General features: G+C 40.0%; 63 protein-coding genes and 2 pseudogenes (1 of these 65 running past the window's edge). 49 read left to right on the forward strand and 16 right to left on the reverse strand.

Annotation, left to right across the window (positions count from 1 at the left end; all coding sequences use genetic code 11):
- Positions 1-150 precede the first annotated feature (150 nt).
- Both bslA and C6W18_RS00010 read right to left on the reverse strand, forming a co-directional pair.
- Complete coding sequence (gene bslA, locus C6W18_RS00005) at positions 151-687, reverse strand: biofilm surface layer hydrophobin BslA (protein ID WP_105925191.1); 537 nt, start codon at positions 685-687, stop codon at positions 151-153.
- 126 nt (positions 688-813) lie between these two features.
- A complete protein-coding gene (locus tag C6W18_RS00010; protein ID WP_034324233.1) occupies positions 814-1215 on the reverse strand; it encodes a hypothetical protein in 402 nt (133 codons plus the stop codon).
- Positions 1216-1812: 597 nt separating this feature from the next.
- Here C6W18_RS00010 and C6W18_RS00020 point away from each other — a divergent pair.
- The 3 genes from C6W18_RS00020 to C6W18_RS00030 all read left to right on the forward strand — a co-directional run bounded on the left by C6W18_RS00020 (position 1813) and on the right by C6W18_RS00030 (position 4659).
- The gene (locus tag C6W18_RS00020; protein WP_034324229.1) at positions 1813-2286 is read left to right on the forward strand and encodes a CarD family transcriptional regulator; all 474 of its coding nucleotides are present in this window, start codon (positions 1813-1815) and stop codon (positions 2284-2286) included.
- 310 nt (positions 2287-2596) lie between these two features.
- On the forward strand, positions 2597-3346 hold the full coding sequence (locus C6W18_RS00025; protein ID WP_105925193.1) for a poly-gamma-glutamate hydrolase family protein: 750 nt from the start codon (positions 2597-2599) through the stop codon (positions 3344-3346).
- Between the two features lie 164 nt (positions 3347-3510).
- Complete coding sequence (locus C6W18_RS00030) at positions 3511-4659, forward strand: response regulator aspartate phosphatase (protein WP_105925195.1); 1149 nt, start codon at positions 3511-3513, stop codon at positions 4657-4659.
- 89 nt (positions 4660-4748) lie between these two features.
- Here C6W18_RS00030 and C6W18_RS00035 read toward each other — a convergent pair whose 3' ends face one another.
- Complete coding sequence (locus C6W18_RS00035; RefSeq protein ID WP_105925197.1) at positions 4749-6074, reverse strand: S8 family peptidase; 1326 nt, start codon at positions 6072-6074, stop codon at positions 4749-4751.
- A 583-nt stretch (positions 6075-6657) separates the two neighbouring features.
- Here C6W18_RS00035 and C6W18_RS00040 point away from each other — a divergent pair.
- Both C6W18_RS00040 and C6W18_RS00045 read left to right on the forward strand, forming a co-directional pair.
- Positions 6658-7392 carry a poly-gamma-glutamate hydrolase family protein gene (locus C6W18_RS00040; protein ID WP_105925199.1) on the forward strand — a complete coding sequence of 245 codons (735 nt, stop codon included), beginning with the start codon at positions 6658-6660 and terminating at the stop codon, positions 7390-7392.
- Between the two features lie 75 nt (positions 7393-7467).
- Complete coding sequence (locus C6W18_RS00045) at positions 7468-7917, forward strand: OsmC family protein (protein ID WP_105925201.1); 450 nt, start codon at positions 7468-7470, stop codon at positions 7915-7917.
- Between the two features lie 45 nt (positions 7918-7962).
- Here C6W18_RS00045 and erbB read toward each other — a convergent pair whose 3' ends face one another.
- From erbB to C6W18_RS00065, 4 genes are all read right to left on the reverse strand, one after another.
- Positions 7963-8331 (reverse strand): SMR family multidrug efflux transporter EbrB, encoded by a 369-nt coding sequence (gene erbB / locus C6W18_RS00050; protein ID WP_034324214.1) that lies wholly within the window; start codon positions 8329-8331, stop codon positions 7963-7965.
- A 16-nt stretch (positions 8332-8347) separates the two neighbouring features.
- On the reverse strand, positions 8348-8665 hold the full coding sequence (gene erbA / locus C6W18_RS00055) for an SMR family multidrug efflux transporter EbrA (RefSeq protein WP_034324211.1): 318 nt from the start codon (positions 8663-8665) through the stop codon (positions 8348-8350).
- Between the two features lie 2 nt (positions 8666-8667).
- A complete protein-coding gene (locus tag C6W18_RS00060) occupies positions 8668-9210 on the reverse strand; it encodes a TetR/AcrR family transcriptional regulator (protein WP_105925203.1) in 543 nt (180 codons plus the stop codon).
- A gap of 112 nt (positions 9211-9322) precedes the next feature.
- A complete protein-coding gene (locus tag C6W18_RS00065; RefSeq protein WP_034324205.1) occupies positions 9323-9589 on the reverse strand; it encodes a hypothetical protein in 267 nt (88 codons plus the stop codon).
- A 104-nt stretch (positions 9590-9693) separates the two neighbouring features.
- On the opposite strand from C6W18_RS00065, the gene C6W18_RS00070 reads away from it, so the two are divergent.
- The 9 genes from C6W18_RS00070 (at position 9694) to C6W18_RS00110 (ending at position 16568) form a co-directional block, all read left to right on the forward strand.
- Positions 9694-10095: a YmaF family protein gene (locus C6W18_RS00070; RefSeq protein ID WP_105925204.1), complete on the forward strand. Its 402-nt coding sequence runs from the start codon at positions 9694-9696 to the stop codon at positions 10093-10095.
- A 69-nt stretch (positions 10096-10164) separates the two neighbouring features.
- Complete coding sequence (miaA, locus tag C6W18_RS00075; protein WP_105925206.1) at positions 10165-11121, forward strand: tRNA (adenosine(37)-N6)-dimethylallyltransferase MiaA; 957 nt, start codon at positions 10165-10167, stop codon at positions 11119-11121.
- Between the two features lie 25 nt (positions 11122-11146).
- On the forward strand, positions 11147-11368 hold the full coding sequence (gene hfq, locus C6W18_RS00080) for an RNA chaperone Hfq (protein WP_003211269.1): 222 nt from the start codon (positions 11147-11149) through the stop codon (positions 11366-11368).
- Positions 11369-11529: 161 nt separating this feature from the next.
- Positions 11530-11856, forward strand: a complete 327-nt coding sequence (locus C6W18_RS00085) for a YmzC family protein (protein WP_105925208.1) — start codon at positions 11530-11532, stop codon at positions 11854-11856.
- Positions 11857-11935: 79 nt separating this feature from the next.
- Complete coding sequence (locus C6W18_RS00090; RefSeq protein ID WP_003212415.1) at positions 11936-12148, forward strand: hypothetical protein; 213 nt, start codon at positions 11936-11938, stop codon at positions 12146-12148.
- Positions 12149-12413: 265 nt separating this feature from the next.
- A complete protein-coding gene (gene nrdI / locus C6W18_RS00095) occupies positions 12414-12806 on the forward strand; it encodes a class Ib ribonucleoside-diphosphate reductase assembly flavoprotein NrdI (RefSeq protein WP_189318009.1) in 393 nt (130 codons plus the stop codon).
- Positions 12766-14868 carry a class 1b ribonucleoside-diphosphate reductase subunit alpha gene (gene nrdE, locus C6W18_RS00100; protein ID WP_105925212.1) on the forward strand — a complete coding sequence of 701 codons (2103 nt, stop codon included), beginning with the start codon at positions 12766-12768 and terminating at the stop codon, positions 14866-14868. Before nrdI ends, nrdE begins: the two co-directional genes overlap by 41 nt.
- A gap of 17 nt (positions 14869-14885) precedes the next feature.
- Positions 14886-15866, forward strand: coding sequence for a class 1b ribonucleoside-diphosphate reductase subunit beta (gene nrdF, locus C6W18_RS00105; RefSeq protein WP_034324190.1), 981 nt, complete (start codon positions 14886-14888; stop codon positions 15864-15866).
- An 84-nt stretch (positions 15867-15950) separates the two neighbouring features.
- The gene (locus C6W18_RS00110) at positions 15951-16568 is read left to right on the forward strand and encodes a hypothetical protein (protein WP_105925214.1); all 618 of its coding nucleotides are present in this window, start codon (positions 15951-15953) and stop codon (positions 16566-16568) included.
- Positions 16569-16634: 66 nt separating this feature from the next.
- On the opposite strand, the gene C6W18_RS00115 is transcribed toward C6W18_RS00110, so the two are convergent.
- Positions 16635-17393, reverse strand: coding sequence for an N-acetylmuramoyl-L-alanine amidase (locus tag C6W18_RS00115; RefSeq protein WP_105925216.1), 759 nt, complete (start codon positions 17391-17393; stop codon positions 16635-16637).
- A 320-nt stretch (positions 17394-17713) separates the two neighbouring features.
- Between C6W18_RS00115 and spoVK the strand changes: the two genes are divergently transcribed.
- The 11 genes and pseudogenes from spoVK to C6W18_RS20195 all read left to right on the forward strand — a co-directional run.
- On the forward strand, positions 17714-18673 hold the full coding sequence (gene spoVK, locus C6W18_RS00120; protein WP_024424083.1) for a stage V sporulation protein K: 960 nt from the start codon (positions 17714-17716) through the stop codon (positions 18671-18673).
- 121 nt (positions 18674-18794) lie between these two features.
- Positions 18795-20057 carry a GTPase HflX gene (gene hflX, locus C6W18_RS00125; RefSeq protein WP_105925218.1) on the forward strand — a complete coding sequence of 421 codons (1263 nt, stop codon included), beginning with the start codon at positions 18795-18797 and terminating at the stop codon, positions 20055-20057.
- 18 nt (positions 20058-20075) lie between these two features.
- Positions 20076-21356, forward strand: a complete 1281-nt coding sequence (locus C6W18_RS00130) for a methionine gamma-lyase family protein (RefSeq protein ID WP_034324242.1) — start codon at positions 20076-20078, stop codon at positions 21354-21356.
- Positions 21357-21447: 91 nt separating this feature from the next.
- Positions 21448-21858: a MerR family transcriptional regulator gene (locus tag C6W18_RS00135; RefSeq protein WP_034324181.1), complete on the forward strand. Its 411-nt coding sequence runs from the start codon at positions 21448-21450 to the stop codon at positions 21856-21858.
- Between the two features lie 60 nt (positions 21859-21918).
- On the forward strand, positions 21919-23253 hold the full coding sequence (gene glnA / locus C6W18_RS00140) for a type I glutamate--ammonia ligase (protein ID WP_034324180.1): 1335 nt from the start codon (positions 21919-21921) through the stop codon (positions 23251-23253).
- 291 nt (positions 23254-23544) lie between these two features.
- A pseudogene (locus C6W18_RS00145) lies at positions 23545-23928 on the forward strand (ArpU family phage packaging/lysis transcriptional regulator).
- An 87-nt stretch (positions 23929-24015) separates the two neighbouring features.
- Complete coding sequence (locus tag C6W18_RS00150; RefSeq protein ID WP_223251625.1) at positions 24016-25725, forward strand: ribonuclease YeeF family protein; 1710 nt, start codon at positions 24016-24018, stop codon at positions 25723-25725.
- 12 nt (positions 25726-25737) lie between these two features.
- The gene (locus C6W18_RS00155) at positions 25738-26142 is read left to right on the forward strand and encodes a hypothetical protein (protein ID WP_105925220.1); all 405 of its coding nucleotides are present in this window, start codon (positions 25738-25740) and stop codon (positions 26140-26142) included.
- Between the two features lie 465 nt (positions 26143-26607).
- Positions 26608-26847, forward strand: a complete 240-nt coding sequence (locus C6W18_RS00160; protein WP_223251600.1) for a hypothetical protein — start codon at positions 26608-26610, stop codon at positions 26845-26847.
- A gap of 31 nt (positions 26848-26878) precedes the next feature.
- Positions 26879-27061 (forward strand): YqzN/YkzM domain-containing protein, encoded by a 183-nt coding sequence (locus tag C6W18_RS00165; protein WP_223251626.1) that lies wholly within the window; start codon positions 26879-26881, stop codon positions 27059-27061.
- A 2-nt stretch (positions 27062-27063) separates the two neighbouring features.
- A pseudogene (locus C6W18_RS20195) lies at positions 27064-27150 on the forward strand (hypothetical protein); the annotation flags it as partial.
- Positions 27151-27246: 96 nt separating this feature from the next.
- On the opposite strand, the gene C6W18_RS00170 reads toward C6W18_RS20195, so the two are convergent.
- On the reverse strand, positions 27247-28275 hold the full coding sequence (locus C6W18_RS00170) for an acyltransferase family protein (RefSeq protein WP_105925222.1): 1029 nt from the start codon (positions 28273-28275) through the stop codon (positions 27247-27249).
- Positions 28276-28430: 155 nt separating this feature from the next.
- Here C6W18_RS00170 and C6W18_RS00175 point away from each other — a divergent pair, with 155 nt between their 5' ends.
- Together C6W18_RS00175 and C6W18_RS19890 are read left to right on the forward strand one after the other, a co-directional pair.
- The gene (locus tag C6W18_RS00175) at positions 28431-28685 is read left to right on the forward strand and encodes an HNH endonuclease (RefSeq protein ID WP_223251601.1); all 255 of its coding nucleotides are present in this window, start codon (positions 28431-28433) and stop codon (positions 28683-28685) included.
- Positions 28686-29054: 369 nt separating this feature from the next.
- Positions 29055-29210, forward strand: a complete 156-nt coding sequence (locus tag C6W18_RS19890) for a hypothetical protein (RefSeq protein ID WP_189318011.1) — start codon at positions 29055-29057, stop codon at positions 29208-29210.
- Positions 29211-29386: 176 nt separating this feature from the next.
- On the opposite strand, the gene C6W18_RS19895 is transcribed toward C6W18_RS19890, so the two are convergent.
- The gene (locus C6W18_RS19895) at positions 29387-29563 is read right to left on the reverse strand and encodes a hypothetical protein (RefSeq protein ID WP_189318012.1); all 177 of its coding nucleotides are present in this window, start codon (positions 29561-29563) and stop codon (positions 29387-29389) included.
- Between the two features lie 131 nt (positions 29564-29694).
- Between C6W18_RS19895 and C6W18_RS00180 the strand changes: the two genes are divergently transcribed.
- From C6W18_RS00180 to C6W18_RS00195, 4 genes are all read left to right on the forward strand, one after another.
- On the forward strand, positions 29695-30285 hold the full coding sequence (locus C6W18_RS00180) for a CGNR zinc finger domain-containing protein (protein ID WP_105925223.1): 591 nt from the start codon (positions 29695-29697) through the stop codon (positions 30283-30285).
- Positions 30279-31097: an alpha/beta fold hydrolase gene (locus tag C6W18_RS00185; RefSeq protein ID WP_105925224.1), complete on the forward strand. Its 819-nt coding sequence runs from the start codon at positions 30279-30281 to the stop codon at positions 31095-31097. The genes C6W18_RS00180 and C6W18_RS00185 overlap by 7 nt, the downstream gene beginning before the upstream one ends.
- Positions 31098-31416: 319 nt before the next feature.
- Complete coding sequence (locus tag C6W18_RS00190) at positions 31417-33339, forward strand: T7SS effector LXG polymorphic toxin (protein ID WP_105925226.1); 1923 nt, start codon at positions 31417-31419, stop codon at positions 33337-33339.
- Positions 33339-33812, forward strand: coding sequence for an antitoxin YezG family protein (locus C6W18_RS00195; RefSeq protein WP_105925228.1), 474 nt, complete (start codon positions 33339-33341; stop codon positions 33810-33812). Before C6W18_RS00190 ends, C6W18_RS00195 begins: the two co-directional genes overlap by 1 nt.
- A gap of 294 nt (positions 33813-34106) precedes the next feature.
- Here C6W18_RS00195 and C6W18_RS00200 read toward each other — a convergent pair whose 3' ends face one another.
- Complete coding sequence (locus tag C6W18_RS00200) at positions 34107-34568, reverse strand: macro domain-containing protein (protein ID WP_105925230.1); 462 nt, start codon at positions 34566-34568, stop codon at positions 34107-34109.
- A 202-nt stretch (positions 34569-34770) separates the two neighbouring features.
- Between C6W18_RS00200 and C6W18_RS00205 the strand changes: the two genes are divergently transcribed.
- Entirely contained in the window at positions 34771-35313 is a 543-nt protein-coding gene (locus tag C6W18_RS00205) for a GNAT family N-acetyltransferase (protein WP_105925232.1), read from the forward strand.
- Positions 35314-35475: 162 nt separating this feature from the next.
- Entirely contained in the window at positions 35476-36057 is a 582-nt protein-coding gene (locus tag C6W18_RS00210; protein ID WP_034324162.1) for an undecaprenyl-diphosphatase, read from the forward strand.
- Positions 36058-36113: 56 nt separating this feature from the next.
- Here the strand turns inward: C6W18_RS00210 and C6W18_RS00215 are convergent, their stop codons facing one another.
- On the reverse strand, positions 36114-36485 hold the full coding sequence (locus tag C6W18_RS00215) for an iron chaperone (RefSeq protein WP_099725743.1): 372 nt from the start codon (positions 36483-36485) through the stop codon (positions 36114-36116).
- Between the two features lie 342 nt (positions 36486-36827).
- Here C6W18_RS00215 and C6W18_RS00220 point away from each other — a divergent pair, with 342 nt between their 5' ends.
- The 4 genes from C6W18_RS00220 to C6W18_RS00235 all read left to right on the forward strand — a co-directional run bounded on the left by C6W18_RS00220 (position 36828) and on the right by C6W18_RS00235 (position 40299).
- Entirely contained in the window at positions 36828-37481 is a 654-nt protein-coding gene (locus C6W18_RS00220) for a CotZ-related putative spore coat protein (protein ID WP_105925234.1), read from the forward strand.
- A 74-nt stretch (positions 37482-37555) separates the two neighbouring features.
- The gene (locus C6W18_RS00225; protein WP_105925236.1) at positions 37556-37900 is read left to right on the forward strand and encodes a DUF3992 domain-containing protein; all 345 of its coding nucleotides are present in this window, start codon (positions 37556-37558) and stop codon (positions 37898-37900) included.
- 44 nt (positions 37901-37944) lie between these two features.
- Positions 37945-38928, forward strand: a complete 984-nt coding sequence (locus tag C6W18_RS20405) for a BclA C-terminal domain-containing protein (RefSeq protein ID WP_105925238.1) — start codon at positions 37945-37947, stop codon at positions 38926-38928.
- 258 nt (positions 38929-39186) lie between these two features.
- Positions 39187-40299: a response regulator aspartate phosphatase gene (locus C6W18_RS00235; RefSeq protein ID WP_105925239.1), complete on the forward strand. Its 1113-nt coding sequence runs from the start codon at positions 39187-39189 to the stop codon at positions 40297-40299.
- Positions 40300-41014: 715 nt separating this feature from the next.
- Here the strand turns inward: C6W18_RS00235 and C6W18_RS00245 are convergent.
- The gene (locus C6W18_RS00245; RefSeq protein ID WP_105925241.1) at positions 41015-41710 is read right to left on the reverse strand and encodes a YoaK family protein; all 696 of its coding nucleotides are present in this window, start codon (positions 41708-41710) and stop codon (positions 41015-41017) included.
- A 34-nt stretch (positions 41711-41744) separates the two neighbouring features.
- Positions 41745-43610, reverse strand: a complete 1866-nt coding sequence (locus C6W18_RS00250) for a DNA ligase D (protein WP_105925244.1) — start codon at positions 43608-43610, stop codon at positions 41745-41747.
- Between the two features lie 115 nt (positions 43611-43725).
- Here C6W18_RS00250 and ku point away from each other — a divergent pair, with 115 nt between their 5' ends.
- Positions 43726-44574 carry a non-homologous end joining protein Ku gene (gene ku / locus C6W18_RS00255; RefSeq protein ID WP_105925246.1) on the forward strand — a complete coding sequence of 283 codons (849 nt, stop codon included), beginning with the start codon at positions 43726-43728 and terminating at the stop codon, positions 44572-44574.
- A gap of 23 nt (positions 44575-44597) precedes the next feature.
- Here the strand turns inward: ku and C6W18_RS00260 are convergent, their stop codons facing one another.
- The gene (locus C6W18_RS00260) at positions 44598-45041 is read right to left on the reverse strand and encodes a DUF2188 domain-containing protein (protein ID WP_105925248.1); all 444 of its coding nucleotides are present in this window, start codon (positions 45039-45041) and stop codon (positions 44598-44600) included.
- A 159-nt stretch (positions 45042-45200) separates the two neighbouring features.
- On the opposite strand from C6W18_RS00260, the gene C6W18_RS00265 reads away from it, so the two are divergent.
- The 7 genes from C6W18_RS00265 (at position 45201) to C6W18_RS00295 (ending at position 51253) form a co-directional block, all read left to right on the forward strand.
- On the forward strand, positions 45201-45674 hold the full coding sequence (locus tag C6W18_RS00265) for a VOC family protein (protein ID WP_051691163.1): 474 nt from the start codon (positions 45201-45203) through the stop codon (positions 45672-45674).
- A 48-nt stretch (positions 45675-45722) separates the two neighbouring features.
- Positions 45723-46136 (forward strand): Rrf2 family transcriptional regulator, encoded by a 414-nt coding sequence (locus C6W18_RS00270; RefSeq protein ID WP_105925250.1) that lies wholly within the window; start codon positions 45723-45725, stop codon positions 46134-46136.
- A gap of 138 nt (positions 46137-46274) precedes the next feature.
- Complete coding sequence (locus tag C6W18_RS00275; protein ID WP_105925252.1) at positions 46275-47126, forward strand: SDR family oxidoreductase; 852 nt, start codon at positions 46275-46277, stop codon at positions 47124-47126.
- A gap of 189 nt (positions 47127-47315) precedes the next feature.
- Positions 47316-48032 (forward strand): (Fe-S)-binding protein, encoded by a 717-nt coding sequence (locus tag C6W18_RS00280; protein WP_105926349.1) that lies wholly within the window; start codon positions 47316-47318, stop codon positions 48030-48032.
- A 21-nt stretch (positions 48033-48053) separates the two neighbouring features.
- Positions 48054-49475 carry a LutB/LldF family L-lactate oxidation iron-sulfur protein gene (locus tag C6W18_RS00285; RefSeq protein WP_105925254.1) on the forward strand — a complete coding sequence of 474 codons (1422 nt, stop codon included), beginning with the start codon at positions 48054-48056 and terminating at the stop codon, positions 49473-49475.
- Positions 49475-50197, forward strand: coding sequence for a LutC/YkgG family protein (locus C6W18_RS00290; protein WP_034323788.1), 723 nt, complete (start codon positions 49475-49477; stop codon positions 50195-50197). The genes C6W18_RS00285 and C6W18_RS00290 overlap by 1 nt, the downstream gene beginning before the upstream one ends.
- Positions 50198-50344: 147 nt before the next feature.
- Positions 50345-51253 carry a DMT family transporter gene (locus C6W18_RS00295; protein ID WP_105925256.1) on the forward strand — a complete coding sequence of 303 codons (909 nt, stop codon included), beginning with the start codon at positions 50345-50347 and terminating at the stop codon, positions 51251-51253.
- A gap of 11 nt (positions 51254-51264) precedes the next feature.
- Here C6W18_RS00295 and C6W18_RS00300 read toward each other — a convergent pair whose 3' ends face one another.
- The gene (locus C6W18_RS00300; protein WP_105925258.1) at positions 51265-51456 is read right to left on the reverse strand and encodes a hypothetical protein; all 192 of its coding nucleotides are present in this window, start codon (positions 51454-51456) and stop codon (positions 51265-51267) included.
- Positions 51457-51566: 110 nt separating this feature from the next.
- Between C6W18_RS00300 and C6W18_RS00305 the strand changes: the two genes are divergently transcribed.
- The 4 genes from C6W18_RS00305 to C6W18_RS00320 all read left to right on the forward strand — a co-directional run.
- Positions 51567-53783, forward strand: a complete 2217-nt coding sequence (locus C6W18_RS00305; protein WP_105925266.1) for an RNA ligase — start codon at positions 51567-51569, stop codon at positions 53781-53783.
- Positions 53784-53846: 63 nt separating this feature from the next.
- On the forward strand, positions 53847-54557 hold the full coding sequence (locus tag C6W18_RS00310) for a DUF421 domain-containing protein (RefSeq protein WP_105925268.1): 711 nt from the start codon (positions 53847-53849) through the stop codon (positions 54555-54557).
- A 258-nt stretch (positions 54558-54815) separates the two neighbouring features.
- Entirely contained in the window at positions 54816-55361 is a 546-nt protein-coding gene (locus C6W18_RS00315) for a TetR/AcrR family transcriptional regulator (protein ID WP_105926351.1), read from the forward strand.
- A gap of 20 nt (positions 55362-55381) precedes the next feature.
- Positions 55382-57671, forward strand: partial view of a bifunctional cytochrome P450/NADPH--P450 reductase gene (locus tag C6W18_RS00320; RefSeq protein WP_105925270.1) — the 5' portion only. Its footprint extends 854 nt past the window's final position; 2290 of the gene's 3144 nt are visible here — the first part of the coding sequence; its start codon is at positions 55382-55384; its stop codon lies off the right edge, out of view.

A 57671-nucleotide genomic window follows, 5' to 3' on the forward strand; every position in this document is an offset into this window, starting at 1 on the left:
TAAAGCCACTACTTCTAATTGATTTCTTCTTTCTTCTTCACGTTTCGATAACATGTTCATCCCCCACAGAATTGTGTTATTACCCTTATTATATAAAAAAGCTTGTAGACTTTGTCTACAAGCTGAAGCGCTCTTAGAGCGCTTTTTTATTTAGCATCCGCAAGGATTTGGTGGTGTGACGACAACTGGTCGTTTATTAATATCAATCGTATCTTCTGCATAAAATGTGGAACCAATGCTGAGCGCACGATTTTCTGCGCGGAACGTATATGTACCTGCCGCAGGAAGTACTTTATGTGAAAGCTGTAAAGTATATTGTGAACTTCCAAATAAATCCATTCTAGCCGGAATGCGGACCGTTTTTCCGCTATTCAAAATGTAACTATCTTTTAATGCTTTTCCGTTAAAGATGTCTTTTGTTGTGGCTTGAAAGCCTGCAGGCAATGTAAATTCAATGGCACCGATACTTAGGACTGAATTTGGACGGTATGTCAACTCAATGTCAGAAAAAGACCATTCCTGCTTACTTGCTCCTGTAATTTTCGCATAAAGTGCAGCTGGTCTTGCATTGGTCGAAGCTTTGCCTTCTTCCGTCTGGGCTCCTTCAGCAGATGCGGCAACTGGTACCGATAGTGCCATGACCAGTGTAAGCATCCCCATCATTAAGATTGTCCATGTTTTTTTCATTTCTTCCTTCCCCCTTGGTTGATTATAGGTAAATAATAGATAATAACATCCATTATTTACCTATAAGGTTACCATATTCCTATGTTCCATTAAATGGTATATTATACCCTTATTTTGTTTATTTGTTTAGTAATAGCGGGGAAGGAACGCATTAGGTTGATTCATTCCGTAAGCGTGGCCTGCCATATGATGGTGTGGCATCATCATATTCATATCTTGATACCCGTAAGGCTGCTGATATGGAGGCATCCCATATCCACCATAGTGACCTAAATGATGGTGATCTTTCATTGGAACATGTGAAAATGGATCATGCTGATTCGTAAACGGAGAATATGGTGAATGGTGGTGTGGATAGTGTCCGCTATAAGCATCTTTTTTACCAGTATGATAATGGTTTGGCATATTCATATGCTCATGCATGTTTGGTGCGATCACATGTTCATGATTGGCTGTATACACATTTTCAAACGTGTGATAGGGATTTCCTTGGTGGTAATGATTGGTCTGGTTATTCATATTGTTCATTTTGTATCTCATCCTTTTTGTCAGGTTGCCATATCCTATGAGGATCACCCGTTTCATGAGCCTATCCATATGAAAGAAAAAGTGAATCACACAAGAAAAAAACCGGCTTTTCAGCCGGGAAAACAAAAAGCAGGTGAAGCGTCAAACACTAAAATGAGAAGCTATGTTTTCTTCTGCGACGCTTCTTACAGCTGCTGCAGACACTTTTAGGATAATAGTAGGGATCGTAGCTTCTAGAAGTATCCCAAAAATCGCTCTCAAACCAATCATCTTTTTTATGATAATACTTCTTTTCTTTACATGGATCAACATGGCGATGATCGTCATGCTTCTCATAACAGTTTGAGTGGGAATGTTTGCACTTGCATTTGCATTTGTACATTGTCATCCCTCCTAAATGTGACTCAATGCTAGTATATGCACGAAAGGTATACGAGGACTGGATGGTGGTGCTTCTTTTGTAAAAAAGGCTTTTTCTTTAAAATCTCAAATGAAAAGAATTGACTAGTGCTAAAATAACGTGATAAAATATAAATTTTTATCTTCTGATGAAATGTGTTATAATCATATTTGTGAATACTTTCGGAGGTGGCGGATTTGTTTCAAATAGGTGATAAAATTGTTTATCCTATGCATGGAGCCGGTGTGATTGAAGGAATGGAAGAAAAAGAGATTTTAGGTAAGACGGAGGAATATTTTCTGATTCAAATGCCGAATATGCAGATGATGATCCCAAGAGGCAGAATCAATCAACTAGGTATACGTCCGGTCGCTGATCAAGCAACGCTGAAAGTTGTGATGAACAATTTTGCAGAAGAAACAAACGACGACACGCTTACTTGGAAGCAAAGATATGATGAAAATCTGAAAAAGCTAAAAACAGGTACGATCGAAGATGGTGCTGACGTTGTGAAAGATCTGATGAGACGAAATCAGAAGAAAGCATTAAATTCAAGTGAAAAGAAGATGCTTGAAGATGCACGAGGCATGTTAGTGAGTGAAATTTCACTTGCACAAGGGTTATCGCAAGATGAAGTGCTAACAGTCTTAGAGAATGAATTAAGAGTGTAATGATGGATACAGTAATTGGCTGTAAACAGAAGGTATACGCCTTTTGTTTACAGCTTTTTTGTTTGAAAAAAGAGCAATATTTCCATTTTTGCAGGAGGTTTTGACTAAAACTAAAATAAGGTCATTGGATTTAGTTGTTACTTGCAAAAGGAGCGTTTCAAAGAAGTCTGAAATACCTAGACAACATAAAAAAACAGGTAAGTTCTCCTGATTCGTTAAAAAGAGCCGGACATTCTTTGAATTCTCTTGGCCATTGATAGTAAAATAATGCGATAAGATGGCATCTAAGAGAATAAAAAGGAGCGGTGAAATGAAAAGGCTACTTATATGTGGATTCATCTTTCTGATCCTGTGTGCTCTTCTAATGGTGAAATGCAGCCATTCCATTCAAGAAAAAAAAGAGCAAAAACAACATCATGAAGAAGTAGAAAAGTATAAGAAAGAGCGAAAAAAAGGTGATCAATATGAAAGTTTTAAACAGCTCATACAACATGAAAGAGACGGCTATGACATAGAATTTCACGAAAAGGGTGGTAGTGATTTACTCGTATTTTCTCCTCATGGAGGTGAAATCGAACCAGGAACAAGTGAAATTGTAGAAGCATTTCAAGAGAGGTACTCTACGTATTTGTTTGAAGGTACGAAACAAGACAACAATCGAGACTTGCATATCACGAGTACAAAGTTTGATGAACCCATTTTGGTTCAAATGATTAAAACGTATCCCTTTTCTATTTCTATCCACGGCTATAAAAGTGATAAAAGGCATACGCTAGTTGGCGGAACAAACCAAAAAATGCAAAGAGCTGTTGTACGAGAATTAAAAGATCGTGGCTTTCCCGCAGAAATGGTGCAAGAAGGGGAGCGGCTTTCTGGAACAGATCCCAAAAACATTAATAATCAAAATGCAAGTGGTGAAAGTGTTCAGCTAGAAATCAGTACGGCGCAGAGAGAAGCCTTTTTTGACAATTTTGATACGAGAAAAGGAAAGAAGAAAGCATTCAGACGCTATATCAGTGCCTTAAAAGAAGTGCTAAGAGAATTCGATCCATCTTCGTAGAAAAAGATTTTGATGGGCAAAAGTACTCTATTTAAACTTGGTAAAAAAGATAGAAATATGCGAATTGAAGATAAAATATGTAATAAATGACAATTTGCCTTAAAAACATAAATTATGTAAAATAATAGTTATCAGTTTGATATGATAGAATGGGGCTGAAGTGGATGGCACACAAAATACCATCTTCCGAAGTAGGTGTAAAGATCAATCAATGGTACACGCATATTTGCAAATTTGAAGTCGAACAGGCAAACGACATGAAGCGCCTTGTTGAAGAAGAAATTCATGAGATGGAAGAGGATCAAGATTTATTACTTTATTATTCTCTAATGGATTTTCGCCATCAAATGATGCTTCAGCACTTAGCGCCAGTCCATGCAGGGAGTGAAACGCTTCAAGCTGTGTCCTTTCCTAAAGAAATTGAAGATGCAGAAGATGAGATGACGGGCTTACTGGGCTATTACTTTCATTTTTTCCATGGGATGTATGCGTTTATCCAGCGCCGATATATCGAGGCCATTTCATATTACAAGCATGCGGAACATCAACTGATCTTGGTGACAGATGAGATCGAAAAAGCGGAATTTTACTATAAAATCGCTGAAGTATACTATCATATGAAACAAACCTATTTCTCTATGCACTATGCCAAAATAGCGAGAGACATCTATAAGAAACATCAGCTTTATGGAAAAAGAAGCATTCAATGTGATTTTGTGATGGCAGGTAATTGGATTGATGTAAGTCAGCACCAAAAAGCGCTGCCTTATTTAGAAAAAGCGTTAAAAGTCTGTGAAGCGATGGAAAGACAAGAATGCACATCTTATTTTAAAGCGATGGCTCTTAATAATTTAGGAACTTGTCATTATAGTATGGGTACGTACCATACAGCGACTGTCTTTTTTGAACAAGCCATTTCACTTTATCAAAAAGATCAAGCAGCCACGATGATAAAATCATTGTTTTCACTTGCTCTTACTTGTTTTAAACTCGGAGATATGGAGCGAGCGAGTGAGGCCATAACCAAAGGAATGAATCAGGCTTGTTTATTGGGAGATGAGATTTATCAGTTGAAATTCCAATTTTTGCAGGCACTCTATATAGAGAAAGACAGCGGTGATCAATTGAGATCGACACTGTTTAGTCTAAGAAGCAAAAAAATGTTTGCTGATTTAGAGGAATTAGCACTTGATGCGGCTAATTATTATAAGGAACGCGACATGTACAAGGAATCTTCCACTTTTTTTGAAATTGTGATCGAAGCGCGTACGCACATTCAAAAAGGAGATGAGATGTATGAGAACGAAGCATAACATGTCAGCTGCTCAAGTAGATGAAAGACTTCACACATAAAAACAGATAAACAACACCCTTTACGAAAAAACGTAAAGGGCTTTTTTATTTATGCTTTAATCGCTTTCTCTGCGTCAATTGCACCTGCTCCATAAATCATTGGATCATCTCCAGACCACTTGCTTGTATTTTCTATTAATAGGGATTTGACATCATCAGGTGTTAAATCCGGGGAATGCTCTAAAAGAAGAGCGCAAATACCGGCGCAAATCGGTGTTGCCATTGATGTGCCAGATAGCTTCGTATAATCATCATCGACTCTGCTTGATTTATCTAGTTTATCCAAAAAGGATCTTGGTGATCTGAGGGAGACGATGTTGACTCCTGGTGCGAGGATATCTGGCTTTGCTTCACCATAGACAGTTGGACCTCTGCTCGAAAATGGTGCCACGACATCGTCACTTGATTCTCGTGTATTTCGGTCATCATAGGCGCCGACCGTAATGACTTTTTGACTAACAGCCGGGCTCGCGATCGTTTGACTGTTAGGACCAGAGTTACCGGCAGCAACGCACACAACAATGCCTTGATCCCAAGCCGCATTGACAGCGCGCACCATCGGATCATCTTGTTCATCATCATAACGCTGAGCATCTCCGCCTAGTGACATACTCATAATATGAATTGGCTCATCGGGATGGTCTTCGTTGAACTGTATGCACCACTCAACACCTTCTATAATAGTAGAAAGGGATCCAGCGCCTTGTTTATTTAGCACTTTCACGCCAATGAGATTTGCTTTTGGGGCAGGTCCCTTGTATAAGCCGTCTGAGGCGGCTCCGTCTCCAGCCACATCTCCAGCGCAGTGAGTACCGTGCCCATTATCGTCATAAGGCTTCGTTTTTTGTTTGACTAAATCCACAAATCCGCGAATTCGTCCATCTAAATCTTCATGTGGATAAATCCCCGTGTCAATGACAGCCACCGTAATGCCTTCCCCGGTTAATGTCGTGCCATTTCGGATGACTTGATCAGCATGACTTGCTTGTGTTGCGACATCGAGCAGCGCATGAACTTGTCGGTCTAAATAAATCTTTCGAATATGCTCCCCATTCGCTAACAGTTCCTCTAAAGCAGCAGGTGTCAGATCAGCTGCGCAGCAATCGATGTGCGAAAAGTGCTGTTTTATCTTTGTTTTTCTACTTTTTTTCATTAGTTGCTTTGTGCCTTGAATACCTGCTTCGACCGCATCCTCCTTAAATTCAATAATCACACGAAGCTTCTTTTTCTTCTTTAATCTTCCTTCAAAAAAGCGATGAAGAAAGCAAGGCGTCCACTTAAAAGGTTTATAGAGGTGAAGGACGGTTTCTCTTAAAGGCTGATCCAGTTTACTAGCATGCGTTCTGACCATTTGCACCATTGAAAATCCAAACATGTGATGCCCTCCATTCTAGCTATCAATTCTCGTACACTCTTACGTTATGAGATTGAAAGCTGCTTTGTTCGGATTCTTGTCCCTCCTTTTCTTCATATTGGCGGCTTGCTCATTTCTTCTAAAAAGAAAAACGCTTACATTTTGTAAAATAATAGAAAAAGGTGGAAATCATGTAGAATCTGCCGATGATAGGTGGGAGAGTTCTTCTTAGAGAACCAGTGAAACAATGGATTTTGCAGAAAAAAGGGGGGACTAGACAGGGTCAATGCTCATACAAATGTGATACGTCACAGATGAAAAAAATCAAATTCGCATAAAAAAAAGCTGAATTAAAGAAAACAGACTGGGTAGGACTAGGTCATTTTAAACATAACTTCATTTGTTTGTCATACTATTCTAACTCTGTTTTCAAACAGGAGAGACGTTTCTGTGTATATAAATGCAATTATCTTATTTTTGAGGAATCTCATGATCTAGAGTGTTATGATCAAATTTGAAGAGAAAATGTGGAAAAAATGAAAAGAAACGATGATTCAATATTAATCATAGAAACGGCTTAGAAATCTGTTAAAGGAGAACGGGAATGAAGAAGTTTTTTGCTTTGCTTCTCCTGCTTGCGATCGGATGGGGCGTTTATTATACCATGCAAGCACAGGAACATGATGAGCCAGTGTCATCAGGTGGGGAAGACGAAAGCGGTTCAAATGATATTTATCGCAATTTTAAAGAACTGGAAGAGAACGAATCAACAAGCAGTTATCAAATTATATCCAACCCAGTGCCCGGCAGCCGTCTTCTTGTGATGTCACCCCATGGCGGGAGAATTGAAGGCGGCGTTAGCGAGATCGTCCATTTTTTTGATAACGATTTTTCTACGTATTTATTTGAAGGTTTAAGAGAGAATGCCTCAGAACTTCATATTACTAGCACAAACTTTGATGAACCAATCGGAGTCGCACAGGCAAAAGCACATGATTATGTATTAGCGGTGCACGGATATAGAGGTGAGGAAGGAATTGACCATACTCTTGTAGGTGGAACCGATTACGACCGTGCAGAGAAAATCGTGAACTCATTAGAGCGGAATGGATTTTCTGCTGAACTTGCTGTTGCACACGCAACCCTAAGCGGAACAAGCAATCATAATATTAATAATCTTACAAAAACAGGGCAAAGTGTGCAGCTTGAGATTAGTAGAAGTCAACGTGAAGCTTTATTTGAAAGTTTCGATTTTCGAAGGCGGTCGAGTACGAAAAATGAAGCATTCTATCGTTATGTCAGGGCGATTCGGACGGTGCTGGATGAAGAATATACATAAGATTGTGCACATCTTAAGACAAGCAGGGTGAATCTTGTTACACTATAAAAAGTGATAACAAAAGGAGAGACGGATATGGCGCGTCATCATTTTCATCTTCAGGCAAACTGGCCTGGTCTACGTAACGATGTTGGCACAATTGAATGTGAGCAATTAAAAACGAAGATTTCGATTCCAAAAGAAATGGACGGTCCGGGCATTGGAACAAATCCAGATGAGATGCTTTTAGGTGCAGCGGCCACGTGTTATATCATTACACTTGCTGCCATGATGGAGCGGAGTCAATTAGAGAAAGAGGATCTATCGATGAGCTCTGAGGCCGTCGTAGATGTGACAAATGGTGTGTTTACATATGAGAAAATCATTCATCGACCTGTCATTATCCTCAAAGAGTCCGCTTCTGCGCATGATATTGAACTAGCCCGTAAGCTTGCACATAAAGCCGAAAGCTCATGTATGATTTCAAGAGCTGTTCAGGGAAATGTGGACATTTCCTTAGAGGAAACCATTCAAGTCGGCCGTTAAGGCAAAAAAGTCATTTTCTCTTTTACATGGAGAAAATGACTTTTTTTATGACGTCCATTCGGTTTGATCCATTTGTCCTTTGTTTTCTTCCTTTTGTTTCTTGGACTGGTTTAAGACAATCACACCGCATATCACAAGTGCAAGACCGATGAAGCCTTTCATATGAATGGTTTCGTTAAACAACATGAGTCCTACAAGAGCGGTGAGTGCTGTTCCGACGCCAGACCATGTGGCATAGGCGGATGAGAGCTCAATTGTTTTAAGCGCCAAACTAAGAAAAGTAAAGGCACATCCAAATCCGATCAGCACCCCAATACTCGGCAGCACTTGGGTAAAACCTTGCGAAAGCTTCAGCATGGTACTGCCAAAAACCTCCGTCAAAATGGCCCCTGTTAAATAGAGCATTCCTTTCATGATCCCCTCACATCCTCTATGACATATTGATAAGTACAACCCCTGAGACAAGCATCGCCATTCCAATGATTGCTTTTCGGTTCAAGGTTTCTTTAAAAAAGAGCACGCCAAAAAAAGCCGTGAGGACGGTACCAACCCCAGACCATGTTGCGTACGACATGCTAAGTGGAATGATATTAAGTGTTAATGACAGCATGTAAAAAGCAAGTGAATAGCCAGCGACAACGACAGCGCTAGGTTTGAAGCGCGTAAAACCATTTGATAGTTTTAACATCGCCGCCCCAATCGCTTCTGAAAAAATGGCAACAGCCAAAAAAAGATATCCGAGGATCATCATCATCCCTCCTCTAATATGTGTAAAATCCGATGAAGTAAAAGGGTTTTGTCCTTTCGGTTCAGTGGTTCAAGCTGAAACATTTCTGAAAACCATATCCCATCACATGCAAGGCGGATCAGTTGGCTCAGCGCAGGATCATTTATTTCCTCTGCTGCTTTTTCTTTAAACTCCGCATAAAAATCACGCCAAGGGTTCAATAACGCTTCATCAAATGACATGGTGGCCAGCATGCTTGTACATAACTGGGTCGTGTTTTGCATATCAAGATCATTTAATGTCGCCAAAATATATGCACGTACATAAGGAGCCTTTTCGTTTTTGTATGTTTCCTGATACGACTCAAGCTGCTGACGAAAGCAGACAATCGCGTGCTCATTCATTTTTTGGATGAGCTCTTCCTTGCTTGAAAAATGATAAAGCAGGCCGGCCTTGGTCATATTTGCATGCTCTGCTACATGCTGAAGGGTAAGCTGACTTAATCCTTCTTTTAAAATCGTACGAGCAGCTGCCTCGAAAATTTGCTCTTTTTTGGTTTTAGACATAAAAAAAACACCTACTTTACTGAACGGTCGGTAAAGTAAATGTTAACTCATGAAAAATTAATGTGTCAATCGATTCATTTTATGAAAGGTTGTTTTCACTAAAAATTCATATTTAATAATAAGGGTATGGTCCATATGGCGGGTATGGTGGTGGATAAGGATAGCCATATCCATAACCTGGAGCAAGCAGGGACCCTGCAAGTAGTCCTCCGGCAAAACCACCTAAAAATGGAGGTCCAAAAAAGCCAGGTCTCCCAAACCCAAAGCCAGGTCTCCCAAACCCAAAGCCAGGGCCTCCAAAACCAAACCCAGGGCGTCCAAATCCAAAAGGTCTTCTCATGTCTTCTTGAATAAACGGCGGTGATTCAAAATAATTCATAAAAAAAGGCTCCTCTCTCATAAAATCACTGTAACTGACATCAGTGTATTCAAATGGCCTACATGTGTTTGGGTGACCGCCTAGTATAAGGAGGAATGTCAAAAATGGGCCTGTATCCATCTGATTGGGCAAATTGTCCGCCGCATGCTCATGCATATAAAGCACGTACGGATGTAATAGAAGAGCATTATCATTTAATAGAAGGGATCTCTCAGCCTGTAAATGGAAGCAGTACTGACAAGCATACGCATTACTATCGCGGGATCACCTCTTTTGAAAGGGGTCATTTCCACAGATACTATGGCATCACAGGACCTGCTATCCCAAGAGCTGATGGCACACATTATCACGAAATACAGGAAGTCACGTATTCTGCTTATACAGATCCTGTCCCCATCCGATACGGAGGTGTCGTCTATAGTCCAGATCAAGAGAGGCCAACGCATACCCATCGTTTAAAAGGAAAAACATATGAAGTGGTCGGAAATGAACCACTCGGCTGGTAATGGGCATTATATAGGAGAGAAAGAGAAGTTATGCTATACTGTAGGCAGTTTGTAAAAGAGAGTGATGTTATGAAAAAAGTGAAACAACCAGTGATTGTGTTAGTAGGACCGACGGCAGTCGGCAAAACAAAGCTGAGCATTGATATAGCCAAAGCATTTAATGGAGAGATCATCAGCGGGGATTCTATGCAGATTTATAAAGGAATGGATATTGGAACAGCTAAAATCACCCCTGAAGAGATGGATGGCGTCCCGCACCATCTAATTGATATGAAACAGCCGGACGAATCATTTTCTACAGCTGAATTTCAGCAGCTTGTCCGTTTGAAAATCAAAGAGATTGCGGGTAGAGGAAAAACGCCAATGATTGTCGGCGGAACAGGTCTGTATATTCAATCTGTTTTATATGATTACACATTTACCGAAGAGAAAAGTGACCCCGCCTTTAGAGAGGAAATGACGCTGTTTGAACAGCAGCATGGGCCGCTTCAGCTGCACGAAAAGCTAAAGGCAGTAGATCCTGACGCTGCAAAAGCGATCCATCCGAATAACGTCCGCCGTGTGATCCGGGCGCTAGAGGTGATACATACAACCGGTCAGAAAATGTCTGAGATGCAAAACGGGCATCAGGAGGTTCCTCTTTATGAAACAGCCTTCATTGGACTGAAAATGGAGCGAGCGCTTTTGTACGAGCGCATTCATCAAAGAATTGATATGATGTTAGATGAAGGCTTAATGGAAGAAGTGAGAGCGCTATATCAATCTGGTTTGAGGGATTGTCAATCTGTTCAAGCGATTGGTTATAAAGAATTGTATGCCTATTTTCAAGGTGACTGCTCTCTTGATGAAGCCATCCGGCAATTAAAGCAAAATTCCCGACGATATGCGAAGCGTCAGTTTACGTGGTTCCGTAATAAAATGGATGTCACTTGGTTTGATATGACACCACCTTGCCACTTTTCAGACAAAAAAGAGGAAATTTTCGCATATATAGCAGGAAAGCTTGGACTTAAAGCGAAACTGTAGTTATCAGAATCAAGGAGGACGAAACATGAAACCGATTAATATTCAGGACCAATTTTTGAATCAGATCCGCAAAGATAATACATTTGTCACCGTATTTTTACTGAATGGCTTTCAGCTTCGCGGTCAAGTGAAAGGATTTGACAATTTCACAGTGCTGCTTGAGACAGAAGGGAAGCAGCAGCTTATTTATAAACACGCTATTTCTACATTTGCACCTCAAAAAAATGTAAATCTAGAATTAGAATAGGTCAATTTGTACCCAATAGCCCCATGCATCTGCGAATAAACCGGCCGGAACCCGCTACGTTTTTTGTCAGTGCAGAGGGGCTATTTTGCATGCCGTGAAACTTTTCTGTCTATTTTGCGTATAATCCCTTATTGGATATCAAGAAAGGTGAGGGGAATGATATGGAAAATACAGAGCTTGAATTAAGAAGGATTAGAGTGATCCTTATATTGATTGGGATTGTTGTCTTATTTGGATCGTGCGCCATTTCAAACATTGAAACGAGACAGGAAAGCTGGCATAACCATTCTTATCAAAATGATAATGGAAATATAGAAGGCCTTTTACAATCAGCTGTTGCACTAAAAAATAATCACTTTGCAGTTGTGAAAGATGATGAAGTACATGTGTACCGGTTTGATGAAAAAAAAGGGGAGCTGACCCTCGTTAAAACGGAATACATAGATGAATGGGATGAAGAATATGATGATGGGCTTGATGAAGAGTAAGCACGTCAATTTACAAATGTATGTGAAGTCGCTACACTATAATCATGCATCAGACATCTAGACAGAAAAGGATGAGTTCATGACACACAAAATTAAAATTAATCACTGGGAACAAACTTGTGAAGACGACTCCTGTTTCGAATATGGAACAAGTGTTTCTGTAAATGGCAAAGAATTAGTCAGAGAAGCTTCAATCGTTTCTGCGCTTGAAGCGGTGCTAAAAGAATTAGGTGTTGAAGTGGAAATAACAGAAGTGTCAGAAGATTTACAGTGCGATGCCTACAAAAAATAAAACAAAAAGTCTAGTCTACTAAGCGATTTTTTTTCGTGTTATGATAGATTTCGGTTTCATTTGAATAGGGAGTAGAGCAGTCTATTTTTAGATCCTGTTCTGCTCTATTTATTTGAACGTACGAGTTCGGCTATGAATGTTCGGCCGGGTTGGTTGATTTTTTTCGTTTCGAACATCTATATGTTGTGTTTTAAAAAAACATAGTATACTATATATAGTGAATAACGAAATGATCAACAATACTAAAAACTAGGTCGTGATGGAATTGATTCAAATCGTATTTGATTCAAAAACAGGAAATGTTCAACGCTTTTTGGACAAGACCCCTTTTACAGACAAGCGAAGATTGACTGGAGAAGAGTTTTTGGATACGCCGTTTATTCTCGTCACCTTTACGACAGGATTTGGACAAGTCCCTAGTACCACTCAGTCCTTTTTAGAGAAAAATGCTCACCTTTTATTAGGTGTAGCGGTGAGTGGCAACAAAGTGTGGGGAGATAATTTTGCAAAAAGCGCCGATACGATTTCTAAACAATATCAAGTTCCTATTTTGCACACCTTTGAACTAAGCGGAACAAAAAGGGATGTTGAGTTGTTTACACAGGAGGTAGAAAGAATTGTCACAAAATCAGGTTCCAAAGTGGATACAATTAAATAACGAGATTATGATTCAAAAAGAAGGAAAGTTTCAGTTCGATAAGGACAAAGAAGCTGTACATAGTTACTTCGTAGATTATATTAATCAAAACACGGTCTTCTTTCACAACTTAGAAGAGAAGATTGATTACTTAATAGAAAACGACTACTATGAGGAAGAATTTTTAAGACAATACAGCATGGCAGATATTAAAGAAGTATTCGAGGCTGCATATGCCAAAAAATTTAGATTCCCATCATTTATGAGTGCGTTTAAGTTTTACAATGATTATGCACTGAAAACAAATGATAAAAAGAAAATCCTTGAACGCTATGAAGACCGCATTTCAGTTGTGGCTCTTTTCTTCGCGGGCGGAGACAAAGAAAAAGCACTTGAATTTGTTGAACTGATGATCAACCAAGAGTATCAGCCAAGTACACCAACATTCTTAAACGCTGGACGTAAAAGACGTGGTGAGCTTGTGAGCTGCTTCTTGCTTGAAGTGAATGACTCTTTAAACGATATTTCAAGAGCGATTGATATTTCCATGCAGCTTTCGAAACTAGGTGGCGGCGTCAGTTTGAACCTGTCAAAACTTCGTGCAAAAGGCGAAGCAATCAAAGATGTAGAAAACGCGACAAAAGGTGTCGTAGGTGTGATGAAGCTTCTTGATAATGCTTTCAGGTATGCAGATCAAATGGGACAAAGACAAGGGTCAGGCAGTGCCTACCTTAATATTTTCCACAGAGATATCAATGATTTCTTAGATACGAAAAAAATCTCTGCCGATGAAGATGTTCGTGTGAAAACACTTTCCATTGGTGTTGTCATCCCAGATAAATTTATCGAGCTGGCAAGAGAAGACAAAACAGCTTACACTTTCTATCCGCACACAGTCTATAAAGAATATGGACAGCATCTTGATGAGATGGACATGGAAGAAATGTATGACGAGCTTGTGGAAAACCCGAAAGTCAAAAAAGAAAAAGTCAATCCGAGAAAGCTTCTTGAAAAATTGGCTGTTCTGCGCTCAGAATCAGGCTATCCATATATCATGTTCCAAGATAATGTGAATAGAGAGCATGCACTGAACCATATTTCACGTGTGAAATTCTCAAACCTTTGCTCAGAAGTACTTCAGGCTTCAGAGGTGTCTTCTTACATGGACTATGATCAAGAAGATGAGATCGGTCTAGATATTTCTTGTAACCTTGGTTCATTAAATATCATGAATGTCATGAAAAACAAATCAATTGAAAAAACAGTCAAGCTTGCAACAGACTCGTTAACGCTTGTGTCTGAAACAACGGATATTCGCAATGCACCGGCTGTTAGAAAAGCAAACAAAGCAATGAAATCAATCGGGCTTGGTGCGATGAACCTTCACGGGTATTTAGCTCAAAACCAAATGGCATATGAGAGTGAAGAAGCAAGAGATTTCGCTAATACGTTCTTTATGATGGTAAACTATTACTCGATTAAACGCTCAAGTGAGCTTGCAAAAGAAAAAGGTGAAACATTCCATCGTTATGAGGGTTCTGGCTATGCAACTGGTGAATACTTCAATAAATACGTGGAGAATGATTTCACACCAAAAACAGAAAAAGCGGCAGCGCTATTTGAAGGCATGCACATTCCAACAAAAGAAGACTGGGCAGCACTTAAAGAATTTGTAGCGGAAAATGGAATGTACCATAGCTATAGACTGTGTATTGCACCAACAGGCTCGATTTCTTATGTTCAATCGGCAACAGCATCTGTTATGCCAATTATGGAACGTATCGAAGAAAGAACATACGGCAACAGCAAAACATATTACCCAATGCCAGGTCTTTCAGCGCAAAACTGGTTCTTCTATAAAGAAGCGTACGATATGGACATGTTTAAAGTGGTTGATATGATCGCAACGATTCAGCAGCACGTCGATCAAGGAATCAGCTTTACATTATTCCTAAAAGATACGATGACAACGCGTGACTTAAACCGCATTGATCTTTATGCACACCATAAAGGCATTAAGACACTTTATTATGCAAGAACGAAGGATACAGGGCAGGAAGGCTGTCTTTCTTGTGTTGTTTGATTAAAGGAGAGTTTAACGTGACAAAAATTTATGATGCAGCCAACTGGTCAAAACACGAAGACGATTTTACACAAATGTTTTACAACCAAAATGTGAAGCAGTTCTGGCTTCCTGAAGAGATTTCCTTAAACGGGGATCTCTTAACATGGAAGTATTTAGGTGAAAAAGAGCGAGATACGTACATGAAGGTACTTGCTGGACTGACTTTACTTGATACAGAACAAGGAAATACAGGTATGCCGATTGTGGCAGAACATGTAGACGGTCATCAGCGTAAAGCGGTGTTAAACTTTATGGCGATGATGGAAAATGCGGTACATGCGAAATCATACTCAAATATCTTCATGACACTTGCACCAACTGAAACCATTAGTGAAGTGTTTGAATGGGTCAAGAAAAATAAATTCTTGCAAAAGAAAGCAGATATGATTGTAGGTCTATACCGTTCCATTCAAAAGGATGATCCTATTTCCTTGTTTAAAGCAATGGTTGCTTCTGTTTATTTAGAAAGCTTCTTATTTTATAGCGGTTTTTACTACCCGCTTTATTTCTATGGACAAGGAAAGCTCATGCAAAGTGGTGAAATCATTAACTTGATTTTGCGTGATGAAGCGATTCACGGTGTGTACGTTGGATTATTAGCGCAAGAAATTTACAACAAACAAACACCTGACGTGCAAAAAGAGCTATATGATTTCTCCATTGATTTGCTGAACGAGCTTTATGAAAATGAGCTTCATTACACTGAGGATATTTATGACCAAGTCAATTTATCGCATGATGTGAAAAAGTTCATTCGTTACAATGCCAATAAAGCGTTAATGAACCTTGGATTTGCCCCTTACTTTGAAGAAGAAGAGATTAACCCGATTGTATTGAACGGACTCAATACAAAAACAAAGTCACATGATTTCTTCTCAATGAAAGGGAACGGCTACAAAAAAGCAACAGTTGAGCCGTTAAAAGATGACGACTTCTTCTTTGGAGATGAATCATAACTAAAACGCAAAAGTCAAAACGCATCACTCGTTTTGGCTTTTTGCCATTTCTTACAATGTGTTACATACTGGAGGTTACCGAACATGGGAAAAATGGATGAAATCATTTTAGTCGCACCGCGCAAACGTGTTTTCCAAAACGAAACACTTGCGTTTAATGGTGTGAATAGTGAAGAGGAAACAATCAAAACGATCATGAAAGAAATCGAAGAGCACTTCGAGCAGATGCGAAGAGGGGATGCAGAAGAAAATCCTGACTTCAAGCAGCCGATTCCTTATGTCGTCATTAAGCGTAAAGACGAAGTGTATGTATATGAAAGACTTCAAGGCGGGGGAGAGACAAGATTACATCATAAGTTATCTCTTGGTTTTGGTGGTCATATGAATTTTATCGAAGGAAAAGATTTTGCTGAAATCCTAAAAGAAAATACGGATCGTGAGCTGGACGAGGAACTTTTGATTCAAGAAGAAGACAAACTTGAAATGAAAACCCTTGGATTAATCAATGATGATGACAACAGTGTCGGCCGTGTGCATATTGGGCTGTTATCAGCACTTGAATTATCACCTGGTGCTCATGTGGAAGTAAAAGAAACAGATCAAATCTCAGGAAAATGGATGAAAGTAGCAGACTTGAAAAAGCCTGAATACTTCGATCGTCTTGAAACGTGGTCACAATTTGTCGTGAATATCTTAGCATAAATCAATAGACAACAAACCGGCTCTGCAATGACTTGAGCCGGTTTGTTTCATTATAACAGCTTCAGTTTATTGGAAAACGAATGCGTCGTGACCGGCCTGCTTCAATCTGACTACGAGGTCATCCGCATTTTGCTTTGAACGAAAAGCCCCAGCCTGCACGCGGAACATACCGCCTTCTAGTACGACTAATGCTTCGAATCCTTTGGATCTAAGCGTGGCAGCCAGCTCATCAGCATTGGCTTTCACCTTAAATGCCCCGGCCTGCACTTTATAAAGATTACCTGCTTTTTTTTTTAACTGAAAGGCCTTCTCTAATCCATTGGCATGAGCGCGAGCGATGCCTTGAAGGAAGGAAGCATTGCGGAGCTTATTTGCATCAGCTGTCGTATCAATGAAACCGTTTTCAGTTAAAATAGCGGACATAGAAGTTTCCCGAAGAACGTGGAAGTTCGCAGTTTTCTTGCCTCGGTCGGCAAAATCAACCGAGCGGACAATTTCATCATGAAGGGCATTGCGATACGTGGTGGTTGGTGCTGAAATGCCAGGATACACATAGCTTTCAAAACCTGTTCCCCCACCAGCATTAATATGAATAGACACGAAATAGTCAGCTCCCCAGCTATTTGCCGCATTCGTACGCTGGGATAAAGTGACGGATTGGTCAATTGAACGACTTAAGCGGACGGAAACCCCATCATATTCACTAATCAAGATATCTCTTAGTAAAAGCGCAATTTGAAGTGTTATATTTTTCTCCAAAAGTCCATTAGCAGCAGCTCCAGAATCTGTTCCTCCGTGGCCAGGATCAATAAAAATTTTCACCATCTATTCATCACCTCGTCTTTATTTTATGAGAAAATAGAAGAATTGCCTGTACAAAATGCGGAAATCATTGAGACTCTTTTCTGCATAGTTTGTGATGAAAAAGCTACATTTTTCTAAGAAAAAGCAAATTATTGGTTTGTCCGCCCAAAATGGATGAATACAATAGAAATAGCACATCATTTCCTGGGAAACCGCAGAATCCCCTACAATATTCGGTATCTCGGGTCATTTTGACAGCAAACCTGGGCTTAAGCGGGCGATTGTCACGATTACAGCTCCACCCGAATAGAATAAAGAGAGAAGAGCGAGAGGTGAATACGTTGGAGCGAGCTGTCACATATAAAAACAACGGCCAAATCAATATTATACTTAACGGACAAAAGCAAGTATTGGTTGATGCAGACTCAGAGGCAGAATACCTAGAAGCCTTGCAGAAAAATGAGGCAAAACACAGCATCTTACGGGAAATAGAGCGTGAAATGAACAGCCTTGTCGGTATGGATGAAATGAAACGAAACATAAAAGAGATTTATGCCTGGATTTTTGTCAATCAAAAAAGACAGGAACAAGGATTAAAGGTAGGAAAACAAGCGCTTCATATGATGTTCAAAGGGAATCCAGGGACAGGGAAAACAACGGTTGCGAGGCTTGTCGGAAAGCTATTTTTTGAAATGAATGTCCTCTCAAAGGGGCACTTAATTGAAGCCGAGCGCGGTGATCTCGTTGGAGAGTACATTGGGCATACTGCGCAGAAAACAAGGGATTTAATTAAAAAATCACTAGGCGGCATCTTGTTCATTGACGAAGCCTATTCTCTTGCCCGCGGAGGAGAAAAGGATTTTGGGAAAGAAGCGATTGATACCCTAGTAAAACATATGGAAGACAAACAGCACGAATTCATTCTCATTCTTGCTGGCTACTCCAAGGAAATGGACCATTTTCTATCATTAAACCCCGGCCTTCAATCAAGATTTCCAATCAATATCAGCTTTCCTGATTATACAGTCGATCAGCTCATGGATATTGCAAAACGAATGATGGCTGACAGGGAATATGTATTTACCCAAGAAGCAGAATGGAAGCTGCGAGATTATTTGATGCACATTAAGAGTACGACAAGCCCTGCAAAATTCAGCAATGGCCGGTTTGTGCGAAACACCATTGAAAAAGCCATTCGAACCCAGGCGATGAGACTGCTTCTTGTTGATCATTACGATAAAAAAGATTTGCTTACTATTAAAAGTCACGACCTTCAAATGAAAGAGGATACGCCTTCTTGAAATGGCGTATCCTTTTTGTGAAGAGACGCTAAAATAAACCTTCCGAATAGTGGTATACGTGTGATGTGTTTGGTATGATGGTACTACTGAAAACTTAAGTACAGAAAGGAAACAACTGACGTTGAATGAACATGAAATGACTGAAAAAGCGATCCTTGTCGGCTGTCAATTGCCGCATGTAACGGATGAACGCTTTCAATACTCAATGGAAGAATTAGCTTCCTTAACTAAAACAGCTGGCGGTGAAGCTGTCAGCGTGATGACGCAGAAAAGAAATAGACAGGACAGCGCAACATACATCGGAAAAGGGAAAGTAGAAGAGCTGGAAGTACTTTGCGAGGAATTAGCATGTGATGTCATTATTTTTAACGACGAGCTTTCTCCAAGCCAGTTAAAAGCTTTGGCGACTGCCCTAGATGTGAAAATTATTGATCGTACGCAATTGATTTTAGACATCTTTGCCAAAAGAGCCCGTACAAGAGAGGGGAAGCTGCAAATAGAGCTTGCCCAGCTTCAGTATGCCTTGCCGAGACTAAGTGGACAAGGGATCAGCCTCTCAAGACAAGGGGGCGGAATTGGCGCAAGAGGTCCAGGTGAAACAAAACTTGAAACAGACAGACGCCATATTCGCAACCGCATTCACGAAATTAACGGGCAGTTATCTGCAGTGAAAGAACACCGAACAAGATACCGAGAACGTCGGAAGAAAAATGGCGTTTTCCAAATTGCCATTGTCGGATATACGAATGCCGGAAAATCTACTTTGTTTAACCAGTTAACAGATGCTGATAGCCATGAAGAAGATTTGCTGTTTGCGACACTTGATCCAATGACACGTAAGATGACATTAGAATCTGGCTACAGCGTGCTGATTTCAGATACAGTTGGTTTTATTCAAGACCTCCCAACAACACTCATTGCAGCATTTCGCTCCACACTCGAAGAAGTGAAGGAAGCAGATTATTTGCTTCATGTGATCGATTCTTCTAATGAGGATTACGAAGGACACGAACGGACGGTTCATGAGCTTTTAGAGGAATTAGAAGCAGACCGTATTCCTATGCTGACTGTCTATAACAAAGAAGATCAAATCAGACCGGATTTTATCCCATCTTCAAAGCAACGACATATTTTAATCAGTGCTAGACGCGAGGAAGATGTGAAGCGGTTGAAAGCGGATATTATGGCTGAGCTGAAAAATAACTTTTTAAAGCCATATCACGTGAAGATTCCAGCGTATGAAGGGAAGCTCATATCCGCATTAAAGTCAGAAACCCTCGTGGAATCACTAGAATTTCAAAAAGAAGCAGAGCTTTATGACATCACTGGATTTAGTGGTGAGGAGCAGACCATATTAGGTCAAATCAAGAAGTATATGTTGTAGGAAAGGAATTAAATGAAGATGTTTCACACTTTAAAACATGGCACCATTTTAGAACAAGTAGCAGCAGAAACAGAACAAGAGATTTTACGCATGCATCAGCAAATTGATCAAACGAGCGAACAAAATGAGTGGAGAGTGCTTGAAAGCTACCGAAAGCATAAAGTCAGTGACTCTCACTTTAATCCGACAACTGGATATGGCTATGATGATATGGGAAGAGACACATTAGAAAAGATCTATGCGGATGTATTCGGAGGAGAAAGCGGTCTTGTGCGCCCGCAAATTATTTCCGGAACACATGCGATTTCCATTGCCTTATTTGGTGTGCTAAGACCTGGCGATGAATTGATCTACATGACAGGGAAGCCATACGACACCCTAGAAGAAATTGTCGGGATTCGCGGGAAAGAAGGGACAGGCTCATTAAAAGACTTTAAGATTGACTACAAAGCCATTGATTTGCGCCAAGACGGATCAGTCGATTACGACAAAGTAAAAGAGTCTATTTCCTCTAAAACAAAAGTTATCGGCATCCAGCGTTCAAAAGGCTATGCGTCAAGACCTTCCTTTACAATAGAAGAAATTGAGCAAATGATTTCATTTGTGAAGGAGATCAATGAAGAGATCATTGTGTTTGTTGACAACTGTTATGGTGAATTTACTGAATTACAAGAGCCATGTCATGTGGGAGCAGACCTCATGGCTGGTTCTCTTATTAAAAACCCAGGCGGCGGCCTTGCCAAAACAGGCGGCTACATCGTTGGAAAAGAAAAATGGGTAGAAGCTTGCTCTTATCGAATGACAGCTCCAGGCATCGGCAGTGAAGCGGGGGCATCGCTGTATGCGCTCCAGGAAATGTATCAAGGATTTTTCTTAGCCCCGCATGTCGTTGCGCAAAGCTTAAAGGGCGCAGTGTTTACAGCTCGTTTTCTTGAAAAGCTTGGGTTTCAAACAAACCCAGTGTGGAATGCGAAAAGAACGGACTTGATTCAATCTGTAGAATTTGGAGATCCTAAAAAAATGATTGCGTTCTGCCAGGCCATTCAATATGCATCTCCGATCAACAGTCACGTCACACCGTATGCAAGCTATATGCCGGGCTATGAGGATGACGTCATTATGGCAGCTGGCACTTTTGTGCAAGGAGCTAGTATCGAATTATCAGCCGATGGTCCGATCAGACCGCCTTATACCGCCTACGTTCAAGGCGGCCTTACGTATGCCCATGTGAAAAATGCGATTTGCAGTGCTGTAGATGCCTTATTGGAACAAGGTTTTATTGAAGTACCTACTCGATAAAAAAATCCATGTTAATATTCCTAACATTTCGTTGACACATAATATAACATGACATATAATAAATTTAAGCAAAGAGGAGGAGACAGTTGAGATGAGTGATAACATTCGCCGCTCAATGCCTTTATTCCCAATTGGGATTGTCATGCAGCTAACAGAATTATCTGCAAGACAAATTCGCTATTATGAGGAAAATGGTTTAATATTTCCAGCAAGAAGTGATGGGAATCGCCGATTATTTTCTTTCCATGATGTTGATAAATTATTAGAAATTAAAAACCTCATCGAACAAGGTGTAAACATGGCAGGAATCAAAAAGCTTTTTGCCAAAGCTGAGGCGGAGAATCCTGCGTCTGAAACAAAGACTGAGGAGAAAACCACAGCGAAGCACAACTTGACAGATGATGAACTCAGGAAGCTACTGAAGAAGGAACTCATTCAGGCTGGACGTTTCCAACAAGGAACGACCTTTAGGCAGGGGGATATGTCAAGGTTCTTCCGTTAACAGATTAGCAAAAGCATTGCTATACACATTTTACCTTTTGTAGGGGAGGAGTTTTACGAAATGGCAAAGTACACAAGAGAAGATATCGTAAAATTAGTAAATGAGGAAAACGTAAAGTACATCCGTCTGCAATTTACAGACATTCTCGGAACAATTAAAAATGTTGAGATTCCTGTGAGCCAGTTAGAAAAAGCTCTCGATAACAAATGTATGTTTGATGGTTCATCTATTGAAGGGTTCGTACGTATTGAAGAATCAGATATGTACCTATATCCAGATCTAAACACATTTGTTATTTTCCCTTGGACAGCAGAAAAAGGTAAAGTTGCACGCTTTATTTGTGACATTTATAAGCCGGACGGGACGCCATTTGATGGAGACCCTCGTAACAACTTAAAGCGTGTCTTAAAGGAAATGGAAGAACTGGGATTTAGTGATTTCAACCTTGGACCTGAGCCAGAATTCTTCTTATTTAAATTAGATGAAAAAGGCGAGCCAACGCTTGAACTAAACGATAAAGGCGGATACTTTGACCTTGCACCAACAGATCTAGGCGAAAACTGCCGCCGTGATATCGTACTAGAGCTTGAAGAAATGGGCTTTGAAATTGAAGCATCTCACCACGAAGTGGCACCTGGTCAACATGAAATTGATTTCAAATATGCAGGCGCGATCCGTTCTTGTGATGACATTCAAACGTTCAAACTTGTTGTCAAAACCATTGCAAGAAAGCACGGTCTTCATGCGACATTTATGCCAAAACCATTGTTCGGTGTAAACGGATCTGGTATGCACTGCAACCTATCATTATTCAAAAATGGCAAAAACGCATTCTTTGATGAAAAAGCAGATTTACAATTAAGCGAGACGGCTAGACACTTTATCGCAGGGATCGTAAAGCATGCAACAAGCTTTACAGCGGTCACAAACCCTACGGTGAACTCTTACAAGCGTCTTGTACCTGGTTATGAAGCACCTTGCTATGTTGCATGGAGTGCACAGAACCGCAGCCCATTGATCCGTATCCCAGCATCACGCGGCATCAGCACACGTGTAGAAGTACGCAGCGTAGACCCATCTGCAAACCCATACCTTGCACTAAGCGTATTACTTGCAGCAGGTCTAGACGGAATCAAAAACAAACTAGACGCACCAGCGCCAATTGACAGAAACATCTATGTCATGGACAAAGAAGAGCGCCTTGAAAACGGCATCGCTGACCTTCCTGCAACACTTGCAGAAGCGCTAGAACTGCTGAAATCAAACGAAGTCATGATCAACGCACTAGGCGATCACTTATTCGAGCACTTCATCGAATCAAAAGAAATCGAATGGGATATGTTCCGCACCCAAGTACACCCATGGGAACGCGATCAGTATATGTCTCAATATTAATAGAGAAAACCCCTTGGAGCCATTGGTTTCAGGGGGATTTTATTTTTGTGGGTGTTTCTAATATTTCAAAATGAAAAAGCCGCCACCCACAATTCACCCACAAAAAAATGATAAAAAAATCACTCCATTATTCTTGGAGATATACTCTTCATATTTATTCATTGAATCCAGGTCAATTTTTTTGCAGATAAGAGAGATTTTACTCACACTTGGACTTATAATCTAACCATACTTAATTAACTTCGAAATCTCAACCTGATGTCTGGATATACCTTTAGGAGGTTGAGAAACATGGGAGCTGAACAATTGTGTTTACTGCCAGAGATCGATGAAAAACAAGTCAGAAATGCTCTAATTAAGGAACTGAAGTTTTATAGGCCCCTGAAGGTGAAGGAAGAAAACTGAAAGGAACAAGAAACAAACGGCGTTACAGGGCTTTTTCCTTCTCTTTGGAACCAGAAAGTTCTAAATGAACTGAAGGTCCGGCAGATTGAAAGAGCCCTAGAGTACAGCTTGGATGAAATTGAGCAAGACATCATTCGAATGAAGTACCTTACTTCACGAATGGTTAAAGATCTAGAGGTATGCGAAGAACTCGGATTAAAGAAAGATCGATATTACAAATTAAAAAAGCAAGCAACGTTTAAACTTTCGACAGCACTTGGAGTCATCTGAGTGTTGTTTTTGTATCTTTATTCCTATTTAATGACAAACTTTGTGTTGGTAAAATTGACCTTGTCAATGACTAGGAAGGAGTGAATTCTGCTGGGGAAGATACTAGATGCAAAAGCACTTACAAGTGCCATGGACGCAAGAGCGAAGCATTATCAGGAACTCCGAGAACAAATGGTAGATTTAAAAAAGGCACTACAAGGCGTGGCAAACCTGGGTGATGATTTCACTGGTAAAGGTGCCGATAACATTAAAAGCTTTTATAAAGAGCTAGCTGGAAATGTGGACATGTTTATCAGCTTCATCGATAAGCAGAAAGCCTTTCATGAAGGTGTTTCTGGGACACTTGATGATACAAACTTTGGCGGCGATACCTTTGTAGAAGAGCACTTTTTAGACAACGCTGTACATATGGGTATCAAAAATGCCAAAAGCATTGTAAAGGATCAAAAAAAGGCACTCAAAACCATATTTGAAGATATCGATGACCTTATTTCTTTGGAGGTATTTGATAGCCAAACCTTTGATGAAAAAATAGAAGATGCGGAAGATGAACGAAAAAAGACAGTAAAAGACTTAATAGAGCTTGATCAAAATTTAAAAGATGAATATGCTTTGTCAGAGACGGAGCAGCAAGCTACAATGGTATTGTACGCAGAAATGATGAATGCCACGAATGACGGGAAATCAATTTCACCTATGAATTTTGACAAAAAAGCATTTCAAGATAGTGAAATCTATAAGGCAAAAAGCGATATTGAGAAGCAAACTGCTGAATATCTCAAAATCAAAAAAGAACAAGAAGAAGCCCGCGAGATCGCAAAGGAACAAGAAGCGCTCGCCAACCGTCCTTGGTATGAAAAAGCACTCGATTATGGCGGGAATATCGTGAATGAACTGACTGGTGTGAACGATGCAAAACGCGCCGCAACAGGCGTTGACCCGATCACAGGCGAAGAACTTACCGCAGGACAGCGCGTCGCCGCAGGCGGCATGGCAGCAGCAGGCTATATCCCAATCGTCGGCTGGGCAGGACGCATTTTCAAAGGCGGAAAAGCCGTCTATAAAACGACCCAAGCCACCTCAGCCGCAGTCAGAGCAGTCGACATTTACAAGACGTCACAAAAGTCTTTTGACGCCTTAAAAACATCGCAAAAAGGTTTATATGGCCTCACCGCGACCAACGGCTTCAGCGAAGCGATTACAGGTCGAGACATGTTTGGAAACAAGGTCTCGAAAGAACAGCAGGAAGCAAGTATGAATGCTGCGCTTGCAATGCTTTTACCGTTTGGTATGAAAGGAACTATAAAGAAAACTCCAGGAGTTATCCAAAAGTCAAATAAACAAATTAGTGAAAGCTATGATGATATAAAGAGATTCAGGGAAAAAGCAGGATTAAAACCTTATGCTATTGATTCTGGTGATACGGTAGCAGCAGTTAAAGTTAACGATAGGACATTTTTTGGAGTGAATTCCACGATCACTAAAGAGTCTCAAAAAGCAACAAGGGAGCTAAGACAAAAGTGGTTAAAAGAGGTACAATGGGTTCCACCTAAAAAGAGTTCCCCTAAACATTTAGGCCATGCTCAGTCATTGACACATGCAGAATCTCATTCATTAATTAGAGCTTTTGAAAAGGAAGGTCAATTACCGAAAAAAGTAACTATGTTTGTAGATAGGAAGACTTGCAATATTTGTAGAGGGGAAATGCCAGCCTTGCTAAAAAGGTTGGGGGTTGATGAATTAGAAGTTTATAGTGGTGGATTAGAAAAACCTTTAGTTATCAAAGCAACTAAATAAGGAGGAAATTTCGTGATTGTATATAATGGACCAGTTGAAGAACCAATTGAAAACCCAGGAGAAGAATTTATTAAAAATATTTTCTTTGAAAAAGAAGCGGATTATTGGAAACAAGGAAGTGGAGATTCTTGTTTTGAGGCAGAAGGAGGAGATGAATGGCTTATTTTCTTTTATGATGAGCCATATGGATTCTTTATCATGAGACATCCTGATTATTTAGTCCCTTTGAAAAAGGATGTTGAAATAGAAACAATAGAGCATTTGGTTGGTGGAGAACCAATGAAAGTACCATCATGCAGTTATGTAAGTCGAGAAGAAGCATATAGAATTGTTCAACACTTTTTAAGTACAAAAACTATGCCTGATTTTGTTGAATGGGTTGATTTATATGACATCGATTTTGAACATGATTTTTAAAACTAGAGTGTCCATCTTTATGGGCACTTTTTTATTTGCATTGCCGAGAAAAAAACGAGAAAAAGCCGACAAAAAGGGGACCTTTTTTCCTAAGTGGATCATCGTATGATAGAGACAAGCAAAACGAACGTGAATATTTTGTCCAGAAGGAAGAACCTGCGGACGCTGATCAGTGAGCACTCTAAGTGCCTTGATTGGTGTCCGCTTTTTTTTATTGGGAGACGCGTCTTTCCCTTATCAATGGCGTATCTGGATACGGAACAAAGGTGTTGAGGAATGTGGCCATACGAGAGGGACATTCTGAGCCTGGATAGCAGCTGGTCTGCGGCGGCCGTATCGAGGACAGTTTTTCATTTTATTTGATGATTGACTGTACTTGGCATCCTCTCGGAGTGTAGTCATCATTTCAAAATCTATTTAAGCGAATAGCGTAAGGTGGTGCTTATTCGGCAAGGAGCGAGTGAAATGAAGATCAGGGATTCCGTTTCTAATAGAAAGAAGGAGAACGATGCTGACCCAATAACAAAGCGAGATTGGGAACCGCTTGAGCAATATATTCGCATTAAGAGGGCAGAAACCAGAATTGCAGATCAAGGCGTGGCAACGATTGTCCTCACATGGGATAGTGCTTATTGGTACCACCGAGACGAGCAGCCGAGTCTAGACGACATAAATTTTTCAGATGGGGTGATAAAAAGTGGCTAAGAATAAAAGCGAACCGGTGAAAGAAGAAAAAGTGACACCGGTTATTCCAAAGGAACCAGGGTTCTCATTTGAAGCCTTGAAAGAGCACAGCATGGAATTGTTTGGCGTAAAGCCTGAAATCCTTGAAGGTGCTCTTTTTTATATCAAAGATCAACCAATTACAAAAACAGAAGCAAAGAAGCAGATTGAGGCTTTTTTGTCTAAGGAGGTTTAAGCATGAATGGAGGTACTTTTACACCAGGTACAGAAAAGAAGCGCCCTGGTATCTACTTCAATTTCAAAACCACAGCAGCGTATCACGTTAGGAAATCGCGGAACCCTTTTTACTGGCGTAAAACTGGCGTGTTTTTGGCACAGCATAATGAGAAAAAAGTGTATTATTTGTATTGTGCCTAAGAATCAACTGGATTTTTGTGCTTTTGGTTGATTAACCTTACCTACAAAAATATAACCGTATTTAAAACGGTTAACTAGAAAAGATGTAAGTATAGAGCTACTTACAGATATTAAAGAAATAGCAATAAGAGTCACTAACCAGTGAAAATTTTTAACATTCGGCAAAACAAGAAGAGCTATTCCTAAAAAATAACTGTGAAATAAGTAAATGGAAAATGAATATTTACTAACCAACATAACTATTGATGGTATTTTTTGTACTTTAGAAAACAAATGAAAAAATAAAAATATTATACTTGTTGTGTATAACAGTACATCTGGTCTTTTAGATGATGATTCAAATAAACCTAGAAAAGTATTACTTGAAATTAACGCTATTGAAATGAGCAAAAGCAAGTAGATTCCATAACGAAATCTATTTAATAAATTAATAAATTCATGGTAATTTTGCCCACAATAGTAAGCTAAACAAAAATAAAAGAGCCATGCGGGAAAAGGAATCCATTCAACTAAAACATATGGATTAGGTAGCGAAATTGGAAAATGAAAAAACTGTATACTATATAGATAAATTATTGTAACAAAAAAAGAAATTGGTAAAACCCATTTTGGAGATACTTTTTTTAACACTCGATGAAATAGGATATGCAATATATAAAACTGAAATATGACTAATACAAAGTAACCAATATAATTACCGAGAAAAATATTTGATGAAACTCTTGTGAAAAATTCGTATATACTTCCTCCCTTTGATTGATGATTGGTCAACAATAGAGCATCTAGTATGCCAACACTCACAAAAGGTAAAAATATAAATTGAAATCTTTTTTTTAAAAATCCCTTGGGTATTCCATTGGGATAAGAGTGAGCAATTAAAAATTCTGAAATGAAAATAAAACTAGGTGTACTAAACATTAAAAATATTGAATAGGGTGATGAATTACTTTCAAATAAAATGCCTATAGCATGAATAAGCATCACGCATATACACGAAATGCTTCGAATAAAATAAATTTCTTTAATTTGCATATTGAACCCTCCATTAAACATTCCCTTTTACTTAATGAATATAGCACGAGGTTTTCTTTCTAATAAGAGGCTTTTTTCTTAATTGTTACAATTTGTAAACTATATTTTATGAAGAGGGAAGAATAAGTTCATATTAAAAAGAAGGAGAAAGAATCATGCCTTTGAAACGTTGTAATGCACCTGCTTGTCGTGAATATGTCGACTGGACCGAACGCAATTGTATAAAGCATCAGGGCTATGCTGATAAGCAATACAACAAAGATGTGAGGTTCAACAGGGAGAACGAAGCGCATTACAAATACTATCAAAACAGAGAATGGAAATCACTTAGAGAAGCAAAGTTACATGAGAGTCATTACAGATGCGCTGTGTGTGCCGCAGAAGGACGAGTAATAGTTGGTCCATCATAAGTATAAAGAGCTTAGAGAGGTATATCATGACGATATAGAGCGCAATGATTTAAACAACCTTGAAGTGCTTTGTCAATTTCATCATAACCAGGTGACATTTAAGAAGTGATGGCATTTTCATTTAATTTATTTTGATTTAAGTCTCCCCGACATTGAACGGGGTGGGCTTTTTTGATTCCTGGAAATCGGCGTCCCTCAACTTTAAAAAAAGTGTTGAAATGGAGTTTTGATTTTCCCCGTTTTTTGCGGTTTTTCACTCATTCATAAAATGGCTTGATCCTTTACAGGCGTTGAGATAGAACGGAATCACTCATTTGTTTGATTGCCTAAAATTCACAGGTTGGATTTGCCTAAAAGGTGGTGGTTTTTATGGGCGAGAAGAAAACAAATGACGGACACATTAAAAGGGTAAATTTCAAACGAAGAACGAGAGGGGTGGCAGCAGAGGGACAAGTCGTTTTTGAAGTGAATAGTAAGGGGGTTGAAATGAAAAAGACTCAGTTACTCTTTGCGCTGAAAAAGTAGTAAACGGTGAAATTGTAGCAAGTAAAAAAGTCATTCAGGCATGCAAACGACATTTACTGGATCTTGAAAAATCCCAAAATCCTGAATATCCATATGAGTACAAGCCCCAAAAAGGGGCGAAGGTTGTAATATTTCTTGAAATGCTTCCGGATATATCAACGGGTAATCCTACGTCATTAGCACTCTTCCAATTTTTTCGAAAACGCATTCTCCGCACGCAAACGTTCATTTTCTTGTTCCAGCTGTTTGTTTTTCCACTGAATTTTTTCTTCAGGTGTCAGTTCTTCTTCAATTTTGCGTTTCCCTCGGTTGTCTTTTAAAGCCTCTTCTCCGCTTTCTTGATACTTGTTCACCCCTTGATACACCTGTAGAGAAAACTTGAGCTGATCATAATTAAAAGACCTTCATAATTAACTCACATTTGACACTATTTATATAACCACCTAAAATTAATTAGCTGGTTATAACTCATTGGAGGAGTAAAATGAGACTATTGAATTATAAAGCGGTTGGTGGAGATTTGAGTTTAGATTTTATTAATACAGCTAACAATAGATACAATCAATTCTATCAAGAGTTGTTCATGGACACTTCTGCTTTAGTAAATTGGTCAAAAGAATCTACTCACTTTATTGATTTAAAAATTAAGGGCAGTGGAATTTCAATAGAAGAAATTCGATTACTACGAGATACAATGTTTAACATTTTGAATTCAATCCACCATAAAGAGGATGTAAGTAGGGAGGATATAATCTTATTTAACAAGTGGTTATATGAAGCACATAGAGGGATAGATATTTGCCAAAATGATGAAGAAAAAGTAAGCGTAAAACATTTAGATGGGCAAGGCGTCTTTATCATCCTTTATCCAATTGTTCGTTCCTTCTATCATCTACTGAAATCAAATCAAACAATCAAACAATGTAGTAGCACGAATTGTGATTGGTTTTTTATAGATAAGACTAAAAATCAAAATAAGCAATGGTGTTCGATGCAACTTTGTGGAAATCGTGAAAAGGCAAGGAAGTTTTACAAGAACAAAAAAATAGACATTAAAGGAGTTGAAAAATGGTAAAATTCAAGCTGTCAGAGACTTATCATTCAACCTATGGAAATGTAAAATATGCGGTGAGTGGAGAAGGACCTCCTTTAGTTTTGGTGCATGGAACTCCTTGGTCTTCATTTAATTGGCGACATATAATCCCAGGTCTCAGCCAATGGTTTAAAGTTTACTATTACGACCTACTTGGGTACGGTAAATCAGAAAAAAAAGAAATGGATGTCTCTCTGGGTGTACAAAATAAAATCCTTAATGAGTTACTAGATCATTGGGGATTAAACAAACCCATTATAGTTGGGCACGACTTTGGTGGTACAACAGCATTGAGAACACATCTGTTAAATAATCGCTCTTTTAAAAAGATGATATTAATAGATCCTGTTGCGATAGCTCCTTGGGGATCTGAATTCTTTTCACATGTGAATCATTATGAAAAGGCATTTCAAGGACTACCTGATTATATTCATGAATCTGTTATTTCTACTTATGTGCAAGGTGCTATGTTTAGGGAAATGGACACAGATACCCTAAAGGGCATTAAAGAACCTTGGTTAGGTCATGTAGGAAAAGAAGCTTTTTACAGACAAATCGCACAAGCCAGCCAGAAATACACAGATGAAATTGAGTCTCTCTACGACGAAGTGTGCGTTCCTACTTTAATCATCTGGGGAGAAGAAGATACTTGGATACCAATAGAGAAAGGAGAGCAATTATCTGGTAAAATCCCTGATGCGTCATATGTTACTATCTCAAATGCTGGTCATTTAGTTCAAGAAGACCAACCTAGTATTTTGTTAGCACATATACTTAAATATGCATTCGATTAATACTAGTTTAGAAGGTGCAGGGTCAAAGTGATTAAATAATCATGGTGATTTTTTAGAAGAAGGTCTCCATGTGGTAAAAAATTTTTAGGTCCACCAGTTTCTTTACAACGGTATTTGAAAATGAGTGCATGTGTTTGCAGGATAAAACAACGATCCACGGAGTGATTCCTAGTGCAATTACTAAACCTGAAAAAATAACAGTTGCATCAAGAGGCAGCTCTGGAGGGTTATTGGTTAAAAAACGATAAAGTGGATTAAAGTGTCAGACTCCTTATGGTATTCTAGTAAAAGAATATGCCATAAAAGGAGTCTTTTTTATATGAAGATATTAGATGCTCCATCGTTACAATCAGCTATAGAAAAAAGGTCAAAGGCCTATCATGAGCTTCAAGAAGACATGAAACTTGTGAAAAAAGCATTAAAAAGTGTGTCGGGGTTAGGTGATGAATTTACTGGAAAAGGTGCAGACAATATTAAAGCCTTTTATGTGGATCTTGCGCTTTACACGGATACTTATCTTGATTTTATTGATATGCAAAAAGCTTTTTTAGATGGGGTGAAAGGGAAGCTTGATGATGAATCATTAGGCGGGAGTACTTTTATTGATGAGCACTTTTTAGACACTCAATTGAAACAAGGGATTCAGAACAATAAAGATATGGTCAAAGAACAAAAAGAGGCACTCTCGACCATTTTTGATGACATCAGTGATCTCATTGAGCTGAATGTATTTTCAAGTAAAGAAGTCAATGAACATTTAGACGATGCGAACAAAAAAAGAAAAGAGACGATTGATGCTTTACATAAAATAGATCATACCTTAAAAACAGAATACGAAAAATCAGAAGCGATTGAGAATCATCTCAAAACCTTTTATACAAAAATGATGGCTGCTACAGGAAAAGGAAAGAACGCTCAGCCAATGTATTATGATGCAAAAGCATTTCATAAGACAGATGTGTACAAGAACCATGATAAAATCGATGCACAGGTGAAAGCATATTTAAAAGTGAAAAAAGAAGAAAAAAAGAAACGAAGAATCAAAGAGCTGAAAGAAAAGCTCAATGATCCTTCGTGTATATCAGAAGCGAAATATTTTGAGATTGTAGATGAGATAGGTTATGAGAATCTCTCATATGATCAAAAAATGTATTACAGCCAGCTTCTCCAAATCAAAGCACAGGAAGAAGCATCAAGTGTCTTTATTGATGGTGTAAAAGGCGCAGCAGTTGGTATATACGATGTGGCAAAAGACACAGTGACCGGAATATATGATCTTGTCACTGACCCTGGTGGGGCTGTAGAATCAGTTGTGACAGCTGTTTCTCATCCGATTGAAACAACGAAAGCGATTGGGAAATCTATTTCAGACTCATTTCAAAAAGAGGTCATTGAAGGTGATGCCTACTCAAGATCACACTGGTTTGCATATGCCGCAGGCTCTCTAGCAGAAATTGCTTTTGGTTCTAAAGGTGCAGGAGCCATGACAAAAACGGGAACAACTGCCGCTAAAACAACCGTGAAAAAAGGACTTGAACAAGGGGCAAAATCAATAGATAATGTCTCCATTCCGAATCTATTGCCGTACTCACCAAAGTTTCAAATAGCTGGCGGAGGGAAACTACCGTATAACGTTTTTGACGGGGAGAATATCAAAAATAAACTTCTTTCTATGGCAAAACGTTTAGATAATAATTCAGGCTATGGAATCTCCAAAACGGGAAGGCGATTACCAGCACCCAAATCACCGCCAGCCGTTGTGAAATATGGCGATCATTATGTCAGATGGAAACGCAAAAAAGTATTAAAACCGAATGTCGTTTATGCAACTAAACAAGGCTACACCTACACAACAGATCACTATGGCCGCATTGTCAAAGTTGAAGCAAGTGATTTAAAATACGGAGAGGTCAAAAGAAACCAATACGCCCAATCCAATTCAGGCAAGCCGGATCGATTACTAGATGATGATGGAGGTCATTTAATCGCATCTATTTTTAAAGGTTCTGGGGATATTGATAACCTTGTTCCGATGAATGGGAATTTAAACAAAGGTGAATGGAAAAAACTTGAGAATACTTGGGCTGATGCTCTTCAAAATGGTGATGAAGTGAAAGTGAAGATAACTCCTAACTATAAAGCTGATTCTCTACGGCCAGAAACTTTTGATATTAAGTATAAAATCGGTGATGATGAATGGGAAATCAGACGATTCGATAATGTGTTTGGAGGTAAGAAGTAATGAATGAAGAAGAACTAGAATATGTATATAAGCAGATAGTTGAAGTTGTAGTGGGAACAATACCGGTCAAATGGAAAAAGGTGTATTTATATGGTGAGGTAGTTGAAGGTTCACAGACTGCTTACTTTTATTTTTTACCTGAAGAAAATGAAGATAAGCTGGTATATAGTCATGAGATAACTGAATTGTTTGAAATGAGTGAACATGAATACAAAGAAAGGTGGCATCAATTAGTTGACTGTATACAAGAACTTGGTAGAGTGTTTGAACAAATTGGTCAAGCACCTTGGACAAATTTCACAATGATATTTGAAGAAACGGGTCATTTCAATATAGAGTTTAATTATGATGATCTTTCGAATACAAACCCTCATGAAAGAAAAACTATTTGGAAATATAATCATCTAGGCATTATACCTAAAAGCAATTCTGGAAAAAAACATTTAGAAAAATACCTTTCTACATTGGAGTAACCTTTAAGTTTTAAGATGTTATAAAAATCGTTTTGATAGTATTAAAGAAATAAAGACTAGAGAACGTATTAAGAGCACCATTCCAGGCAGAAAGGGTGCTCTTATTCATTAGTGACTCTTTTTAATCAACAATAAAACAGACACACTTAACGACAAAATAAAAATTAATACATACTGAATCGTGGAATCAACAGCTTATTAATTAGTATGCCAATTAAACCGATTAAAGAAAATAAAAAAATCGAAAAACATAACATTCTTATGTCAATTTTCATAAGAATATCTCATTTCCCTTTATCTAAACCGATAAACCGTCACTTCACAATCACCAAGTACCTCTTCAATCATATCTTCGACAATCGTCCAGTCGCCGCCCGCCAATCCGCAGCCGATCCCATAAGGAATGGCGATGGAAGTTCGGTTTTTCTCTTCATGTGAATGTGTTACTGTATCCTTTAGGCTCTGAAAGCAGCTGCGTAGAGCATCGTAGTCGGTTTGCTTTCTTTTTCTTCCGTACCCGGCTTGAGCAAATAAGTTGGCAATGGTTTTTCCGTCGCTTGTTGTGATGAGTTGAACAGAGCTCAACAAGTCATCTCCTTGTTCTGTACATAATTGTTTGTAATCTTTGTACACATTCGGATATTTGCTTTTGGTCTGTTTGGCTAATCCAGCTCCCATGACCCCTTTACAGTTCACCTGGTGACAGATGATGTCTTCACTTGCCTCTAAGATGTTGCCTTCCACCGTTTTGATCATATCAATTAACCCCTTTTTGTTATGATGGAAACTTATGTTCTATTATACCAGTTGTGATCATGTTATTTAATAGCCAAAATGTTTTTGATGAGTTTATTTGAAGAAACTCCACAATGACCTAATTGTCAAAGTTGGTGCATGTCATCTAAAATATGAGAGACTAAAATACACGAAATAAAGAAGAAACAGTGAGGAGTCGTTTATGAATCAATTAGAAACGAATCGGTTAATTCTTAGACCGTTTCGCGATGAAGATGCGGCAGGAATGCTTGAGTACTTGTCTCATCCAAGAGTAAATTGTTTTCTCGATGATCGAATCTCTACATTAGAGGAAGCAGCCGATAAGGTACAAAAGAGAAAAGAAGATCATTCATATGTAGCAGTTTGTTTAAAAGAAAGTCAACAGATTATCGGTGAGTTGTTTCATTTAAAGGAGGAGCCTGACACGTATTCAATTGGCTGGAATTTCAATGCAGCATATGAAGGGAAGGGATATGCGCGTGAGAGTGCTGAAGCTCTCTTGTCCTATTTATTTGTGGACAAGGGGGCGAGGCGGCTTTATGCATACGTAGAGGATGATAATGACCGCTCACAAACATTATGTGAGCGATTAGGGATGCGGAAAGAAGGCCTTTTTCTTGAGTTTATTTCATTTACTACATATGAGGATGGCACACCTAAATATGAAAACACCTATCAATATGCTTTGCTGAAAAAGGAATGGGAGCAAAATCACTCTCAATAGATCCTGTTATGAAAAGGATGAGGGTTTTCTGATTGATGTTCAGGTGACAACGACGTGACAAAAATGTGATATGTTTCCTCAGTTTTGTTCGTTCGATCGATGGAGCAGGCATCTCATTTCAATTATCCTTGTCATAAATCGAGTAAAAAGGGATGAAATGAGATGCAGGAGTATAATGAACGTTTGTTTAGGTGGGTGAATCAGCTCAGTATCGATCATGGTCACTTGAATCCGATATTCATTGGATTAGCTGAATATACTGTGCTGTTAGTAGCGCTCATGTGTCTGTTCATATGGTTTCGAAATCGAAGCGAAAAAAATAGGAAGATGATCATATCTGCCGGACTTACCTTCATATTGGCAGAGTTACTTGGGAAAGTCGCTGGGGCCTTTTATTTCAATCAGCAGCCCTTTGCAGAAATGAGTCACGTCAATCTTCTGATCCATAAGGAAGTGAATAACTCTTTTCCGAGTGATCACACAATTTTTATCTTTTCTATTTGCCTGATCTTTTGGCTGTTTCACAAACGCCATATTTATTGGCTGATCATTGCCTGTACTGTTGGATTTTCAAGAATTTGGGTAGGTGTTCATTATCCATTTGATGTCTTAGTAGGTGCTGTCATAGCATGTTTAACAGCGGTCGCTGTTATTGGTTTGCCGATATTTCAAAGGGGTGTTGATACCATCTTGGCCTGTTATGAATGGATTGAACAGAAATGTGTAAGGAAGAGAAGCAAATAAAATGTAAGTTGCAGTAAAACACCCCGATCTGTTATCGACTCAGATCGGGGTGTTGATTATTTTCGCCAAAACGTTGAACAATCCGCTTTGTCTTCAATATTAAATTCAATAATTTTTTTAAGTAGGGGATAATCAATGGGCAAGCTTTCTTTCATGCGAAACATCTTTTTTCCATGATCATAACCAGCTTGTACAATTTCAGCTGAAAAGTGATCAATTCCTTTTCCTTCTGGTGCGACAGAAATGTGATGTTTTGCAACACTAAACCCAATAATAAACGTCCCGTGATCTGTGAACATGGGCTGATTCCATGCAATTCTTGGCTCTAATTGAGGAAATGTGTCTTCAATCCATTGTAAGATGTCTTGAGTGCGCTGCTTTAGCTCTGGGTTACCAATGTTGCTTACATATTCTTCAAACACATGCATGATTTTTTATCCTCCATTTCCATCGACCTCATAAGCCTCAGACGGGATTCAAACCCGAACTCCTTTCGTAACTTCCCTACGGAATTTCACTGACTGCTTTGCGACCCGCCAGCTACAATTTGTTTTACGGTCTCTATCCTTCTAGAGCTACTGAGGCACTGAAGTTCTTGATCATATTATATAGAGAAACAAGATAAATGAAAAGCTGAGCCCACGATTGATGGCCACAAGGGGTGATCTAAAGCCTAATCGCACAAAATAGTCAAACGCACATATGATAAAAGACCATATGGATTTGTATACAGCATTGAATTGGGCTGATTGAAAGTGGCAAACCTGTTGATGAGTAAACTGAAAGAGCTAAACAATAAGACAAAGGACGAAGGCTTTACTCACAAACGTTCAATGAGTTCTCCTTTTTTGCTCATCATGGAAGACGGGGAACCTTTCTATTCATGGGTGTTCTTTGAAAAAAGTGTGTTTAAGACTTGCTATTTTTCTTTGATTTCTATCAATGAAGAACAGAATTGTGTGGTTTTAGAACTCCTTGTACCGTGTTGCATGAGATCGGCGTGCTGCCAGAAAGTCTTGTATCGATCCAGTTCAAGAATTCTTGTGGATCTGTCTTTTTTATGCGGAATGAGTGAAGTAGAGATGCCCGTATATGATGCTCTCATTCTAAAGAGTATAGAACCTCACCACATCCTTCTTTGTTTTTCAACATCGCCCAGTTCGTTTGAAATATGGCGTAATGGAACAAAGTTACTGAATACAGCAACAGTTGTTTTGCATCATCAAGATGATCAGGATGTGCCAATCTCTGTGAAGATTCAAACGAAAAAAGCATGTCATGACATATGTGTCCAAAAAGGAGAAAGTCGAGCGATTACCGTGAAGGATATGATGTTTATTTTAAAGGAGGAATCAATAGAAAACGTGCAAGCGCTAGTAGAAATACAAATAAACATCGTACGAAGGAAAAAAATAAAGCTTTAAAACTGGGATAATCGCACAAACTCTGTAGATCACTAGATCATAGTCTATCAAGAATAGGTGGAAGGAGGGTTAAAATGGCTATTTTAGGCGGGTGTAGTAATGAGCAAACAGGCTTTGTGAATGATGCAGTATGCTTCACAGTCGATTTAGCAGCAGCAGCGGATGCAGTTGTGGTATGGACAGATGGAACGCCATTTGTGATAAACGGAACAATTATGGTGGAAAACAACGGGATAGTGGCTGTAGCACCTACTGTCACTCTAGAGGTAAACGGTACTGCCGTTCCAGATTTCACAGTACCTCCAGGTGAGAGTCGATCCATTACGCTCAATGATATTAACTCAATTGGGATTGTAGGCACTGGTGGAACCTCAACTGGAAATATTGTAGTTTCTTTCTCTCTAAATTATCAGTATTAGAGTGTATGTCTTGATTATTCCACAGTTTGAAAGTAGTGAGAGGCATGTGCGCCCAACTTAATATGTGTGGAGGAATAACAGGCCCGACTGGTCTGACTGGTGTAACGGGAGTCACTGGCCCGACCGGTCCGACTGGTGCAACGGGAAACACGGGTTCGACTGGTTCGACCGGCGCAACAGGAAACACGGGCCCAAGTGGTTCGACCGGTTCAACAGGAAACACGGGTTCGACTGGTTCGACCGGCGCAACGGGAAACACAGGCCCAACCGGCCCGACTGGCGTAACAGGAATAACGGGCTCAACAGGCTTTACTGGTGTAACGGGAAACACGGGTTCAACTGGTCCGACCGGAGCAACAGGAAACACGGGTTCAACTGGTCCGACCGGAGCAACAGGAAACACGGGTTCAACTGGTCCAACAGGAATCACAGGCTCGACCGGTGCAACGGGAAACACGGGTTCGACTGGTGCGACCGGCGCAACAGGAATCACAGGCCCGACCGGTCCGACTGGTGCAACGGGAATCGCAGGCTCAACTGGCTCAACCGGCGCAACGGGAAACACGGGCCCAACCGGTCCGACTGGAGTAACTGGTGAAACGGGTCCAACCGGTACAAGTTTAACCGCTAATGCGATGTATGCGTCCAATACGTCAGGAAGTACAGTACTAGTTGTATTAGGTGGAACAGCTGTTTCCTTGCCTAATAATCAAAGTTTAGATGGATTTACAGCAAGTGGTGGAAATACGGTCTTTACTGTGCCTGTTTCAGGTCGTTATTTCATTACGTATCAAGTCAATACAAGTGCAGCACTGCTTGCTGGAACGAGGGTGATTAACAACGGGACACCAATAGCAGGATCTATTTTAACACCCGCTTTATCTGCGTCTAGCTACAACGTATCTCTCATCACAACACTTGCAGCAGGTAACCAAATTTCTCTCCAAATATTTGGATTGATCGCAACAGTTGTCTTACTTGGCGGAGGATCGGTTGGAGCGGCATTAACCATCATACGTTTGGAATAAGTACAAAAAAAGCCCAACAAGGGCTTTTTTTCATTTCATAACGAGATGATCCTTTGCCTTTTTGCAGAAAAAAGGGCGGAATTTTCACACAAACAGCATTGAAAAGGAGAAAGAAACGCATTTTCAAAGGAAACGGTTATTGAAGATTCAAGTGATTCATATTAAAATGATGTCAAATGGACTAATTAGCAATTGCTAATAGAAGTTCCATATTTAGTGAAATCATGTCATGTAGCTGAAGGTGATTGGGGGTGTAGAATGAGCAAAGTTCCTGTTGCGGAATTGGCATCACTATTAAATGACTGGAACATGGAAATCAAAAAAGATCATGCAGATGAGGCAGAACGATTATTTGCTAAAGCGAAACAAGCAGTAGAGGAAATTGACGATGCTGATATCCTCATGTATTATTCTCTTCTTGAGAAGAGGCATCACATTCTCATGTACAATTTGAGAGGGCAAAAGGGGAATGTATCAACGAAAAGTATAGAAGGTCATTATGGAAAAAAAGATGATGATCTGTCTCATCGCCTTGCCTATTATTTCGATTTTTATGAGGGTGTGTATGAGCAGCACCAAGGAAATTATGAGGTAGCATTGCAAATGTATCAAAGTGCTGAAAAGCTCTTAGATAAAATTCCAAGTGAGATAGAACGAGCTGATTTTGATTTTAAGGTGGCTTGGCTTTACTATCGTCTTAGTCATATTATGCTCTCATTAAGCTATATTCGCAGAGCCCTCCATGTCTATAAACGTCACAAGCATTATGAAAGAAGAGCGGCACTTTCATACTCTCTCGTTGCAGCAAATCTAACAGAGATCGGCCGGTACGAAGAGGCACTTGAGAATTATCGTCTGGCGGAAGAAGTTTTGACGAACGAGCAGGATGACTTTATGCTGGCTCAGCATCACCACAATGTGGCTATTTTATATTCATTTTGGAACAAACCGAAAGAATCAATACGTCATCTTGAAAAAGCGCTGTCCCATCAAGAGTATTATGATTCAGATTTCTTTTTCCATTCTACGTATCTGATCAGCCGGGAACTCTGTGTGATTGGTGAAAAGCAGCGTGCAAGCCAATATATAGAGGCTGCATATGCCAAAATAAAAGATGCTTCTCATGAAGTGTTTCAGCTCAAAATAGGCATCGTACATGATCTTTACTTAACGAATGCGCCACAAAGATTTCAGCAAATTGATGAGAAATTAAGAAAGTTAGAAGAGAAGAATGAATATCATGAAGTAAAAGAGCTTTCACATTTTGCGGCAAAATATTGTGAAAAGCAAGCACTTTTTGAGAAGTCTGTTTTTTACTTGAACAAAAGTTTAGAAGCGGATTTACATATGAAAAGAATGGGGTTGATTTAAGATGAAAACAGGATTAAAAGTATTATTCGTTGTGGGTTTAGCTATCGCTGCGTCTGTTCTAACTCAAAACGTTGCGGGTTCATTCGAAGTAGCAGAAAAAATCATTGGTGGTTAATCACTAATCCATATCTCGCCCTTGTTGATGATCATCAGCAAGGGTTTTTTGTTTAAATAGGCTCTTCTTATTAAACGCTGCAAGAGCGTTTAATAAGAAGAATTCGCAACAAAGGGGGTGTGCAAATTTGTTACCTGCCCCATTATTCTAAATAAACATAGGGCAGAGCAACAAGTTAAAAAGGTCACCTTTCTTTGCTTAATTTAATTTTTTGCAGGACTTTTCATTCAAATTTTATCAGATTGGTCTATTGTACATAGAATTGAAAGAAAAAGTGTGAACACCGCTCCATTTGTCATGCATATGATGAGATGAAGTGTATCTAGAAGGTAGGTGATTGTATGTATCCACGAGTATATGGAGGCTTTCACGGAGGCGGTTTTAGCGGAGGGGCAGTGGGCCCCCATATTGGCTTTGGCGGATATTATGTGAGCCCTGGTGTGTTCTCTGGCTTAGGGGGTTTCCCTGGATATGGTGGATTTGGGACATTTTCTGGATATCCGTATGGCTCCACGTTCATCATGGGGCGTCCTCCTGGTTTTTATGTGAGAGGTTATTAGTGATTCAACACAATGATTGAAATAGCCATCTAGAGATTGGCTATTTCAATTGGTGAAAGTGTTTGAATGTAGCAGTAATCACAATGACCCCAAGGATGCAGATAGGCAGCCAAATGATGATAAACGGATCGTAAGCATCAGTGTATGCAGCTAAAGCGGCACCTAGGCAGTAAAAGACAATAGAACCGATTCGCATCAAGCTCACATGCTGAATAGGGGCTTTTCTTTTTTCGCTGTGTGATAAGCGCTGAGCCAAATCTTCAAACAGGTTAGCGAGTGTGCTCGTTAAAACAGTTGTTGAAATGCCAGCAACATTTAATTTTCGTGCGGCCGTCGTCTGCATGCCCATGGCCATACTTAAAAGAATAATCAGCAGAAAATAAGCACCCTGTGTATAAGGCAAAATGATCATAAGAGCAAATAGAAGCAAGATCATCACTTCAATAATAAAGATACGTGTAACGGCTTTTGGCCAAAACGTTTTTTCATGCTTCCCGCCCATCACAACGGCAAGTAAAACTCCTAGAACGAACCCACTCAGTGCAATGATGGAATGAAGGGCTGTTAACTGCAATGAACTTCCTGCTGCAATGCCAAGCAGCACAATATTACCCGTCATATTTGCTGTAAACACATGTCCTAGGCTCAAATAGCCAATCACATCCACAATTCCTGCGGAAAGACATAAGAAGATCAGTGCTATGTGTCGAAATGAATGTGCGGTCAAAATGGTCATCCCTTTCTTACTCTCTAATAAATAAGTGTAACGCTTAATGACCGCGAAAGTCCATCTTATGAGCTGGTAAAATGTCTTGAAGCTGATGTAAGACTTGTCTAAAAGCATCATCATTCACAAAGTGCCTTATGCGGCGAAACGGATCGCCTTTTTCCTTTAGCCGCTCAATGACAGCCGACATGGTAAACAGAGAAGGATGAAGTTCGCCGAGATTCAATTCGTCCCATTCAAGCGGTGTCGCAACGAGTCCAAGCTCGTTTCCTCTTGGGGAATATGGGGCGATGATTGTTTTTCCAGCATCATGCTGAAGGTAATCCAAATATAAACGATTGCCGCGATTTTTCTTTAAACGTTCCAGAGTAAAGAGGTCAGGTGCTTGTTCACATAAAAATCGGCATATAAAAGCTGTGAATTGTCTCGTTTCATCGTATGTGAAGGCGTTTTTCTTTAATGGAATATAAACTTGGAGTCCTTTTCCACCGCTTGTTTTGATAAAAGCTGTGAGAAAGAGTCCATCTAAAAGCGTTTTGATTCGCTTGGCTGCTTCTATGGCTAGGTGAAATTCTTTGACAGATGGCGGGTCTAAATCAAAGACGATTTCTGCCGGTCGATCGGTATCTCTTGTTTCAAAAGGAATATGAAATTCCATCGCCAGCTGGTTACCGAGCCAAAGTAGCGTGTTAGGATCATTACAGATCGTGTAAGGAATATCTTCAACTTGATCTGTCACAACAAAATCAGGCGCATAATCAGGCGTCGCCTTTTGATAAAAACATTCGCCTCCAGTGCCATGAGGGAAACGAATTAAAGTGAGACGTCTTTCACGTAAAAAGGGCAATAGATAGGGAGCTACTTGTCTCAAATAAAGTAAGTAATCTGCCTTGTTGAGATGTAGGGCCGGCACAATTGGTTTCTCAGGGTGAGTGACGTCAATGACGGCAGGAAGCGGATACAGCTGCTTGAGCATTTGCTGAAATGTACACACTGCAGGATCAGTATCTAGTAAGAATGAAGAAAACCGAGGCTCTCTTAACGCTGACCCATCAAAGGATATACACGCAATATTTGCGACAATAGATGGCGGGATTTCATATTCTGATCCGCCTGTCAAATGGCCTTTGGTTTGAAATAACGCGCGCAGGGTTTGTTCTTCTTCTTTAGAAAAACCATGCTTGAATTGGACAACCTCTATAAGAACCGTATCTTGATAAATACAGCCTTGGAAATAGCCATTGTCTTTATCAAAACGGGTCACAATGACAGATACATGCCGCCAGTTTTTGATTTTCAGCCATTCTTTAGAGCGGGTATTATTCTGCCATTTACTCGTCTTTTTTTTAGCAACTAGTCCTTCCGCTAAATACGTCGTCATCAGCTCTTTCATATACTCAGAGCTTCGATCTGTATGGATGATTTGAAGAAGGGAAGGGTGATCAAGCTGAACGGATGATGGAAGTTTTACCTCTTCAAACACTTTCTGTAACCAGTCTTTTCTTTCCATCAGCGGGAAATCAACAAGGGATTTCCCTTTGCATCTCAATAGATCAAACGCAATCAAATGACATGGAAATCGCTCAGCCTGCAAGCGAATGGTTTCTTTGTTTTTCAGCCTGCCTCTTTGCTGAACCTTCGCAAAATCGCTTTGCTGTTCACTCAGTAAAAAGACCAATTCTCCGTCAAGCGTCAGTGGTAAAAAAGGTGCAAATCGGTCCTTTAATTGTATACACTGATCAATCACCTCTGGAAATTGTTCGTTTAACCGTTTTCCGGCCCTGCTCTCTAAATGAATCTCGTCTTCTTCCCACAAAAGAATGGTCCGAAAGCCATCATATTTTAATTCATACAGCCAGTCTGCACCGGCAGGAACATCATGTGCAGACGTTAATCGCATAGGTTTCATTGGGCTATTCACTTCCTTACATCATGTGTTCTTAGATTGGGATGAAATTTTCATAAACATACATAAGTCTGATGAAAACATTACATAGTAAGGAGAAAAGAACGGAGGCGTTACGATGCATACAGTTTGGAAGGGCGGCATTAGCTTCGGATTGGTCAATATTCCAGTCAAGTTATTTACCGCTACAGAGAACAAAGATATTAAATTAAGACAGCTGCATAAAGAATGCCATACGCCCATTAACTACAAAAAGGTTTGTGCCAATTGCGGGGAAGAGATAGCTCCAGAACAAATAGTGAAAGCATACGAATATGCTAAAAATAAATTTATTGAATTGGACGATGAAGAGCTGGAAAGGCTGCGAAAAGAAAATGAAGAAAAAGCCGTCGAAATTATTGATTTTGTGAAGATAGAAGAAATTGATCCGATCTATTATGAAAGAAGTTATTTTTTATCACCAGATACCGGCGGTGCGAAGGCTTATTCATTACTCAGAAAAGCCTTGGAGGAATCGGGGAAAATTGGCGTGGCTAAGATTATGATCCGCTCGAAGGAGCAATTAGCAATCGTCAGGTGCTATGAACATATCTTGCTGATGGAAACCATTCATTTCCCTGACGAGATTAGACAAGTAACAGACGTACCAAATATCCCGCAAGAGGAAAATATCGTGAAGAAGGAGTTAGATACAGCGCTCCTTTTAATCGAGCAGCTGACCACAACATTCGACCCAGCCGCCTATCAGGATGAATACAGAGAACAGCTGATGAATTTAATTGGGGATAAAATATCTGGAGAACATACAGTACAGCCAGAAACGACAGGCAAAAAGGATCCGTCTTCCAATGTGACCGATCTGATGGCAGCTCTACAGGCTTCTATCGATCGATCAAAACCAGCAAAAACGAAAAAAGCAGCTCCTAAGAAAAGAAAAGCACCAGCGAAAAAAGAAAAGAATGCATAAAATAAGACCGCCAGCGAGCGGTCTTATTTTGGCTTGACCACGTCCTGAATCGTCCCGTCTTTTCGGTGAATGACAGTGGGCGTTCCTTTTTTTGATGAAATCTCTTTTGCCCGGTCAATTGCTTCTTGTTTCGTTTCTTTGACCGCGCTCGCACGTTTCGCTTTTTCTGTTTGAACCGCCCAGCCATCTTTGTGTTTGACGACATGCTGCGCATGATCCATGAGCTCTGGCCTTGAAGAACTGCTTTTTTTAGATGGAGTGACAGAACCATTAGATGAAAAATCCTCTATTTCTTTCTCCGTAGCGTTCTTTTTCCACTCTTTCGCTTGATTGATTGCGATTGGGATGGCTCTATTATCTTCATAGCCTTCCTGTATCATTTTGCCCGCAATCTCAAGCGCTTTTTTTCGGATGACTTTATCTAACGATTGAAATGAAGCAGGATAATCTTCCATTGTCCAAGGCATATTGAACGCTCCTTTCTTTTAGTTGAACACCTTCCCCCATATGCAATTGATCAAACATACAAGAATCTCAAACCAAAGGAAGGGATGGAATACACCTTTTTGCTGAGGCATTTTCACGTCAACTCCTGCAAAATAGAAGGTAGTAAAGGAGTGATTTGAATGATGATGAAAGGCTTGTATGAAGCACATTTACCTGTGAGTGATTTGAAGGTATCCATTTCTTTTTTTGAAAAATTGGAATTAACGCTTGCTCATGAAAATGAAAGAGTGGCATTTTTATGGATTGAGAAAGGAAAGAGCTGGCTTGGCTTATGGAAGGCTGATATGTCCACTATTCCATATCATCCAGCGACGCGACATGTCGCCTTCCAAATTAAAACATCTAGCATCGAACAGATCAAAGCCTGGCTGATAGAAAAAGGGATCACCATTCATCCGATGTTTGGTTTTTCGGAAGAGCAGCAGCCTTTAGTTCTTGATAATCCACCGCAATTTCATGCAGCGATTTACTTTCTTGACCCAGATGGGAATCTGCTTGAATGTATTGCACCGCTAGAAATCGATGCAGCAGAACATCATGACATGATGACATATGAAGATTGGGATAGAAAGAAAAATCCGTTTATTGATTGACAAAATCACTCATTGTAACTATATTGATTACAACGGTGGTGAAAGATTGTGAAGCAAATTAGCAGCAGGTATTCGATCGCTGTTCATATTTTGTCATTTATTGCAGGTGTTCCAAAAGAGTGTACAGGTGATTTTATAGCAGAGAGTGTGAATTCAAATCCTGTCATTGTTCGAAAAATGATGGCAATGCTCAAACGAGCGGATCTCATTGAGATTCGCCGCGGAGTAGGCGGTGCTTATTTAAAAAGACCGGCAGAGGACATCACGCTGTTAGATGTGTACCATGCTGTGGATGTAAGCGCGGATGAAGAGTTATTTAACTTCCATCAACCAGTCATCGCATGTCCGATCGGTCAAGTGATGGATACGAGACTGCGGCATGAACTAAAAGAAGCACAGACTGCACTTGAGAATCATCTAAAACAAGTGACGATTAAGCAATTATTGACAGACGTGGAATAAAAAAGCTCAGGCTGTACTTGAGCTTTTTTACACCATTTGTTGTAACCGATATGATTATAACAAATGAACGGATGTGTACCTAAAGCAATTCCATTCATAAAACATCATCGTCGAATGAAAAATGAGGAGGTCAAACACATGAAATTATTAGTAACAGGTGCAACAGGACAACTAGGATCGCTCGTCGTCAAGCATTTACTGACAAAAGTACCAGCTGAACAAATTGCGGTCAGTGTTCGAGATCCGCAAAAAGCAGTGCATTTAAAGGAAGCTGGGGTAGATGTACGTCATGGAGACTTTACTCAGCCAGATACCCTTTCATCAGCGTTTCAAGGGATTGACCGTCTTTTGATCATTTCGACTGCGGATGGAGACCGCGTGCAGCAGCATACAGCTGCCATCCAAGCGGCCAAAGCAGCAAATGTGGCATTTATCGCTTATACAAGTGTTGTCAATGCAAGAGAGAGTCAGCTAGTCCTTGCACATGACCATGCAAAAACAGAAGAGGCTATTTTGGCCTCTGGCATCCCTCATGTGTTTTTAAGAAACAATTGGTATATAGAAAACGAAAAAGACACGATTCTGGCGTCAGTTAGCGGCGCACCATTTTTAAGCCCTATTGGTGAAGGGAAAGTTGGCTGGGCGACAAGAAATGACTACGCTGAAGCCGCAGCAATTGCGCTAACACTTCCGGCACATGACAAGGAAATATATGAACTGTCAGGACCGCTTCGGACGCACACTGAACTTGCACAAATTGTCAGTAAGGTGAGCGGAAAAGAGATGAAAGTAGAGCAAATAGATGTAGACACATTTGGAGAATTTTTAGCTTCAAATGGTGTACCAAAAGAAGCTGTTCCATTTGTCAAAGCCATTCAAAGTGGAATTCGTGATGGTGCCTTAGCGGTCGAAAGCAGTGATTTCGAAACATTATTAGGCCGACCTTTAACACCTATCGAAGAAGGAATTCATGAATTGATTTCAAAATAAACATCAAAAAACGCCCTATAAAAAGGGTGTTTTTTTTATTCAACCACACGAGCAATATGTACAAATTTAGACAAATCACTTCGTTGAAATTTCAGAAATTTGGGATTAAAATGAAATCAAGGTCTAATATTTAGTCATCAGATGACCAGAATGATGATGAAAGTGAAGCGAAAGAAGGGAAGTTCGCCGATGAAAGTCAGTTTATTCGTTACCTGTTTAATTGACACAATGCAGCCAAATGTAGGAAAGGCGACAGTCGAAGTGCTAGAAAGGCTCGGTGTTGAAGTGGAATTTCCAGAAGCGCAAGTGTGCTGCGGACAGCCAGCCTTTAACAGCGGCTATATAAAAGAAACAATCAAAGCTGCGAAAAACATGATCAAGGCCTTTGAATCAGCTGAATATGTTGTGACACCATCAGGTTCTTGTAAAGCGATGTTTTTAGAATATCCTCATCTTTTGAAAGAAGATCCAGAGTGGTCAGCTCGGGCTGAGGCACTTGCTGCGAAAACATATGAATTAACAGAGTTTATTGTTGATATATTACACGTAACAGATGTAGGTGCGAGTCTGAAAGGAGAAGCAACCTATCACACATCCTGCCATATGACGAGACTGCTAAGAATTAAGGAAGCGCCTTTCACACTGTTGTCAAATGTCAAAGATTTGACGATGAAACCATTACCCCGCGCAGAAAATTGCTGCGGATTTGGAGGAACCTTTTCAGTAAAAATGGCTCCCATATCAGAGCAGATGGTCGACGAAAAAGTACAAAGCATAGAGGAAACAGGCGCTGAATATATCATTGGTGCTGACTGCGGATGCCTGCTGAATATTGGTGGAAGATTGAACCGCCTTGAAAAACCAATCCAGGTGATGCATATCGCAGAAGTATTAAATAGCCGCTGACGCGAAGAGGGGGAACGGCACATGAGTATGAAAATTGGAGAGAAAGCTTTTAAAGAGCGAGTCGGGGAAGGCTTAGAAGACGCTGTCATGAGAGGAGCTGTTTCCTCGGCACAGGAGCGCCTGTATCAAAGACGGATGACTGCAAGCGAAGAGCTTGGCAATTGGGAAAAGTGGCGTGAACTTGGCGAGGAAATCAGACAGCATACGCTGACGCACCTTGATGACTACTTATATCAATTAAGCGAAAGCGTGAGTGCGCGCGGAGGTCATGTCTTTTTTGCGAAAACAAAGGAAGAGGCATCAGCGTATATTCAAGATGTGGCACAAAAAAAAGCGGCCAAAAAGATCGTCAAATCAAAATCAATGGTCACAGAAGAAATTGAAATGAATCAAGCGCTTGAAGAGATCGGCTGTGAGGTGATTGAAAGTGATCTTGGCGAATATATTCTGCAAGTAGATGATCATGAACCGCCTTCACATATCGTGGCACCAGCTCTTCATATGACGAAAGAACAAATACGGGACGTGTTTCACGAAAAACTCGGATATGACATGTCAGAGACCCCTGAAGATATGACGAGCTTTGTGAGAGCAATATTACGAGAAAAATTCCTCGAAGCAGATATAGGCGTGACCGGCTGTAATTTTGCTGTGGCCAACACAGGTTCCATTTGTCTTGTGACAAATGAAGGGAATGCGGATCTTGTCACGGCCATACCAAAGACGCATATAGCCGTCATGGGGATGGAGCGGCTTGTTCCAACGATGGAGGAGCTGGATGTCCTTGTTGGTCTTTTGTGCAGAAGCGCAGTCGGTCAAAAATTAACAAGTTATATTTCTATCGTGGGGCCAAAAGGAGAAGAAGAGGTTGATGGGCCAGAAGAATTTCATTTGGTCATTGTTGATAACGGGAGGTCAAATATATTAGGTACAGCCTTTCAGCCTGTTCTGCAATGTATCCGGTGCGCTGCGTGTATCAATGTGTGCCCGGTTTACCGGCATGTTGGCGGACATTCGTACGGATCGATTTATCCGGGGCCGATTGGTGCTGTTCTCTCACCACTTCTGGGCGGCTACGATGACTACCAAGAACTTCCCTTTGCGTCAAGTCTGTGCGCAGCATGTACCGATGCTTGTCCAGTGAAGATTCCACTTCATGAGCTATTAATTAAACATAGACAAGTCATTGTTGAAAAAGAGGGGAGAGCGCCTAAAGCTGAAATGATGGCGATGAAAATGTTCGGAATGGGGGCATCGACTCCCGGGATGTATCAATTTGGAACAAAAGTAGCACCTGTTTTGATGAATCATATGGCTTCAAACGGACGGATTTCTAAAGGAATGGGTCCTTTAAAGAATTGGACAGATGTTCGAGACCTGCCAGCTCCTAGTAAAGAAAGATTTCGGGATTGGTTTAAAAAGAAACAAAAGGAGGAGTTGTGATGAAGGGAACCATTTCTCATCGAGATTCGTTTTTAGCTCATATCCAGCAGCAATTAGGCAAAGCCTCCTCTCCATCTACATCTATTCAGCGTCCGGTAGGGAAGTATCAAGTACAGTGGGAAACAAACGGACTTCTGTCTAAAGAGGAACTGGTGGAGCAATTGAAAAAGCAATGTCAACAGATCCACACAAGAGTGGTCGAAACAACACCTGAGAAAGCGCCTTCTGCACTACGATTATTAATGACAGAGTATGGAGAGGGTCCCGTGATGACCTCGCGCGATAGACGTTTTGAACAATATGGATTCGATCCTATGTTTGATTGCTTGCAAAAAGAAGGAATCTCAGTCACTAGCTGGAATGCAGATGCATCAAGAGATGAAAATATAAGGCAGGCAGAACAAGCGAAATATGCAGTTGTGTTCAGTGATTACACACTTGCTGAATCTGGCACAGTTGTTCTTTCATCTCATCAAGGTCAAGGAAGAGCGCTTCATTTTTTACCGATGATGTATATCGTGTGTATAGAAAAAAGCTCAATTGTTCCGCGGATGATTCAGGCCGTCTCGGCTCTCAATCGCTTGGTAGAGGAGGGAGAGCGGGCGAAAGGAGCCATTCATTTCATATCAGGCCCGAGTAATTCTGCCGATATTGAAATGAATTTAGTGGTTGGCGTTCATGGTCCGGTTCGGGCTGTTTATGTATTAATAGATGATGAATGAGGGCTGTCGTGATGAGAGCCTTTTTTTATATGAAAACAGCTTTCACAAATTTTAAAAAATCATCTTGCCTCTAGGTGAATGGACATAGTAAGATGACGACATACAAGATGAGAAGCTCATCTATTGCTGATGTAAAGGAAGCTGCTTATGGAAATAAATACAACTGCTCCAAAGAAGTCAATCGCAGTACCGCTTGTGATTTCAATTATTGCCATTTCATTTTCTGCAATTATTGTGAAATGGTCAAGTGCTCCTGCTGCTATTTTAAGTATGTATCGAATGATCTTTGCGGCGGTTTTGATGCTTCCATTTATCCTGCCGCGTAAAAAAGAGTTTCTCTCAATTAAACGTAGAGACTGGTTTTTCTTATGTATGTCAGGCTTTTTTTTAGGACTTCATTTTGTGTTGTGGTTTGGCTCACTGAAGCTGACCACAGTGGCAAGCTCTACGATTATCATCGCCCTTCAGCCGATGGTATCCTTGTTAGGCGGATTTCTCATTTTCCGTGAACGAACAACGATGTCTGCTATATTCACGATGTGTGCGGCGATTGTTGGTGCACTGATGATTGGGTGGGGAGATATAGGTCATAGCCAGGAGGCAATTGTAGGAGATATTTTATCCTTTTTAAGTGTGATCGCAGTTGTTTGTTATTTATTAATAGGTCAACAGGCTGTGAGAAAAATATCTCATTGGATTTATAGTTTTTGTGTATTTGGTTTTGCCGGCCTTTTTTTAATTCTTTTTAACCTGCTTCAGCACACGCCTTTCACAGGCTACCCGGGAAAAGAATGGGGAATCTTTTTATTGCTCGCCATTATTCCCACCATGTCACATGTCATTAACAATTGGCTATTAACCTATGTCAATGCGACAACCATTTCAATGAGTATTCTCGGTGAACCCGTTGGAGCAACGATACTTGCTGTCTGGCTGCTTGGAGAGAAAATCACACTGTTTCAAATGTTAGGCGGTCTACTTGTCCTTTTAGGTGTCTTTTTCTTTTTGATGCAGCAGCGTAAAGGGATCGTGATGAAAACAAAAAAATCCGGTTAATCTCCGGATTTTTACTCTTTTAAATGATTCTTTTCAATGACTTGGTTTAATCTAGCCTCGACTTTCTTTAATTCCATTCGTTTCTTTCTAATCATTCGAAATGCGATGACAATGCTTGTTACGATAAATGCGATGAATAGAAGAGAAAATACTTGAAATACGATATCTCCAATGTTGAATGCAACATTCTCTCCATTAGACATGTGTAAAACCTCCTTCTCTATCTATATATTACCATAATCAATAAAAGATTGAGATTTATCCATAATTTATCTATAATAGGTAAAATATCACTCATTAAAGGAGAACCAATATGAGAACTTTAGTCCTTTTACGAGGTCTCCCAGGTGTAGGTAAATCAACATGGATCAAAGAGCAAGGCTTAGAGCCATATACTTTATCAGCCGATCAGATCCGTTTGTTGACCCAGCCGCCGCAGCTATCAGTCAATGGGAAACCTGAAATTACGAGCAAGCATGATCATAAAGTCTGGTCTTTATTATTTGATTTACTCACAGCTCGAATGGAACGCGGAGACTTTACTGTGATTGATGCGACACATGTCACAAGCAAGTCGATTTCTCAATATAAGTCGTTAGCTACTACGTATCGTTACAGGGTGTATGTCGTTGATTTCACGCAAGTGCCACTTGAAACAGCCCTCCTGCAAAATCGCTCTCGAGAACCGCACAAAGTTGTAAGGGAGTCTGTTTTGTACCAAATGAACGAACGGTTAAAAACAGAAAAGGTACCGTCATGGGTGACCGTTTTGCAGCCAGAGGAATATCCGCACGTGATGTCCTATCAGCCTCGATCCTTTGATCAATATGAGGCCATTCATGTCTTCGGTGATATTCACGGTTGTCATACAGTCCTTAACACCTATTTGCAAGGGGACATTAAAGAAAACGAACTTTACATCTTTGCAGGTGATTTGCTTGATAGAGGAATAGAAAACAAAGAAGTTTTAGAATGGATGCTCGCACATAGAGAATGCCGGAATGTCATCGTGATCGAAGGCAATCATGATCAGCATTTATACCGGTTTGCACATGGCGAAAAAGTAAGAAGTAACATGTTTAACCGTCTTACTGCGCCTGAAATCGAAGCAGCAGACTTTGATTTAAAAGAAGTAAGAAAGTTTGTCAGAACATTTCATCAGCTTACCTATTTTACGTACCATGGCCAGACATATCTTGTCACCCATGGCGGGCTTGCTCATTTACCAGAAGAGCTTCTGCATGTTTCGACCCAGCAGCTCATTCACGGAGTAGGGGAATATTCAGATGACATAGACCACTTATTCGTTCAAAACACAGCTGGATTAGATATCATTCAAATTCACGGGCATCGCAATTTATACAGGCTGCCTATTCAAGCAGCAGATAGGTCTTATAACCTCGAAGGTCAGGTTGAATTTGGCGGACAGCTGCGGGTGTTGAAAATTACAGCTGACGGGATTGAGACACATGAAATTGACAATCCTGTATATAGAGCCTCTGAGAAAAAACAATCGGTCTCTGTTCAACCAGATATTTCGCTGGATGATTTTTTAGCTCATTTAGATCAGCATGAATATGTACAGGAATTAAAGCTTCCGCACCACATTTCATCTTTTAATTTTACAAAAAAGGCTTTTAGTGAACGGCAATGGGACGACGTGAATGTGAAGGCAAGAGGTTTGTTTGTCAATATGGCTTCAAAGCAGATTGTGTCTAGAAGCTATAATAAATTTTTTAACATTGATGAGCGTCCTGAGACAAGAATGCAGCATTTAGTGAATCACCTTCAATTCCCTGTCACTGTATATGATAAAGCAAATGGATACTTAGGAACCGTTGGGTATAACGAAATGGAGGATGAATTGGTGTTTACGTCCAAATCGTATACATCACATGTAAAGCAGAATCCGCATGCTTCCTGGGTCGAAGAGCTATTTTATGCAACCTTTAACGATGTGCAGGTCGACTACATCAAATCATACGTACGTGACAATAATGTATCTCTTGTGTTTGAAGTCATTTTGCCAGAGAAAGATCCACATATTATCACATATGATCAAGATCAACTTATTTTACTTGATATTGTGAAGCGGCAGCTGAGCTATGAAAAAGCGCCATTCGCTGAAGTAAAAAGATTAAGTGAACAGCTTGGAATGTCATGCAAGCAGGAAGTGGCTGCGTTTCAAGATTGGACGTCTTTTTATAAATGGTATCAGGCAGTCTCTCATGATGACTCAATTAAAGAAGAAGGATATGTCATAGAGGATAACAGAGGCTTTATGACCAAGCTCAAGCTTCCTTATTATCAATTCTGGAAGCAGATGCGTGCGATTAAGCAGCGCGTTGCAGACAAACGTTCTGCGCAAAAATATATGCAGGCTTTGCAAACAGCAGAGCAAGCCAGATTTTATACGTGGCTACTTGAGCAAGATCCTAAAAATGTGAGAAATAGCTCAATTATTGAGCTGCGATCACAATTTGAGCAAAGCGATGCTGCCCTATTGAATAATGACGGAATAAATGCATAGTCTAAAAAAGAGTCTTTTCTAAAGAAAAGGCTTTTTTTCATGGATTGAAAGGTGGACGCTTATATGCCTGATCATATTGAAGTGATTCTTCGGACATTATTTGCTTTTGCTATTTTATTTGGCGGGGCACGTCTTCTTGGAAAGCAAACCATTGCGCAAATGAATATTTTTGATTTTATTGCGGCCATCAGCTTAGGTTCAATTGCAGCGAATCTGGCGTTTAATACAACGCTCCCACTTCATCACACGACGATATCGTTTGTATCACTTGTCATGATTATTTATGTGATTTCCTTGCTTGCTTTAAGAAGCAGGAAGGTGAGAGGATTTATGGCCGGTAAACCAACACTTGTCATACAAAATGGCAAAATTCTTGAAGAGAATATGAAGGGGATGAGATATACACTTGATTATTTAAACCAGCAGCTTAGAGAAAAAGACGTGTTTGATATCAGTGAGGTTGAATTTGCGATGATTGAAACAGATGGACATATGTCAGTGAAAAGATATCCTTCATTTGAAAATGTAACGCGAAAGGATCTTAATTTGTTAATGAAGGCAGAGCGTTACATGCCTATTGAGCTCATCATGGATGGAAAGCTCATTTTGAAAAACATTCTTGAAAATCAATTAACAGAGCAATGGGTCCATGAAGAGCTTCAAAAAAGGCAGCTTTCGTTAAAGGACATTGTATACGCCGTACGTGCAAGTAATGGAAGCTTATATATTGATACATATAATGATCACATTCATTCTCCAATTGATCAGGAATGAAAGTGTAGTGCTGAGGACACCCGCATGTCACAAACCTGCCAATGTTTATAAGTCCTTTGGATGCCATATGACTAGGTATCATTTCTCAATTATTATTATTTTCAGAAAATGTGATGACGGAGTAAAATAAGTATGTTTAAGTATAAATAGAAGAAATTAAAATATTAATATAATATACCCTATGCGGAATGAACGTTCATTCCTAAAGCGAGAGGAGGGGATAAAGTGCCAGTAGTTACTGATAAACAAGAGCAGATCATGAAGGCTTCACTTGACTTATTTATTGAACGAGGCTTTGATGGCACCACGATGCCGATGATTTCAAAAAGAGCCAATGTCGGAGCAGGAACCATTTATCGGTATTTCGATAGCAAAGAAGCACTCGTCAATATTTTGTACCAGCGCAGCCTTACTGCATTTATCGAAAAAATGAACAAAAACAGTCCAGATCCAAAGGTAAGTATTAGGGCTTACTTCAAGCATGTATTTTATTGCTTGGTTTTGTTTACAAAGGAGAATCCAAGCGGTCTTTATTTTTTAGAAATTGATAAACGGTCGCATTACTTAGATGAGACGAGCAAAGAGAAGATGCAGCATTTATTAAATGAACTATTTCTCATCTTTGAAGAAGGGAAGAAGGATGGGATTCACCCAAATCTCTCTGGTAGAACCATTTTATCGATTGTATTTGGCGCTTTTGTACAGCTGCATAAACAGATCCTTGCAGAAGAAATAGAGCCAACGATTGAATTTTTAGAGGAAATCGAACAATGTTTATGGCGTGCCATTAGCGTTGCATCATAATGAATAAAGGGAGTGGGAACATGCAACAAACATCAATCATTCCAAAACCGAAAACATACGGACCTTTTAAAAATATTCCCCATATAAAAAAGGGGGAGCTTTCTCAAACCTTTTGGCGGCTGGCAGATGAATTAGGACCGATCTTTCAATTTGAATTTTCAAAAGCAACAAGTATTTTTGTTTCCAGCCATGAACTTGTCCAAGAAGTATTTGATGAGAGCCGTTTTGATAAATTTATTGGGAGCAGTCTCAATAAAGTAAGAGCATTTTCAGGGGATGGACTATTTACAAGCTGGACAGAAGAACCGAACTGGAGAAAGGCTCATCAAATTTTGATGCCTGCATTTAGCCAGCAGGCCATGAAGGGTTATCATGAGATGATGCTCGATATTGCCACACAGCTCGTGCAAAAATGGCAAAGAACAGGCCGCGATGAAGAAATTGAAGTAGCTGAGGATATGACAAAGCTGACTTTAGATACGATCGGACTTTGCGGCTTTGATTTTCGGTTTAACAGCTTTTATAAGGAAAATCAGCACCCATTCATTGAAAGCATGCTGAATGGATTAACCGAAGCGATGGAACAAGCGAGCAGATTGCCGGTCGCAGATAAACTAATGATCAAAAGAAGAAAAGAATTTGACGAAAATGTCGATTTTATGAAGCAATTAGTAGATGACATTATTAAGGAACGGAAAAAACAAGATAAAGCGGGCAATGATTTACTATCCCTCATGCTGCATGCAACGGATCCTGAAACAGGTGAACGTTTATCCGATGAAAATATTCGTTATCAAATCATCACTTTCTTAATTGCAGGGCACGAAACAACAAGTGGACTGCTATCCTTTGCGATTTATTTCTTACTAAAGAATCCAGAGAAATTAAAGAAAGCCGTCCAAGAAGCAGATGAGGTGCTGCAAGGCGGATTGCCGACATATAAACAGGTCCAAAAGCTAAGCTACACTCGTATGGTGTTAAATGAAGCCCTTCGCCTCTGGCCAACAGCGCCTACGTTCTCTCTTTATGCGAAAGAGGACACAGTAATCGGAGGGATATATCCAATTCAAAAGAATCAAAGTGTCTCTGTTCTGCTCCCTAAATTACACCGTGATCAAGCGGTATGGGGCGATGATGCTGAAGAATTTAAACCAGAGCGGTTTACGCATCCTGAGAAGATCCCGCAGCATGCCTACAAGCCTTTTGGGAATGGACAGCGTGCATGTATCGGGATGCAATTTGCCCTGCATGAAGCCACGATGGTTCTCGCGATGGTTCTGCACAATCTAGAATTAATTGATCACACAGCATATGAGCTTAATTTAAAAGAATCTCTCACAATTAAGCCAAACGATTTTAAAATCAAAGTGCGGTCAAGGAAGCAGCAATTCTTTATGGCACCTCCGAAAGAGGAAGCGAAAAAAAGCACTGCATCTAATGAGTCAAAAGTGGCCAGTCACGGTACACCTCTGCTTGTTTTGTATGGATCAAATCTTGGCACAGCGCAGCAAATGGCCAACGAATTTGCTGAAGACGGAAAAGCGAAAGGGTTTGACGTGACCACTGCACCACTTGATGACTATACACGCCAATTACCAGATTCAGGCGCTGTATTGATCGTGACGGCTTCATACAACGGACATGCGCCTGACCATGCGAAACAATTTGTGGATTGGGTGACGCAGGATGAGGAGCAGGATTTATCAAACGTGACATTTGCAGTTTTTGGATGTGGAGATCGAAATTGGGCGAGTACGTATCAGCGTATTCCGCGTCTCATTGATGAGGCACTTGAAAGAAAAGGAGCGAAGCGTGTTGCTAATTTAGGCGAAGGCGATGCAGGCGGTGACATGGATGAAGATAAAGAAATATTCCAGAAGACTGTTTTCGAAGAGCTTGCAAAAGAATTTCATATCACTTTCCAAGAGAAAAATCAGGAAAAGCCAGATTTATCAGTTGCTTATACGAATGAGCTAGTGGAACGTCCTGTGGCGAAAACATATGGTGCCTTTTCAGCTGTTGTATTGAAAAATACAGAATTGCAATCTGAAAAAAGCCCGCGGCAAACAAGGCATATTGAGCTGAAATTGCCTGAAGGGAAACAATACAAAGAAGGGGATCATATCGGGATTGTACCGAAAAATAGTGATGCACTCGTTCAGCGGGTGACCAATCGCTTTAAACTAGATCCTCAGCAGCACATTAAGCTTTCTTCTGAAAAAGAGGCAAGTCATTTACCATTAGATCAGCCGGTTCAAATCAGGGAACTACTTGCGTCACATGTTGAGCTTCAAGAGCCTGCGACACGTA

Source organism: Bacillus sp. LLTC93 (genome assembly GCF_002993125.1).
Classification (GTDB): Bacteria; Bacillota; Bacilli; order Bacillales; family Bacillaceae; genus Bacillus; species Bacillus zhangzhouensis.

Coding starts and splice junctions, on each gene's coding strand:
- C6W18_RS00115 (WP_105925216.1), bottom strand. CDS start 17,393: ATGGTGAAAATTTTTATTGATCCTGGCCACGGAGGAACAGATTCTGGA.
- C6W18_RS00160 (WP_223251600.1), top strand. CDS start 26,608: ATGAAGATCAGGGATTCCGTTTCTAATAGAAAGAAGGAGAACGATGCT.
- C6W18_RS00245 (WP_105925241.1), bottom strand. CDS start 41,710: ATGACCATTTTGACCGCACATTCATTTCGACACATAGCACTGATCTTC.
- C6W18_RS00290 (WP_034323788.1), top strand. CDS start 49,475: ATGAAGGGAACCATTTCTCATCGAGATTCGTTTTTAGCTCATATCCAG.
- C6W18_RS00180 (WP_105925223.1), top strand. CDS start 29,695: ATGAGACTATTGAATTATAAAGCGGTTGGTGGAGATTTGAGTTTAGAT.
- C6W18_RS19890 (WP_189318011.1), top strand. CDS start 29,055: ATGGGCGAGAAGAAAACAAATGACGGACACATTAAAAGGGTAAATTTC.
- C6W18_RS00110 (WP_105925214.1), top strand. CDS start 15,951: ATGGGAAAAATGGATGAAATCATTTTAGTCGCACCGCGCAAACGTGTT.
- C6W18_RS00045 (WP_105925201.1), top strand. CDS start 7,468: ATGGCGCGTCATCATTTTCATCTTCAGGCAAACTGGCCTGGTCTACGT.
- C6W18_RS00190 (WP_105925226.1), top strand. CDS start 31,417: ATGAAGATATTAGATGCTCCATCGTTACAATCAGCTATAGAAAAAAGG.
- C6W18_RS20405 (WP_105925238.1), top strand. CDS start 37,945: ATGTGCGCCCAACTTAATATGTGTGGAGGAATAACAGGCCCGACTGGT.
- C6W18_RS00035 (WP_105925197.1), bottom strand. CDS start 6,074: ATGTTTGGATTTTCAATGGTGCAAATGGTCAGAACGCATGCTAGTAAA.
- C6W18_RS00010 (WP_034324233.1), bottom strand. CDS start 1,215: ATGAACAATATGAATAACCAGACCAATCATTACCACCAAGGAAATCCC.
- C6W18_RS00260 (WP_105925248.1), bottom strand. CDS start 45,041: ATGCCTTGGACAATGGAAGATTATCCTGCTTCATTTCAATCGTTAGAT.
- ku (WP_105925246.1), top strand. CDS start 43,726: ATGCATACAGTTTGGAAGGGCGGCATTAGCTTCGGATTGGTCAATATT.
- C6W18_RS00040 (WP_105925199.1), top strand. CDS start 6,658: ATGAAGAAGTTTTTTGCTTTGCTTCTCCTGCTTGCGATCGGATGGGGC.
- C6W18_RS00205 (WP_105925232.1), top strand. CDS start 34,771: ATGAATCAATTAGAAACGAATCGGTTAATTCTTAGACCGTTTCGCGAT.
- C6W18_RS00225 (WP_105925236.1), top strand. CDS start 37,556: ATGGCTATTTTAGGCGGGTGTAGTAATGAGCAAACAGGCTTTGTGAAT.
- C6W18_RS00285 (WP_105925254.1), top strand. CDS start 48,054: ATGAGTATGAAAATTGGAGAGAAAGCTTTTAAAGAGCGAGTCGGGGAA.
- C6W18_RS00185 (WP_105925224.1), top strand. CDS start 30,279: ATGGTAAAATTCAAGCTGTCAGAGACTTATCATTCAACCTATGGAAAT.
- C6W18_RS00275 (WP_105925252.1), top strand. CDS start 46,275: ATGAAATTATTAGTAACAGGTGCAACAGGACAACTAGGATCGCTCGTC.
- C6W18_RS00220 (WP_105925234.1), top strand. CDS start 36,828: ATGAGTAAACTGAAAGAGCTAAACAATAAGACAAAGGACGAAGGCTTT.
- C6W18_RS00210 (WP_034324162.1), top strand. CDS start 35,476: ATGCAGGAGTATAATGAACGTTTGTTTAGGTGGGTGAATCAGCTCAGT.
- C6W18_RS00215 (WP_099725743.1), bottom strand. CDS start 36,485: ATGCATGTGTTTGAAGAATATGTAAGCAACATTGGTAACCCAGAGCTA.
- C6W18_RS00175 (WP_223251601.1), top strand. CDS start 28,431: ATGCCTTTGAAACGTTGTAATGCACCTGCTTGTCGTGAATATGTCGAC.
- C6W18_RS00170 (WP_105925222.1), bottom strand. CDS start 28,275: ATGCAAATTAAAGAAATTTATTTTATTCGAAGCATTTCGTGTATATGC.
- C6W18_RS00070 (WP_105925204.1), top strand. CDS start 9,694: ATGGGCCTGTATCCATCTGATTGGGCAAATTGTCCGCCGCATGCTCAT.
- C6W18_RS00315 (WP_105926351.1), top strand. CDS start 54,816: ATGAAGGCTTCACTTGACTTATTTATTGAACGAGGCTTTGATGGCACC.
- bslA (WP_105925191.1), bottom strand. CDS start 687: ATGAAAAAAACATGGACAATCTTAATGATGGGGATGCTTACACTGGTC.
- erbA (WP_034324211.1), bottom strand. CDS start 8,665: ATGATCCTCGGATATCTTTTTTTGGCTGTTGCCATTTTTTCAGAAGCG.
- C6W18_RS00130 (WP_034324242.1), top strand. CDS start 20,076: ATGTTTCACACTTTAAAACATGGCACCATTTTAGAACAAGTAGCAGCA.
- C6W18_RS00060 (WP_105925203.1), bottom strand. CDS start 9,210: ATGTCTAAAACCAAAAAAGAGCAAATTTTCGAGGCAGCTGCTCGTACG.
- C6W18_RS00295 (WP_105925256.1), top strand. CDS start 50,345: ATGGAAATAAATACAACTGCTCCAAAGAAGTCAATCGCAGTACCGCTT.
- glnA (WP_034324180.1), top strand. CDS start 21,919: ATGGCAAAGTACACAAGAGAAGATATCGTAAAATTAGTAAATGAGGAA.
- C6W18_RS00030 (WP_105925195.1), top strand. CDS start 3,511: ATGGCACACAAAATACCATCTTCCGAAGTAGGTGTAAAGATCAATCAA.
- C6W18_RS00265 (WP_051691163.1), top strand. CDS start 45,201: ATGATGATGAAAGGCTTGTATGAAGCACATTTACCTGTGAGTGATTTG.
- C6W18_RS00135 (WP_034324181.1), top strand. CDS start 21,448: ATGAGTGATAACATTCGCCGCTCAATGCCTTTATTCCCAATTGGGATT.
- miaA (WP_105925206.1), top strand. CDS start 10,165: ATGAAAAAAGTGAAACAACCAGTGATTGTGTTAGTAGGACCGACGGCA.
- C6W18_RS00235 (WP_105925239.1), top strand. CDS start 39,187: ATGAGCAAAGTTCCTGTTGCGGAATTGGCATCACTATTAAATGACTGG.
- C6W18_RS00085 (WP_105925208.1), top strand. CDS start 11,530: ATGGAAAATACAGAGCTTGAATTAAGAAGGATTAGAGTGATCCTTATA.
- C6W18_RS00250 (WP_105925244.1), bottom strand. CDS start 43,610: ATGAAACCTATGCGATTAACGTCTGCACATGATGTTCCTGCCGGTGCA.
- C6W18_RS00280 (WP_105926349.1), top strand. CDS start 47,316: ATGAAAGTCAGTTTATTCGTTACCTGTTTAATTGACACAATGCAGCCA.
- hfq (WP_003211269.1), top strand. CDS start 11,147: ATGAAACCGATTAATATTCAGGACCAATTTTTGAATCAGATCCGCAAA.
- C6W18_RS00090 (WP_003212415.1), top strand. CDS start 11,936: ATGACACACAAAATTAAAATTAATCACTGGGAACAAACTTGTGAAGAC.
- C6W18_RS00310 (WP_105925268.1), top strand. CDS start 53,847: ATGCCTGATCATATTGAAGTGATTCTTCGGACATTATTTGCTTTTGCT.
- C6W18_RS00025 (WP_105925193.1), top strand. CDS start 2,597: ATGAAAAGGCTACTTATATGTGGATTCATCTTTCTGATCCTGTGTGCT.
- C6W18_RS00305 (WP_105925266.1), top strand. CDS start 51,567: ATGAGAACTTTAGTCCTTTTACGAGGTCTCCCAGGTGTAGGTAAATCA.
- C6W18_RS00300 (WP_105925258.1), bottom strand. CDS start 51,456: ATGTCTAATGGAGAGAATGTTGCATTCAACATTGGAGATATCGTATTT.
- C6W18_RS00200 (WP_105925230.1), bottom strand. CDS start 34,568: ATGATCAAAACGGTGGAAGGCAACATCTTAGAGGCAAGTGAAGACATC.
- erbB (WP_034324214.1), bottom strand. CDS start 8,331: ATGAAAGGAATGCTCTATTTAACAGGGGCCATTTTGACGGAGGTTTTT.
- C6W18_RS00195 (WP_105925228.1), top strand. CDS start 33,339: ATGAATGAAGAAGAACTAGAATATGTATATAAGCAGATAGTTGAAGTT.
- C6W18_RS00065 (WP_034324205.1), bottom strand. CDS start 9,589: ATGAATTATTTTGAATCACCGCCGTTTATTCAAGAAGACATGAGAAGA.